The following is a 53,227-nucleotide window of genomic DNA, read 5'->3' on the forward strand; positions in this document are numbered from 1 at the left end:
TGCTAGCGGCTTGAGCTTGCGGGGGCCAGGTTTGGGTCCGGGCTTCCGGTTCAAACCGTCCGGCCCATCGGCGTTCCAGGCTTTGATCCAGTCATGAAGAATCTTGCGGGATATCCCAAGCTCGCGGGCCACAGGAAGGACGCCTTCGCCCCGCTCAACCCGCTTGATCGCCTTCAATTTGTAAGTCGTCGGAAACTGACGCTTCTTTCCTGGTCCTGCCACAGGTCATCCTCGAAATGCCTGTCACTGTAATTATCGTGTCTCACTTCAGGGGTGCAGTCCAGTGCACTCAATTGGCATTATGCGCGAAGCGCGGCCCGAAGCCGGACGGCGAGATCCGAAAGTTTAGTGCACAGTCACCGTAATCCCGCATTTAAGGGCGCGTACTCATAAATCGCTTTGCTCCGACACCGCGGATACGCCCTCATCTGATCCCGCTGACCGGCCAAAGGCCACCGAGCGGGGGCGTCTTCCCCTCTTAATCCCTCAGCTTGCCGGATTGCGCGCCGTGACGATCCACGTCGCGCTGTTGATCATCACCGACCGCTCGCCGGGGCGGCCCGCGAAGGCGGCACGAACCGCGGCCGAGGCGCGAGCGCGGATGTCGTCGGGCTGATCGGCGAGCACGCGCGACAGCGGGCCGACCTCGATCGCCATCTTCACCGCGTCGTCGATCGCCGCGTCCCGCGTCGCGCCCTCGCCAAACGGGACAAGAGCATCGAAAGGCGCGATAGCGATATTGGTGAACCCGGCCGCCGTCAGGATCCGACCCACCCGCCTCGGGTCGCCGAACGAGAATGGACCGGGCGCTTCGGGATCGGGCGGCGCCGTCAGCGGGACGATGCTTCTGATCGCGCCCATCGGCTGGCGCATCCAATCGTTCTCGGCCGCGCCGCGCCAACAGACGAATGCGACCCGGCCGCCCGGTTGGAGCGCGTGGCGCATATGGGCGAACGCCCCTGTCGGATCTTCGAAGAACATCACCCCGAAACGCGAGAACAAAATGTCGAACGCCCCCTCGGGCAGCTCGGCGCTGCTCGCGTCGGCCACGCGGAACCGGGCCGGCGTATCCTGTGGCGCAAGCGCGCGCGCTCGGGCGATCAGTGGTTCGGATATGTCCACGCCCAGCACTTGGCCCCCCGCGCCGACGCGGGCGGCCAGAGCCAGGCTCGACGCGCCCGCGCCGCAGCCGACGTCCAGCACGCGCTCACCCGTCGCGGGCGCGGCGGCTTCGATCGCGGCCTGGCCGAACACCGCCAGCCTGGCGTCGAGCCGGGCCTGGTGGGCGACCCAGCGCTCCCCGCTTTGGCCATTCCAGTCGGCGACCCGATCGCCATTGTGCTGTGCCATGACATATCCTTGTTCTGCTTCGTTCTTAACTAAGCGTCCGATGCAAAAGCGCGCATCGTCTCCAGCGGTCCCGCCTCCAGCTACCCGATCACTGGGCGCAGCGGCGACCGCCGGGCACTTCCGAGATGATGCATTTCATCCGGCCTACAAGCGAAAGATTACGGCTTGCGCGCGTCTGCCTTCAGAAAGTCGTTCTGATGCGCGCGCACGAAGTCCTCGATCGACATCGGCGGCACACCAGTCAGCAGGTCCACATCGCCCGAGGATCGGTCGTATCGGCCGTCCCGGTGCAGCAGTGCCATCGACTCCAAGTGCGCGACCACGTGTGCGGATGCGCCAATGGATCGCAGGCTCTCCAGCCAGGGCTCCAACGGAATGTTCTTGTAGGTGATTGGACGCCCCAGGACTCTTGTGAAATCTTCGGCGACCTCGCGAAGCGTCTCCGCACGGGGACCGGTCAGCTCGTATACCTTTCCAAGGTGAGACTCGGGATTGGCCAACACCTCTGTCACGCACCGCGCAACATCGTGGGCGGCGATTGGCGACGTCTTTCCCTCTCCGAAGGGCAACATCAGCACGTCCTGAGCGGTGACCGTCGGAACGGCAAATCGCCAGAAGAACGCGTCCATGAAGGCGGTCGGACGCATCGTGACCACCGGCAAGCCGCTCCACTGCAAGACCTGTTCGGCCAGCCAGTGCTGTTTGTGCTGCGGGCTGCGCGCGGTCTCGCGGATGCTCATCTCCGAGACCGTCATCTGCGACATGTTGACGAATGCTTCGACGCCATGGTGTCGGGCAACCACCGCCACGTTCGTCGTAGCCTCGAGATACTTCTCGTTGACCGACATGCTGAAGTACAGGCGCTTGCAGCCATCCACGGCGCGGTGCACCGCGTCCAGGTCGAACAGATCTCCGACGATCACCTCGGCACCAAGTGCCCTCAGCGATTCCGCCCGGCCGTCATCCTGGCGGACCATGGCGCGCACCTTCAGCCCGCGCTCCAGCAGAGACTTCGTCACGCTCGGTCCGATCGCGCCAACTTGGCCAGCGGCACCGGTGACAAGGATGGGATGGGAGTGTTTCATGTCAAGGTTTCCGCGAGACCGATACCGGCGCTCCCGCCCGTGACGAGAATGGTGTGACCGGACAACTTCACTGGCGACTCCTAGAATTGGTGTTGAATTGATTGACGGGGCTGTTCGAGGCCGATCACCTGGGATCGAGCGAGCGCTCGGCGCGACTCACGATGCCACCATGTCGGCGTGAATCGCCTCGACGACCGCCGCGGGGTGGGTCAGTGGGATCATGTGTGCAGCCCCCGGGACAACGACCGTGCGAGCGTCGAACGCTTCCGCGAGCAGACGGCTCACCGACCGCGGAGCGGCCGACGTTCGCTCTCCGACGAGCACCGAGGTCGGCACCGCGGTCGAGGTGAGCTCGGCGAGCGTGGTCCGATCGGCTGCGCTGGCGGTCATATCGAGCCGCAGCCGCGGTGTGAGCCCTGCAACTAGCGCACGGCCCTTCTCGCCCAGCGCGTTCCACGCGCCGGCGCCGCTCCAGTGCTCCACCAACAGGCAGGCGGCCGCATCGTGATCCGGGAGCGCGCGCATGAACCGATCGCAGAGGGTCTGCACCTCGCGCAGGGCGTCTTCCTCCCCGGGCACGCGCAGCACGCTGACGACCACAGGATCGACCAACGTGAGCCGCGCCACGCGAGACCCGACGGCCAGCCGCAGGTGAAGTCCGAAAAAGGCCCCGATCGAGTGGGTGACGAGGTGGAACGCGCCGACGCCCTGCATGTCCAGCCAGCCGCGCAGGTGGGCCATCTCGTCCTTTAGCTGCCACGCCTTGCTCGGTGTCGGCGACCGTCCGTAGCCGAGCATGTCGGGTGCCAACACCCTGGCGCCGTGCGCCTCCAGACCCGTGCGGACCGCGGCCCAGGAGTGGGAGCCGGTGGCGGAGCCATGGAGGAGCACAAGGGGGAGGTCGTCCGTCATCGGAGATCCTAACTTCGGGAGGAGGGAATCTGTGCTCTCAAACCAGCATCGACTGCTGGGCGAAGATGCCCGCCATCGCGCCCTGCGATGATGCCTGGGTGACCGAGGGCAAGAAGGGCGTGGTGAGGTCGCCGGCGGCGTAGATGCCGGGCATGTTGGTTTGGCGGCGCTCGTCCACCTTGAGGACGATGCCGACGGGCGTTTCCACCGTGGCGAGGCCCAGTGATTCATGCAGGCTTGCGGATGGCTTGTTGCGCGGATGGGCGAACAGGATGTCGACCGCGACATTGCGGCCGGTATCGAGATTGACGCTGGCGATATGGCCCTTGTGATGGGCGATCTCGACGATCAGGCCATCGACGACAGGTATCTTGCGGCGCGCCAGATCGGCCTGGATATCGGGCGGAATGTCGTGACCATCGGCGAAGAGCGTCAACTTGTCGGTCCAATCGAGGAACAGCCTGACCTGATTGTGCGACTGCGGGCCGGACCAGACGAGGCCCCAATGCTGGCCGGCGACTTCAAAGCCGTCGCAATAGGGGCAGGGGACGATGGACGTGCCCCAGCTTTCGGCAAAGCCCGGAACATCAGGCATCTGGTCGGCCACGCCATAGCTCAGGATCAGACGACGCGCCCCAAGGCTTTCGCCATCGCCAGTGATGACGTTGAAATCGTCGATGGCGCCGGAGACACTTTCGGCCCGGGCACTCACCAGCCTGATCGCGGGATAACGCGCCAGCTGCTGCCGCGCCTCGGCCAGGATGTCCAGCGGCGGCTTGTGATCGTGGCCGAGCAGGCCGTGCGAGTGGCCGGCGAAGCGGTTGCGTGGCAGGCCGGTATCGAGAACGGTGACCTTGCGGCGGGCACGGCCGAGTTGCAGGGCGGCGGCGAGGCCGGCGAAGCTGCCGCCGATGATGATCACGTCATCCATGGTGATGGGCTCCGGATGGAGGACAGGTCGAAACCTACCCGTTGGCTTGCACAATTCGGATACTTCATGGTATCGTAATTCAAGAATTAGGATACTGTCAAGTACTGGAATTGTCGTGACCGAAAACAGCCAGGGCCGGCGTGGCCGGCCCGCCAACGAAGCGCTTGGCCAAACGATCGTCGACGCCGCGAGCGAACTCTTTGTGGAATTGGGTTTTCAAGCAACGACGTTGGACAAGGTCGCCCAGCGGGCGAAGATATCCAAGCTCAGCATCTATCGGCACTTCGAGAGCAAGGAGGCGCTGTTCAGCGCGGCCATCGCGGCCGGCTGCCATCAGTTGTTTGCACCACAGGCGCTTCTTGAAGGCGTCGACGGTTCGGTCGAAGATCAGCTCATGGCGGTGGGATCATCACTGCTTCGCACGCTGTTGAGATCAGACGTCCGCAGTGTCGAAGCCATGGTCATGGCCGACAAGACGAGTCAAAAGTCGTTAAGCAAGCTCCATTACGAAGCCGGCCCCGCCCATGTCATCGGCCAAATCGAGGCCTTGTTGCGTCAGCTGCACGCGAAGGCGCTTCTGAACGTGCCCGACCCTCTCCGGTCCGCCCGCTTGTTTGCCGCGCTTTTCAAAGGATCCGATCTCCTGATGATCGCACGCTTCGATGAGGCGAGAGCAGAGGACGACAACGAAATCGAATCCTATTGCCGGTCGGCCGTCGCCATGTTCATCGCCGCGCACGGTGGCAACGACCAAGTGGGCGGAGATTTGCCTGCCCAAAGTCAAAAACAAAACTTGAATCGTGCGTGACCGCGTCGGCCAGCAGATCAAGGGAGGCCAGCCGATCATGAAAATCGACGAGTCGGCCACACGGTCCGACTAACGTCCGCCTTGGGTCATTTTCGAAGATTTGAGCGGGGGTCGTCGTGTAGCTGATGTCCGCTTTGACCTGAAAGCGCCAAACCATCGCCAGCCAAAAGGTTGCGTTTGGCCGGACGCTCATGATTCAACTCGCATATTTGGGGCTCGAATCATGCGCTACGAACTTGCCGATTGTGAATGGGTTGCCATCAAGCCGATGTTGCCGAACAAGCCGCGTGGCGTTCCTCGGGTAAACGACCGACGTGTCCTCAATGGCATCTTCTGGGTCTTGCGATCCGGGGCACCTTGGCGTGATCTGCCCGAAGCGTTTGGCCCATACACCACTTGCTACAACCGGTTCGTCCGCTGGCGGCGGGCTGGTGTCTGGGGCCGCATCATCGACGCGCTCGCCGCTGCCCATGATGCCGCTGTCCAGATGATCGACACCTCCATTGTCCGGGTGCATCAGCATGGAGCCTGCATCACACGAAACCAGCGCCAGTCGATGGGGAGATCACGCGGCGGCTTGACGAGCAAAATTCATGCGGTGGTCGATAGCAATGGTCTGCCGGTACGGCTGGCGCTGAGCCCCGGCGAGGCACATGACGTTCGACTCGCCGGAAAACTGCTGTCTCGACTGGAAATCCGGGTCGATGCTGCTTGCGGATCGTGGCTATGATGCCGACTGGATCAGAGAGCTTGCCATGAAGAAGGGCGCGTGGGCCAACATTCCACCGAAAAGCAATCGCAGCGATCCGATCTGCTTCAGTCCCTATCTCTACCGCGCTCGCAACCAGGTCGAGCGGTTCTTCAACAGAATCAAACAATGTCGTCGGGTGGCAACGCGCTACGACAGGCTCGCCGCTAACTACCCTGCCTTCGTACAGCTTGCATCGATCAGGGTATGGCTGGCTGCGCGTTAATGAATCCACGTCCTAGTGCACTGACCGTAATCCGGCGACACGGCCTGTTGCGGGCCAAAAGCGTCGTGCTAGTCGCCGGCTAGTCACTTCCAGTCTGCTCTCGTATGTGGATGGATTTTGGGAGCCTTCCTGGCCGCGCGGGGTTGATCCTTTGGGCGGTCCATCGCGTACCACCGCATTTCCATGTGTGCTATTTGTTGGATCGCAAAATGGTAGCAGGAAAAGCAGATCATGACAGACGATCAGGTCAATCTCGTCGTTCAGCACCTTTGCGAGCAATTGCACTTGGCGCTCCGATTGAAGGGCAGCGAGGCACATCCACCAAATGCCAAGGATATCGGATTTGATGCTGCCTCTGTAAGAACTGTACTGCTGACCGGGTTGCGGTCGGCGGGTGTCACGATCCATGATGAGGCGCCCGGAGCGAGCGAAGAGCCGCCGTGGTCCTAAAAGCTCGTAGGATGGGTAGAGCACTTGCGAAACCCATCATGTTTCGTCACGCAACAAGGCTCTCGATGGGTTTCGCTTCGCTCTACCCATCCTACGAGCTTGAACCCGGCTAGAGGCGAGGGCGACCAAACGCCATGGCCGCATTCCTTGCAGAACTCCTGTTCGATCTCGTCAGAGCCCTCGTGGGCAGCTGGCTGAGACACGCTGCGGTGGCCATCTGTGCATGGCTCGATACCAAGATTCACGGCCGCACTGCACGCATTGTCGTCGGCCTCCTTCTCGGGATCGCCGCCTTTTTCCTCATTCCTGTTATCTCCGGCCTGCTGGGTCTTTGATGCTCTCCGTGAGGACGCACCTCGTCATCGCATTGGCCATCGGGGCGCTCATCTCGACGGTGCTCCTTGTCCTGGAGCCGCTGACCGACTTCGCGTTTCTTTGGCTTGAGTGGCCGGGCATCACCGCAGCGTATTCTTTCCGGGGAGCGGTCGGAGGATCCACCTTCCTCGGCATCGCCATTTCCTGGGTCGTGAATGCACTGACCTACGGTCTGGGCGCTTTCGTCATTCTCAGCGTCTTTAAGGTGCTGAGGGAAGCATGAAGCGCTGGCTTCAAATGATGGAAAGATTGCGAGGGTTGCTGTGCTTCGCGGCACTGCGGGCAGATTGGCTGGGCCTTGATAACAGCCGATGCCGGAGCGTTTGTTTGATCATGCACGGCCAACTCCGCCGACCGTGCCCACTCATCACGCCGTCTCCTCGTCGCCCTTGGCGACGATCTCGACCTCGAAATAGCCCAGGTCGCGGAGCTCGGCGGCCTTCTTCTCGGCCGCTTCCCGGGTCTCTCGTTTCAAGATGATCTGGCCCGCTCCGTCGCGGGCACAAACGAAATAAGGCATTCTCGATTCCCAATTTCGTTTGCATACGCACGGAGCCGGGTTCCTGCAATCGGACGGCTCACTCCTCCAGCCCGGCCTTTTGCCGCATCTTGTCGATCAGCTCCGAGGCCTCGGCCTTGGTCAGCTCCTCCTTGGGCAGGTCCTGGTGCGCCTGCTCGGCCAAGGTCTTGAGGTAGGATTCCTGGGCTCCGGTCATCGGGTCGTCGCCGGATACCCAGTCCTTCGGGTCCTTCTGGGTGTTGTCGGCCACTGCACATCTCCTTTTTCGTCTTCCGTACAACGTCGGACTCGACTCGTCGTTCCGTTTTTGTTCTCATGGGGCATATCTAGAAATTCGCGAGGCCGAACAATGCCGGACCTGGACTTTCTCAGGCGGGAGATCGAACGGATGCGCATGCAAATCGGCAGGCAGCGGAAGGAGATCCTCCAGCTGCAGCGGGCGGGTGTCGGGACGGCTTCGGCCGAAGCGCTACTGTCGCGGATGGAGGCGAAGGTCGAAAGTCTCTGCGCCCAGCGTGACGCGCTGAAAGGCGCGGAGCCGCATCACAACCAGGGCAGGGTGCTCGGCGGGAGGACATGGTGAGCAGGCGATGGTTCGACGATGAGAGGGATCTGTCGCCCTTCCTGACCGCGCTCGAGGACGTTCGCCGCAAGGCGACGCGGGAAGGGTGGTGCTATGCCCACGTCCAGGCCATCATCGTGGCCATCGATCAGTATGCGGAGGCCGCGACAGGCAACCGCGAGTATTTCCTGAACAAGCCGGTTTCGATCGGAGATAGCCGGAAGGCCGCGGAGATTCCGTGAGGGGCTATGCCCTCGTATCGTTGCTCGTGCATCGAGGCCTATTGACATCTCCTGTCGGGGAGCAGGGCAATCGCATCTGGTCTTTTGAAGACCTGAGCGCACGCCTCGTCCTTCGAGACGACCGCTTCGCGGTCCCTCAGGATGAGGCTAAACGGCGTCGGCGTCCGCCAAAGCAGCGGCCACACACTCCGCTCTTATCCTGAGGGCCCGTCGGGGCGAAGTGAACCACGCGCCGCTCTGCTGCGGAGTGGCGAGGCCGACAAAGCAAGACTTGCAGGAGACTAGGCCGCAATCCGTTGATCGACAGGGACCGTCAGGAACTTGAGCGCTTCTGCATGTGCAAGATCGGGAACTGCGATCGCCGTGTGGCTGTACATCGCATGCGTCCGCGATTTCGCAATCCTGTCCAGGATCTCGCTGCCTTTGATGACGTGGAGGCCCATACCCTCTTCAGTGGGGAAGATCGCCAGCACCACGTCGTAAGCCGCGATCACGGCTCTGAGCGCTTCGGCCTTGTCTTCGGCGACGTCGACAAAAATACGAACATCAGCTGCGAGTTCACGCAGCTCGTTAAAATCCAGCACTGTGAGGATACTCCAACGCAACGAACCTGATGGGAGCTTGGCGGCGTTAGGTTACTGAAGTGTCAACAACACCCTTAGGAGCCACAGGTTTCACGCGGAGGTGACGCGGCGGGTGGGATCAACTGGAGTCTCGAACAGCGAAAATCCCGCCCTGGGGGAAGCGGGGTTCTCTGGTGGGGTGAAGCTTAGGGACTTCAATCATAAGACGCGTCAGCAGCCGAATGGTTCAAAAAAAGAAAGTGGGCATGTCCGGCGGCATCGTTCACAGCAGGCCGGTCATCCCTGAGAACCCGTGCTTGCGTTTTCGGCCTCGATGGGTTCTAAGCCCGATCACTTCATGACTTCTGGCATGAATCAGCAGCGTGCCCCGCGGTCCGGCCGCATCCCCAGCAGGAATTGCGCGCGCCCCCATTCAGAGGAATTCAGACATGGCGAAGATGACGAAGACCCAATTGATCGATGCAATTGCCGAGGGCACGCAGCTTTCGAAGAACGACGTGAAGTCGGTGATCGAGTACATGGCGACGGTCGGTTACAAGGAGCTCAACGAGTCCGGCGAGTTCGTCATTCCCGGCTTCGTGAAAATGTCGGTGGTGAACAAGCCGGCGACCGAAGCCCGCATGGGCATCAATCCCTTCACCAAGGAGCCGATGCAGTTTGCGGCGAAGCCCGCGAGCAAATCGGTCAAGGCCTCGCCGTTGAAGGTGGCGAAGGACGCGGTCTGAGCCGCCGGCGATGTCGTTGCGGCGGGCTCTCTTGCGACGGCGCAACGATCAATGGCTGAAGAAAAGGTGGTGCTCGGCGATGGCGATGCCGAACACCGCCACGACGATCAGGACAAGCCACAGCGCGCGCCGCTCGCTCTGTCCGGGCGCGCCCTGCGGCTTCCCGCAAGCCGGGCAGACCGAAAGACCGATCGAGATTTCGTTCTCGCAGAACTCGCAGATCATTAGCGGCTCGATGACGCATTTCGCGGTGCGGGCTTCTGTCGCGCCAAACGGCTGCGCTGCACGGTCGCCGGCCCGCTGAATTTCGGACGGTCAATGCGGAAGGCGAGGCCTCGTTCCGTCGCCGCAATCCCGCTTATCAAAATCACCGGCTTCGCAAAGAAAAACCCCGCGCTTTCGCGCGAGGCTCTTCTGACTGACGGCGTTGGAATTTCAGCGCCTGGCCGTCAGCGATACACGTAACTTAAAGTTGAAATTCCAAAAAGCAACAGCGCCGCGATGACGGAGTATGTTCGTCAGGCGGCGCTGCCGTGTGACTGGGCGCTGAAATCCCCAGCTTCCATGGGTCCTTGCCGCGCCGAAAAGGTTCAGCACGAAATCTCTCCCGAGGGGCTGGACTTTTTGTTCTCCTTTTGTTCTAGTATTGAGCCGCCTTTGGTGGACCATTGGGAGGTGCTCATGACCGTCGAAAAGCAACGCGAAGTGATCAGGCTGTGGAACGAGCTCAGGAAGCTCGAGGGTCCTGCCGCAGAAGAGCTCCGCATCCAGATCCTTGAATGCTTCTCCAAGGACAAGCCGAAGCGGGCGGCTTGATCTATCGGCAACGCGCAAGCGGGCTCGTTCTGACGACTCGCGCTTGCTTGTCGCCGCAGAGTTTGCTCGCGATGAGTCCTGCCGCCGACGGTGTGAGGGGCGCGCGCTTTCATCGATCGTTAGGAATCGCTCCGCACTGAATTTTGCGACTTCGATTCGTTCTTCGAGAACGAAATGGAGTCGAAGCTGGAACAAAGCCGATCGGTCTTGCACCGCTCCTTGCGGCAGAGGTGCCGCCTCTGGTGTGCCTAACGATAGCTTGCACCAATGCCGATGACCCTATCCAGTTAGGTTAAAAGCCCAATCGCGTTGCGCTTGCTGCGGGTTGGGGTAGGTGTCCGGCAAAGACAAGCAAGAAACGACTTCGCCAAGAAGCAGTTTTGCCATTATGCCGTTTTCAGAGCCGTCCTTTTTCCAAGGCGACCGGAACACCTACCGGCGCGTCGCCGTCGTCGGCACGCTGTTCTGTCTCGCTTTCGTAGTGATCAGCTTCTCGCTGCGGCCGCAGGCCGAGGACACGCGCGTTGCAGTCAAGGCCGACCGGCTGGTGCGCACGGCAGGCCAAGCGGCGCGCGCCAATTAGCGCTCGTCGCGGTAGCCGCGATCGTCGGCCGGCGCGTGCGCGCAGGCGGCGCCGCGCGAGGCGAGCGCCACGAAGCCGGCATAGCCGGCCAGGTTGAGCAAGACTTCGAGCCAGACGGGCATGGCGGACCTCTTTCCTTGCGCTCGGCGTGAGAAAGGACTCAACGTCCGCGCGTAATCCCGGTTCCATGCTCCTGCAAAGAAACTCAAACGGGAGAGGAGGGATCGAGCCGGCGGCCGAGGGCCGCGACGGATTCGCTCGACGGCTGCTCCTTCAGGAACTCGGCGATGGCTTGCGCCAGCTCGCGGTCGCTCATCGGCGTCGGCGGCGGGCGCAGCGTGCCGACACCGAAGCTGCGGACGATCTCGTCGTAATGCCGATCGTCGGATCTGGGAACCAATTTGCGGATACGGGCCAGCAAAGCGGATAACGGCAAACCTTCCTCCTCGATCGTCCGCCCCGCTGGCAGCAATTATGGTCTGCTGCCATTTGCTCCCGTGAAACTAAAACCCCGCCAGCATCGCGGAGATGCTGACGGGGCTTCGGTGCTGTTGCCTCTACCGGATGGCGGAGGCTCTCGCACTTGACGAGTTAATCCGCGTCCGCCGATTTTGTTCCCGCTGCATCGATATTTTTGAATCGACTTTTTTTGAGCGCGGTCGGTTCCTGCCGATTGCGCAACCATCGCAGGTGCCGGCGGTTATCTCTCCGCAAGACGCGAAGGAGGACATCATGAAGAAGACACTGGCAGTCCTGGCCACCATCGCGGCCGTCGGCGTGGCGGCAGTCGCGGCGCCTGCGCCGGCCGAGGCGCGCGGCCGCGGAATCGGCCCGGGCCTCGCGTTCGGCCTTGCCGCCGGCGCGATCACCGCCGGCGCGGTCGCAGCCTCCCACCCCTATGGCTATTACGGTCCCGGCTACGGCTATTATGACGGCCCGAGCTATTATTACGGACCGGGTCCGTACGCCTATTACGGTGGGCCGTACTACCGCCGCCACTACTATCGCCATTGGTAGTCGCCAACAGCGAAAAGCCCGGAGCGAGGCTCCGGGCTTTTTTCATTGGCATGCTTCGCGCTTGCTTGCGCGATGATCCTACGGCCAGAGCGATGGCCGCTCGACCTTGCGGGCGTTCTCCAGCGTCGAGACGAAATATTCTTCGCGCTCGCGCTTGAACTTTTCCTGCGTGGCACGGAAGGCGGCGACACGGGCGGCGATCTCGTCGCGCTCACGCGCCTTGCGTTCCTCGTCTTCGGTCATGTCAAATCCCCTCTACACCTGAGTATGTGCACATCTGAACCCAAGCGCTGCCGCCGCAATCACGTTGAGTCGCGTCAACACATCCATTGGTGCTCCTGAATGGGGCGTCAATGGGGAGGAGGAGGAGGCATTGCAGGATTGTGATAAGCCAAGGCCGGGAAAAATTGCCGAGCGCGTTGCGTTCGCGCTTGATAAGAGCGTCAACGATCTTGCCGCTTGCGCATGTTGCTGTCAGGCAAAACGAGTCGGGAGGCGTGATTGATCGCATCGGATCTTCGGAGCGGCGTCGAGCGCCTCGGCGACCTGATCGCCGAGGCCAGGGCCATCGTACCGTTCACCGGCGCCGGCATCTCGACCGAGTGCGGCATTCCCGACTTCCGCTCGCCGGGTGGAATTTGGACGCGCAACCGTCCGATCCCGTTCGACGAGTTCGTTGCGAGCCAGGAGGCGCGGGACGAATCCTGGCGCCGGCGCTTTGCGATGGAGGAGGTCTTTGCTGCGGCGAAGCCCGGCCGCGGCCATCGCGCCCTGGCCTCGCTCTACCGCGCCGGCAAGGTTCCCGCCGTCATCACCCAGAACATCGACAATCTGCACCAGGCCTCGGGTTTTGCGCCCGAACACGTGATTGAACTTCATGGAAATACTACTTATGCGCGCTGCATCGGATGCGGGCAGTCATATCAGCTCGACTGGGTGAAGCGCCGTTTCGAGGACAATGGCGCGGCGCCCAACTGCACCACCTGCGACGAGCCGGTGAAAACCGCCACGATCTCCTTCGGCCAAATGATGCCGGACGACGAGATGCAGCGCGCGACCGCGCTGTCGCAAGCCTGCGATCTCTTCATCGCGATCGGTTCCTCGCTCGTGGTCTGGCCGGCCGCGGGCTTTCCGGTGATGGCCAAGCGCGCCGGTGCACGTCTTGTGATCATCAATCGCGAGCCGACGGATCAGGACGACATCGCCGACCTCGTCATCCACCACGACATCGGCGAGACTCTCGGGCCCTTTGTCGGCAATTGAGGCATCAATTTGATTCGCGGCTGTGCAAGCTGTTCATAGGTTCCGGCGAATCTCTTTTTTGTCTATGCGCCGCAACCGGGAGTGTTATCTTTTGAGTCGAAAGATTCGCGTCGCGTCGAATTGAGAACAATCTCTTAAGACGCGTGATTCGAGCGCCGCCAATGTGGCGGGTAGCATGGCAGTGTGAGGTCCGGGGTTATGGGGTCGTCGGACGGATTTGAGTCCAAGAAGCTTGGAATTCCCGGACAGGGCACTTCGCCCGGGCGAATGACGCCGGGCGAACATGGCGGCGCCGGCCGCGAGGGCGCGCTCAGTCCATTCAGCGGGCTTGGCGAGACCGGCGCCAACCTCGTCGAGGTCCATGGCGTCATCAAATGGTTCGACGCCTCCAAAGGCTACGGCTTCATCGTTCCCGACAATGGCTGGCCGGACGTCCTGCTGCACGTTACCGTGCTTAGACGCGATGGCTTCCAGACGGCTTATGAGGGTGCCCGCGTCGTCGTCGAATGCATCCAGCGCGCCAAGGGTTACCAGGCCTTTCGCGTCGTCTCGATGGACGAGTCGACCGCGATCCATCCGGCGCAGATGCTGCCGCCGCGCACCCATGTCACGGTCACGCCGACCAGCGGGCTGGAACGGGCCCAGGTCAAATGGTTCAACCGGCTGCGCGGCTTCGGTTTCCTGACCTGCGGCGAGGGTACGCCCGACATTTTCGTGCACATGGAGACGCTGCGCCGCTTCGGCATGACCGAGCTCAGGCCGGGCCAGTATGTCCTGGTGCGCTTCGGACCCGGCTCCAAGGGCATGATGGCGGCCGAGATCCATCCCGAGACCGGATCGCCGGGATTGCAGTCGCATTAAAGACTTCAGTTCCCGCGATCGTGAGCAGAGGCGTGCCGGCCCGCCGGCGCGCCTCTTTCTTTTCCGGCGGCCGCCGCGTAAGGACTGGCCCAGTCCCACGCCTCGAGAACCCCCATGAACTTTGATCGAAAGGCCGTCTGGTCCGCTCTGAAGGGCTGGCTTGCCGCCATCCTCGTCATCGCCGGCTGGGCCGTCGCGAGCGCGCCTGTCGGCGCCGCCAGCTTTCAGCCGCTCGAGATCGTCACCAAGAACGGCGTGCAGGTGTTCTCGGTGGAAATGGCAACGACCGAGGAGGAGAAGCAGACCGGCCTGATGTACCGCAAGGAACTGGCCGACGGCAAAGGCATGCTGTTCGACTTCAATCCCGAGCAGGAGGTGTCGATGTGGATGAAGAACACTTACGTTTCGCTCGACATGATCTTCATCCGCGCCGATGGCCGCATCCTGCGGATCGCGGAGAATACGGAGCCCTTGTCGACGAAGATCATCTCGTCCCGGGGGCCCGCCCGGGCCGTGCTGGAGGTGGTGGCGGGAACGGCGCAGAAGTACGGTATCCGCCCCGGTGACCGCGTCGGCCACCCCCTGTTCGGCAGCAAATAGGACGGGCGGACCCGCGCGATTGCCGCCCTTGCCGGCGTTTGGGAAGCTTGCTGGCGGCTTTGGAAGCTTGCTGGCGGCTTTGGAAGCTTGCTGGCGCCTTGGGAAGCGTGTATCGACGGGGCTCGCCGGACATTCGGGGTATAGCGCAGCCTGGTAGCGCGGCAGTTTTGGGTACTGCAGGTCGTTGGTTCGAATCCAGCTGCCCCGACCAGTCCCGAGGTTGAGCGCCGCTTCCGATTCCCGGGGGCGCTCGTCCCGGAGGCGCTGGTCCCCCGCGGCCGAGGGATGTCGCGTCCAGCCGCCCGTTTCGCGCGGCATCAGCAAAGCTCCATCGAACCTTCTGCGCGGCGCCATCGACACATGTGTGTTGGGGATTTCAGCGCCCAATGTCTAAACGGACGCCGCCAAGCGATGATACTCCGCTTGCGCGGCGTTGCGCTTTTCAGGCCGCGCTGGTCAGCTCGATGCGTGCCAGCCCGGCGGAAACGGGACGAACGACCAGACCGCCTGGTTGTCGTTGGCGGCTTGCGGCGGCTCTTGTGACGGCGTTCTCACGATCGGCGCGGGCGGCAACATTCGGAGCGCGAGGCACAGACGTGCACATTGCAGTTTCATTATTGTTGTCCCCCGCAAACCAATTGTTTCCAAACGTCCGATTGCTTGCAAAGTTCAGTCTAGAAATCACCGTGCGCCGAAACAGCGCGCTCGTTCTCAAATCACATGCATTCTAGAAAACCCGGCGCTGGCTTTCAACCGATCGCGCCGACCCAAGAAGTAAGGTTGATCGGTTAGGTTAAAGGCGAGCGGTTGTTGCGGCCCTCTGGGTGGCTGTTATCAGGTCGGTCCCGGCTCGCGATGGGCTGCCTTTCATCTGCACAGATCATGGTGCGTCGCGGCGCGCGTGTCAGTCGAGTTCTGCGTCAGCGAGTTCTGCGTCAGCGAGTTCTGCCCCAGCGAGTTCTGCCCTATGTCTCTTGATCGCAACCTCAAGACCGTCGGCCCGCAGTCGAGCTGGACCGAGATCTGGCACCTCTGGACAGTGATCGTGCCGCGCCGCTCCATCAACGGGCAGTTCGTGGTCGGCAAGGTCTGGCGTCGCCACGACGGTCGCGACTGGATCTACAAGAAATTCACCGAGTTCGACGGCGGAGAGGCGGCGTAGCTGCCGCCTGTCTCAGGCCGCCTTCGCCTCTGCAGCCGGCTTTGCCGGTGGCGGCTTCAGCGGCTTGTCCTGCTTCTTCGACCACGAGATGTAATAGGCCACGGTCGTCATGATCGCGATGCCGGCGACGCTGACGAAGATCTGCGCGAGCAGCGAGCCCGAGCTCATCGACAGCTCGAAATGGCCGACGAAGGACAGGAACACGCCGACGCAGAACACGGCGAGCGACTGCTGGCCACAGACGATCAAGGGATCGAACACCCTCCACTCCAGCCCCGGCCACTCCTTCGGCACGAAGCGGATCACCAGGATCACGATCACGACGAAGTGGAGGAAGCGGTAAGGCGCAAGATTGGTCTTGTCATTGGGATTGAAGGCCGAGAACAGCCATTCGGGGAACATGCCGCCGAAGGCGGGGAAGCGGCCGGCCATGGTCATGATCAGCGCGAACAGGAGATAGCCGAGGCAGACCCACAGGGTGATCGGCGAATTGATCAGCGTCATCGAGCGCCGGGCCCCGCCCATGGCGCACCAGGCGCCGAACACGAACAGCACCTGCCAGCAATAGGGGTTGAAGTACCACTGGCCGGCCGGATAGGCGTTCAGATTCCAGCCGAAGTGGCGCGCGGCGAGCCACAGCACGATCGACAGCGCCATCGTCAAATCGGGCTTGCGCAGCATGAACCACAGCACCGGCGGAAACAGGCCCATCAGCACGATGTACAGCGGCAGCACGTCGAGATTGAGCGGCTTGAAGCGCAGGAACAGGCCCTGGCGCAACGTCTCGGTGGCATTGTCGACGAGGCCGGCGACGTTGAACTCGTTGATCATCTCGGAATCGCCGAAGCGCAGCGCCAGATAGCTGATCGAGGCGATGTAGATCACGAACAGGATGATGTGGGCGACATACAGCTGCCAGACCCGCTTGGTCAGCCGCGTGGCGCCGACGATGAAGCCGCGCTCCAGCATCATCCGCGCATAGACGAAGGAGGCGGTATAGCCGGAGATGAAGACGAACAGATCGGCCGCGTCGGAAAAGCCGTAGTTGCGGGTCGTGATCCAGTTCACGACGTTGTCGGGGATATGGTCGAGAAAGATCGCCCAGTTCGCGACACCGCGAAACAGGTCGAGCCTGAGGTCACGGCCCTTTTCGGGGAGCGTGGCGTTGATGTTCAGGAAGGCCATGCGACGGGGGCTCTCGAAGAGGACGAAGACGCCGATATCGGCGAGACGGTGCCGCCGGGCGGGACGCCGGCGCGGGAGGCGGGTACGCAATTGTCACGGTGCAGCATAATGACTATACCGTTGGTGAGGGTGCCGGGGAGCCGGAATCACCGATCAGTTCCCAATCGGTGTCTCTATACTATCCCCGAGATTTCCAACAACTGCCACCGTGACGCATCGAAATCGAACGAAAAGACGAAGAGGCCCGGACCAGCCATGACCGCACGCATTTTCAAGCCCGCCAAGAACGCGATGCAATCCGGCCGGTCCAAGACCAAGGAATGGCAGCTTGACTACGAGCCGGAGCTGCCGCGCTCGGTCGAGCCGCTGATGGGCTGGACGTCGTCGAGCGACATGAAGCAGCAGATCACGCTGCGCTTCCACAGCAAGGAAGAGGCGGTCGCCTATTGCGAGCGCAAGGGCATCGCCTACCAGGTGATCGAGCCGCAGGATTCGATCCGTCGGCCCGCCGCCTATGCCGACAATTTCTCGTTCCGCCGCGGCGAGCCCTGGACGCATTGAGGCTCGGCAAACTCTATCGTTGTGTCATGCCCGGGCTTGTCCCGGGTATCCACGTTTCGGCGGCAGCATGAAGAACGTGGACGGCCGGGACGAGCCCGGCCATGACGGCGGGAGGGGCTAGTCGCCCGAACCCAAGAACCCTTGGCAGCCATTTCCCCCCGTGCTTCGCTGTCTCGCATGACACGACCATGACGAGGGCAGGCTATGGCGGGGCGTGACCAGCTCGACGGCGTCGACCTGAAGATACTATCCGAACTGCAGCAGGACGGGCGCGTGCGCAACAACGAGCTGGCGCTGCGCGTCGGGGTGTCCGCGCCGAACTGCCTGCGGCGGCTGAAGTCGCTGTTCAGCCGCGGCGTGATCCGGGCGGTGCGCGCCGTCATCGACGAGCGACGGCTCGGTTTTGAAGTGGTGTCGTTCGTCTCGATCCAGCTCGGCAGTCAGGCCCAGCCGGTGCTGGAGGCGTTCGAGAGCTCGATCGCCGCGATCCCGCGCATCCAGCAATGCTGGCGGATTTCGGGCGACACCGACTATCTCCTCAAATGCGTGGCGCCGAGTGTCGAGAGCATGCGCCAGCAGCTCCTGCATTTCGCCGCGATGCCGAACGTAAAGAACGTCCGCAGCTTCCCCGTGCTGGGCGTCGCAAAGGACGTGCCGCTGCCATTGCAGGAGGTCGCCGCGGCGGCGCCGGCGGGGTAGGATCCGAACATTCCCGTACTGACAAATCGGTATTTCACGCAATCCGAATTATAAATACATGAGTCAATCACCTAACTGTGACATGTGATTTGCGAAGTCCTGCAATGCGCGGGGCCGTGATTGTCGGTTCCCTGGGCCCCGCCTAGATGCCAGGTGTGGCCCTCAGCGTGCCTGGCAACGCCGAGGACTATCTTGTGGGACCCTGAAGCAGGAAAAAGACACCATGACATCGATTTCGAGGACGTTCGTCGCATCCACTGCGGCGCTGTTTGCATCTGCGTTTCTCATGATGACCGCGCCGGCTGCGCAGGCGGAGGAATACTGCATCACCAACGGCGCCCAGGCGGCGCATGGCTGCGGCTATCCGACGATGGAAGCCTGCCGCCAGGCCGCCGGCGGCATCGGCGGCACCTGCTCGCAGACCGGTGGCGCGAAGACCAATAACGACGCATTCGCCCTCCAGCCGAAGCAGACCCAGTCGCGCGGCAAGCTTCGCCCGGGCGGCCAGACCAACTCCAACTGACGCCTGAATTCGAGACCGGTTTTGAGGTTTTGCGGCCTCCGAGGTTTATCTCGGGGGCCGTAAATTCATGAGAGGCGCGCGACATCGCGTGCCGCATGTCTCATCGCAAGCCTCAGCCCCTGGCGATACCTAAGGGTCGGTACGCCGGCCCCAAATTTAGACGTAGCCGTGTGAACTGCCTCACAGAGTGGCGATCCGCGCGGGTCCATGCTTTCCAGAGGTCGCCCGAATTGTAGACGGGCCGGATTGAACCCTGGGGAAGCGCGTCATGGCTCCCAACCCGATTTTCATCAGCCACCGGTCTGAATACGGCCGGATAGCCCGTGCGATGAAGAAAGTCATTGAAACCGCTTCGCACGGACAAATCGATGTCTTCATTTCGGAGGACATCCCGCGCGGCAACGAATGGCGGCCCTCGATCGAGCATCATCTTCGTACAGCGCAAAGCCTGTTTCTGCTTTACGGTGCGCCCTATGAGGACTGGTCCTGGTGCTTTTATGAAGCCGGATATTTTGCCGCCGTAAAGCCGGCAGCCAGCGATCGCCGGATCTTCTGCCTGATCCGCCCGAACGTGAACCCGCCGGGTCCGCTCAGTCACCTGCAGATGCTGACGAGCAAGGATCAACTCATCAGGGAGTTGATCGGCATTTTCGAGAGGAACGCCATCGACGTAGATGCCAACGAGTTGCGCGGGCTGGTCGGCAAGCTAGAAAGCGGCCTGTTCAGCGAGATTCGCGAATTCGACGGCTATCCGCGCGTGCATTTCGTGGCATCCGATGCCGAACTCGCCCATGGGGAGATTCCACCCGCGGCCCAGTTCACCGGCGACGACAGCGTGCTCGGCGATCTCTTCACCATCCAGGCGCCGTCCGTACCCTGGTGCAAGGTCCAGAGGCTGGCGAATACGGAAACTGGAAGGCAGAACTTCGTCTACAAATGGCTCGAGGAAACCGCGCAGATACTGCTTGCGGCGCGCGAGAACCAGTTCGTTGCGCCGCAGGCCGTGCTGATCGGGCGCGGCGGCCGGCGCTACCGGACCTTGCTGCACCGGGCTCGTGTCCAGGGTGATGGCGATTACCGCTGCGAATTCCTGGCGATCGAGGAGGTCGGCGGGCCGCTGACCGGATTGTCGAGCAAGCAGCTCTCGCTATTGACGGCCATCCGCATGGGCTACCGGTTCAGGTCCGAGATCATCCAGAAATTCCCTGCCGATTTCGACGCGCAATCGTCCGACGAGCGCGAGCGCCGGATCCAGCAGATACCGCGCGTGATCGAGGATCTCACGGTTGAATCGCGGACACGCGGCAATATCAGCACTGAGGACTTTCTGGCGGCATTCGATGACCTCGAAAGCGAGAAGATGTCGCGTCTATTGGACTACTGGCCGATCCTGGCCCGCGAGATGTACAAATCGCTGGGGCTCTCGAGCGATGGAAAAACCATCATTCGGCCGGGCCTTGTCGGTTCGGACGTCGAACGTTACCGCACGGTTCTCAAGGCCATGCGGCTGCTCAACATCGAGTTCCTGTCGCGGAGCTGCGCGCGCGTCGCACAGATGATGAAGCGATCCGAGCAGGAATTGACCGACAACGCCAAGGCGCTCGAAGATGCCGTCAAGGCGCTGACCGGTCCGGATATCAAGACGGCGGCGTGACGCCTGCGCGGCTCACCGATACCGGCCGCGGAAATCGCGCGGGCTTGTGCCGGTCCAGCTGCGGAAGGCGCGCGAGAAGCTCTTCTCGTTGCGGAAGCCGGCGATCTCCGCGATGCGCTTGATCGGGATGCGGCCGCGCATCAGCTCCTGTTTTGCCAGTTCGAATTTTGCTTCTTCCTTGAGATCGCGCAGCGAGGTGGACTCCTCGCGCAGGCGGCGATGCATGGTGCGGGTGGAGAGCGCGAGCTCGCTCGCGACGTCCTCGGCACCGAGGACCCGCCCGCGCGCATTGCGCAGCACGCGGCGGACGCGCTCGACCAGCAGCCGGTCGCGCCGATAGGGCAGCACGGTCAGCCGGAGCGCGCCCTTGAGCATGTTGTCGAGATCGGCGGCGCTGCGGGTCAGCGGCAGCGAGAGATAGTGCTTGTCGAAGACGAGGGCCGCGCGATCTGCATCGAAGCGGACGGTCCGGCAAAAGATGGTCGGATAGACCGACACGTGGCCGGGCTCCGGGTAGGGGAACCCAGCCGCGCGGAGCGCGATCTGGGAATCGACAGCCCAGCACGAGAAGCCGAGCACGTAGCGGAACAGGGTGACGAGGCAAAACTCGCGGAAGGGCCCAAGATCGCGCAGCTCACGGATCGAAATGACGGCGGTCTCCTCGCCAACCTCGAGATCGAGCAGCACATCCTCGGTGACCAGGCGGTGATGCCGGCACCAGCGCTTGAGTGCGACCTCCAGCGTTGGTGCGGTGATCGAGGCCCGGCACAGCATGCCATAGGTGCCCCATGGCAGCCGGCGCGAGAACCAGCCCAGCGCCTCATCGTCGAGCTCGCGCATGGCATGGCCCGCCAGCGCCTCGAACTGGGCCGCGGTGACCCTCCCATCCGGGGAGTTGACCAGCTCCGGCGCGACCTGGCCCCGGCTCAGCGCCGCCGCGGGATCGCGGCCGTATCGCTCATAAGCGGCGACCACGCCGCGGACGAAGGCGGCGGGGGTCACGGCGCGGCGCGGCATTGCGGTGGCGGCTTGAAAAGGCATCGGAACTCCCTTGGAAAATCCTCGCCAAGTTTGGCAGAAAATGCAACCTTTTCGACCGCAACAGGGCCGGGACGGGGCTAGGTTCAGACCCCAAAACATGGAGGAATCGCCTTGAACATCCCGAGCATCGATTTCGATCTTGGCGAAGACATCAGTCTGCTGCGCGATACGCTTCGCTCATTCGTGGAGGCTGAGATCACCCCGCGCGCCGCCGAGATCGAGAAAGCCAATTTATTCCCGGCGGACCTCTGGAAGCGCTTCGGCGACCTTGGCCTGCTTGGCATGACCGCGCCGGAGCAATATGGCGGGTCCAACATGGGATATCTCGCCCATATCGTCGCCATGGAGGAAATCTCGCGCGGCTCGGCTGCGGTGGGGCTATCCTACGGCGCCCATTCCAATCTCTGCATCAACCAGATCCGCCGCAACGGCAACGACGCCCAGCGGCAGCGCTATCTGCCAAAGCTGATCTCCGGCGAATATGTCGGCGCGCTCGCGATGTCCGAGCCCGGCGCCGGATCCGACGTGGTCTCGATGAAGCTGCGCGCCGACAAGCGGGGCGACCGCTACGTGCTCAACGGCTCCAAGATGTGGATCACCAATGGCGGCGACGCCGACGTGCTCGTAGTCTACGCCAAGACCGATCCGGAGGCCGGCCCGCGCGGCATGACCGCGTTCCTTATCGAGAAGGGTTTCAAAGGTTTCACCCACGGCCAGCATCTCGACAAGCTCGGCATGCGCGGCTCCAACACCTATCCGCTGTTCTTCGACGAGTGCGAAGTCCCGGAGGAGAACGTGCTCGGCCAGGTGGGCGAGGGCGTCAAAGTGCTGATGTCCGGCCTCGACTACGAGCGTGCGGTGCTGTCGGGCGGCCCGCTCGGGATCATGGCGGCCTGCATGGACGCCGTCGTGCCCTACATGCACGAGCGCAAGCAGTTCGGCCAGCCGATCGGCGATTTCCAGCTGATGCAGGGCAAGCTCGCCGACATGTATTCGACCTGGCAGGCCACGCGCGCCTATGTCTATGCGGTGGGGCGCGCCTGCGATCACGCTGACCATGCGCGCAGCTTGCGCAAGGACGCGGCGGCTGCGATCCTCTATTCCGCGGAGAAGGCGACGTGGATGGCGGGCGAGGCGATCCAGGCGCTCGGCGGGGTCGGCTACACCAGCGAATTCCCCGTGGGACGGCTCTGGCGCGACGCCAAGCTGTACGAGATCGGCGCCGGTACGTCCGAGGTGCGCCGCATGCTGATCGGCCGCGAGCTGATGGCCGAGACGGCTTAAACGTTCACCTCATTGGAATCACCATGCCGCTCCATTCCAGCATCGATCCGTCTTCGTCAGATTTTGCGCGCAATTCCGAGGCCATGCGCGGCCTCGTCGCGGACTTGCGCGAAAAGCTCAGCCAGGTCGCCGGCGGCGGCGGCGAGGCCTCGCGCAACCGCCACACTGCGCGTGGCAAGATGCTGGCACGCCAGCGCGTCGACCTGCTGGTCGATCCCGGCACCTCGTTCCTGGAGCTGTCGCCGCTCGCGGCCTATGGCCTCTACGGCGGCGATGTGCATTCGGCGAGCGTCATCACGGGGGTGGGGCGCATCTCGGGACGCGAATGCGTGATTGTCGCCAACGATGCCACCATCAAGGGCGGCACCTATTATCCGATGACCGTGAAGAAGCATCTGCGCGCGCAGGATATCGCGCGACAGAACAATCTTCCCTGCGTCTACATGGTCGATTCCGGCGGCGCCTTCCTGCCGCTGCAGGACGAGATCTTCCCGGACGAGCGGCATTTCGGCCGCATCTTCTACAACCAGGCGCAGATGTCCTCACAGGGCATTCCGCAGATTGCGATCGTGATGGGCTCCTGCACCGCAGGCGGCGCCTATGTTCCTGCGATGTCGGACGAGAGCATCATCGTGCGCAATCAAGGTACCATCTTCCTCGGCGGCCCGCCGCTGGTGAAGGCCGCGACCGGCGAGGTCGTGAGCGCGGAGGAGCTCGGCGGCGCCGATGTGCATTCGCGGCAATCAGGCGTGACCGATCATTATGCCCAGAACGATGCGCATGCGATCGGCATCGCCCGGCGTATCGTCGGTACGCTGAAGCCTTCGGTTCGGCCGAACCTCAACATGCACCCGCCGCGCGATCCGCTGTTTGCCGCGGAGGAGATTTATGGCGTGGTGCCCGTGGACGGCCGCAAACCGTTCGACGTACGCGACATCATCGCGCGCGTCGTCGACGGCTCCGAGTTCGACGAGTTCAAGAAGCTCTATGGCACGACACTGGTGTGCGGCTTCGCCCATATCTGGGGTTTTCCGGTCGGCATCATCGCCAACAACGGCATCCTGTTCAGCGAGAGCTCGCTGAAGGGTGCGCATTTCATCGAGCTGTGCTGCCAGCGCGGCATTCCCCTGGTGTTCCTGCAGAACATCACCGGCTTCATGGTTGGCAAGAAATACGAGGCTGGCGGCATCGCGCGCGATGGCGCCAAGCTGGTGACGGCGGTTGCGACCGCCTCGGTGCCGAAATTCACCGTCGTGATCGGCGGCTCCTACGGCGCCGGCAATTACGGCATGTGCGGCCGCGCCTACTCGCCACGCTTCCTCTGGATGTGGCCGAATGCCCGCATCTCGGTGATGGGTGGCGAGCAGGCCTCGATGGTGCTGAGCCAGGTCCGCCGCGATAATATCGAGGCCAAGGGCGATAGCTGGTCCAGGGAAGAGGAAGATAAATTCCGCGAGCCCATTCGCGCGCAATATGAGAGCCAGGGGCATCCCTATTACGCAACCGCGCGGCTGTGGGACGACGGCGTGATCGACCCCGCCGACACCCGCCTTGTGCTCGGGCTCGGCCTCTCGGCGGCTTCGAATGCGCCGATCGAGCCGACGAAATTCGGCCTGTTCAGGATGTGATGCGATGGACCGCTCGAAGCTCTACCGCCGTTTTCGCACGCTCCTGATCGCCAACCGTGGCGAGATCGCCTGCCGCGTCATCCGCACCGCCCGTGCCATGGGCCTGCGCACGGTCGCGGTCTATTCCGAGGCCGATCGCGACGCGATGCATGTCGCGCTTGCCGACGAAGCCGTGCTGCTCGGGCCTGCACGCGCCCGCGACAGCTATCTCAATGTCGAGCGACTGATCGAGGCCGCGCGCAAGACCGGCGCCGAGGCCGTGCATCCCGGCTACGGCTTCCTGTCGGAGAATGCCGAGTTTGCGCGAGCCTGCTTCGACGCCGGGCTGGTGTTCGTCGGCCCGACCGCCGGGATGATGACGGCGATGGGCTCGAAGTCCGGCTCGAAGGAGTTGATGGAAAAAGCCGGCGTGCCGCTGGTGCCCGGCTATCACGGCGAAGCCCAGGACGAGGCAACGCTTTCGAAGGCGGCCGAGAGGATTGGCTTCCCCATTTTGGTGAAGGCCTCCGCCGGTGGCGGCGGCCGCGGCATGCGCATCGTGCGTTCGGCTGCCGAACTTGAGCCTGCGATCATCAGCGCCAAGCGCGAAGCCAAAGCTGCGTTCGGCGATGACCGCATGCTGATCGAAAAGTACGTCGACAATCCCAGGCATATCGAGGTGCAGGTGATCGGCGACAGCCACGGCAATCTGCTCTCGTTGTTCGAGCGCGAATGCACCTTGCAGCGCCGGCACCAGAAGGTGATCGAGGAGGCGCCGTCGCCGACGCTGAACGCCGCGCAGCGCGAAACCGTCTGCGCCGCCGCGCGAAAGGCGGCGGGCGCGGTCAACTATGTCGGCGCCGGCACCATCGAGTTCGTCTCCGACGGCAAGGACGTGTTCTTCATCGAGATGAACACGCGCCTCCAGGTCGAGCATCCCGTGACCGAGCTGATCACCGGCGTCGATCTCGTCGAATGGCAGCTTCGCGTCGCCTTCGGCGAGGCGCTGCCCTTGAAGCAGGATGAGATCCGGCTCAACGGGCATGCGGTCGAGGCGCGCGTCTACGCGGAGAACCCGACCAAGAATTTCATGCCGTCGGTCGGCAAGATCTCGACATGGCGGCTGCCGGCCGAGACCGGGGGCTTGCGCATCGACGCCGGCTATCGCGAGGGCGATACGGTCTCGCCGTACTATGACGCCATGCTCGCTAAGATGATCGCCTGGGCGCCGACGCGAGACGTTGCGATCGAGCGGCTGAACCGCGGGCTGGAAGAGACCGACGTTCGCGGCATCGTCACCAACATCCCTTTCCTGTCGGCGCTAATGACGCATCCGAAGGTTCGGACGAATGCGATTGACACCGGCTTCATCGAGCGTGAGCTGGCGGTGCTGACCTCCGCGGCGCCGGCACCGGGAGAGCTCGAGCTCTGCGCCGCGGTGGCCGCAATCGCGAGCGAGGAGCAACGGGCCGGCCGTGCGCAGGCGAATTCGCCCTGGCAGACCTTTGGCTGGCAGCCGGTCGGCCGCCGCCAGCGCAGCTTTGCGTTCCGCGTCGGGCACGGGCCGGAGCAGAAGATCACGCTGAACTATGGTAGTGGATGCTCGACGCTGCTGATCGGCGAACGCGAGCTGGCGTTCACGATTGCGCCGCGCGAGGGTGGCTTCGATCTGACGCTGGACGGCGTCAAATCGTCCGTGGCGGCCGTGATCGACGGCCATGAGCTGTACTTGCGCACGCGCAACGGCCGCTTCGACCTGCACTGGGTCGATCCGTTCGGCGGCGAGAGCGAGGAGCATGTCGGCGAGGACAAGATCGCAGCACCCTTGCCGGGCACCGTCGTCGCCGTGCTGGCCGAGGAGGGCGCCAGGCTCGACAAGGGTGCGCCGATCCTCACGCTCGAAGTGATGAAGATGGAGCAGACGCTGCGCGCGCCCTATGCCGGCGTGCTGAAGTCCATCAAGTGCAAGGTCGGCGACATCGTGCAGGAGGGCGTCGAGCTCGCTGTGGTCGAGGCTTCCGGAGAGTGACATGAGCGATCAGGTCCGCATCATCGAGATGGGGCCGCGCGACGGCCTCCAGAACGAGAAAACGACCGTCAGCGTCGAGGCGCGCATCGCCTTCATCGAGGCGCTGGTTGCGGCAGGGCTGCATACGGTCGAGGTCGGCGCCTTCGTCTCGCCCAAGGCAATCCCGCAGATGGCAAGCTCGGATGCCGTGCTGCGCGGCGTCAGCCACATCGAGGGCGCTGAATTCCACGTGCTGGTGCCGAACGAGAAGGGCTATGACGCCGCGCGCGCCGCCGGCGCCAAGGTGGTCTCCGTGTTCGCGGCAGCCTCGGAAGGCTTTTCGCGGGCCAACATCAACTGTTCGGTCGCCGAATCCATCGAGCGGTTCAAGCCCGTGCTGGCGCGCGCCAAGGCCGACGGCGTCAAGGTGCGCGGCTATATCTCCTGCGTGCTGGGTTGCCCGTTCGACGGCGAGATCGAGCCGAAGGCGGTGGCCGATCTTGCCAATACGCTGTTCGAGCTCGGCTGCTACGAAATCTCGCTCGGCGATACCATCGGCGTGGGAACACCGACCAAGTCGAAGGAGATGCTGCGCGCGGTCAGCGCCAACATTCCTTCCGCCAAGCTCGCGATGCATTTCCACGACACCTACGGCCAGGCGCTCGCCAATCTCTATGTCGGCCTGGAGGAGGGCGTGCGCGTCATCGATGCCGCCGCCGGTGGTCTCGGCGGCTGCCCCTACGCGCCTGGCGCCACCGGCAATGTCGCGACCGAGGATGTCGTCTACATGCTCGAAGGCATGGGCGTCAGGACCGGCGTCGACATGGACAAGCTGCTGGCGGCCACGAACGCGATGAGCGGCGTGCTGGGCAAGCCGCCGGTGAGCCGCGTGGCGTCAGCGCTGAATGCGAAGAGGAAGCGCGCGGCGTCGTAATTCTCCGTCATTGCGAGCGCAGCGAAGCAATCCAGGTCCCTCCGCGGAAAGACTCTGGATTGCTTTGTCGCAAGGGCTCCTCGCAATGACGGCGGAGAGAGCTTTGGTCAGGCCGCCTTCAGCCCGACATCCGGCAGCCGCGGCCGGTTCTTCAGCGCTTTCGCCATCATGGCCTCGACCTCGGCCTTCTCCTGCGGCAGCAGTGCGAGGCGCGGCGGGCGGGTCAACGCAGTGCCGCGGCCCATGATGTGCTCGCACAGCTTGATGCACTGGACGAGGTCCGGGCGGGCGTCGAGATGCAAGAGCGGCATGAACCATTCGTAGAGCGGCATGGCCTCGGCAAGGCGGCCGGCCTTGGCCAGGCGGAACAGCGTCTCGCCCTCGCGCGGGAAGGCGTTCGACATGCCGGAGACCCAGCCGACGGCGCCCATGGCGACGCTCTCGACGATGACGTCGTCGAGGCCGGCGAACAGAACGAAGCGGTCGCCGACCATGTTCCTAGTGTCGATGAAGCGCCGCGTGTCACCCGAGGAGTCCTTGAAGCAAACCACGGTCTCGACGTCCGCGAGTGAGGTGAGGATATCCGGCGTGACGTCGTTCTTGTAGATCGGCGGATTGTTGTAGAGCATCACCGGCAGGTCGGTGGCGCTGGCGACGGCGCGGAAATGCGCGGCAGTCTCGTGCGGCTTCGACGAATAGACCAGCGCCGGCATCACCATCACGCCGTCGATACCGACGCGCGCGGCTTCCTTCGCCGTCTCGACCGCAAACGCCGTGGTGAACTCAGCGATGCCGCACAGCACGGGCACGCGGCCGGCCGCGACCGACTTGGCGGCTTCCATGATCGCGACCTTCTCGTTGCGCTCGAGCGAGGTGTTCTCGCCGACCGAGCCGCAGACGATCAGGCCGGAGACGCCGTCGCGGATCAAGCCGTCCATGACCTTGGCGGTCGCATCGATGTTGAGCGACAGGTCGTCGTTGAATTGCGTGGTAACGGCCGGAAAGACGCCTTCCCAGGAGATGCGTGGGCTCATTGTTTGGCTCCGATTGAAATTGTGCCGGCGGATCGTTCGATCCGCCGGGCATTGACGCGAAGGTGGCGGACGAGGTCAGAGCGTCGCGCCGACCTTGCGCAGCTCGGCGAGGACGGGGGCTTTCGGCAGCCAGATCTTGTCGAACTCGGCAATGACGGCCTCGGTGTCCTTGGCGTCGACCTGGCGGATCGGGATCGGCGCCTTCTTGAAGTTCTCGATCAGCGTGGGCTCGTTGCCGGCGAGCTCGTCGATCTGCGCGTCCAGCGTCGACTTGATCGTCTTGGTGATCAGTTCGCGGTCGGCTGCGGGGAGCGATTGCCAGACCCGGCCGGAGACGACGGCGGCCATCGGCATGAAGACGGCGTTCATCTGCAGGATCACTTTCGAGACCTTGTCGAAGCGCTGATTCCAGGAGAATTCGAGATCGGCCTCGAGGCCGTCGACCTGGCCATTGGCCATGGCGTCGAACACTTGGGGCGTCGGGATCGGCGTCGGCGCAGCACCCAGCGAGGAATAGAAGTCACGATAGACCGGCGTCGGGTTGATGCGCAGCTTCATGCCCTTGATGTCGGCGAGCGAATTCAGGTCCTTGGACGAGAACACCGCGCGCATGCCGGTGATGCCCCAGCCGAGCCCGATGGTGCCGGTCTCCTGCGGAAGAACCTCGAACAGCTTCACCGCCGCCGGATGCCGCACGAATTTCGCGACCGCCGGCGTCGAGCGGACGATGTAGGGTGCGTTGATCGCGGCGATGTGCGGCACGCGCGAGCCGAGCTCGGCGGCCTGGATGAAGCCCATGTCGAGCGCCCCGGACTGCAATTGCTGCATCATCGCGGTCTCGTTGCCGAGCTGGCCGGAGTGGAACACGGTCAATGTCAGGCGGCCGTTGGTGGCGGCCTTGAGATCGTCGCCGAATTTGAGCGCGGCCTTGTTCCAGGAATGGCCGTTCGGCGTGATCAGGCCGAGGCGGAATTCCTTGGCCTGGGCGAGCGCCAGCGATGGCGCGAACACCGAAGCGGCGGCACTGGCGGCGAGAAAGCGGCGGCGTGATAGCGGCATGGTCGGGCTTCCTTTTGAACGAGCCTATTTGACGAGGATCAGCGAGAGCGAGGGATAGAGCGAGAGCAGCACCAGGAGGACGCAGGAGATGACGAAGAGGGGCAGCGTCACCATGAACATCTTGCCGGGCTTGGCGCCGGTGACGGCGGCGGCCACGAAGAAGCAGAGCCCGACCGGCGGCGACAGCAGGCCGAGCACGAGGTTGATCACCACGACGACGCCGAACTGCCGGGGGTCGATGTGATAAATGTCGGTTGCGACCGGCAGCAGGATCGGCACGGTCATGATCAGGCCGGGAATGCCGTCGATGACAGTGCCGATCACCAGCAGGATGACGTTGCAGATCAGCATGAAGCTGACCGGGTCCTTGGCGGCCGTCTGGATCCAGGCGGCGGTCTCCTGCGGCACCTTTCCAAAGATCAGGACCCAGGAGAACACGGCCGCCGCCGCCACCAGGAACAGCACGATCGCGGAATAGATGGCGCTGCGCAGCATCATCTGCGGCAGCTGGGAGAACTTGAACTCCTTGGTCCAGTATTTTCCAACTAGCGCTGCGGCGACCGCGCCGACAGCTGCGGATTCCGTGGCGTTGGCGAGGCCGCCGAGAATGGTGCCGACGATAACGATCGGGATCAGCAGCGTCGGCGAGGTCCGCAGGATCGTCATGACGCGCTGACGCGGCGTCTGGTAGTCCGCGCGGGGATAATTGTAGATGTATCCCATCAGCGCGATGACGAGGCAGAACATCACCGTGAGGATGACGCCCGGCACGATGCCGGCGATCAACATGTCGCTGACCGAGACCTGCGCCAGCACGCTGTAGACCACGAACATCACCGAAGGCGGGATGATCGGGCCGAGCATGCCGCCATAGGCGGTCAGGCCCGCCGCGAAGGTCTTGTCGTAGCCCTTCTTCTCCATCTCCGGCACCATGATCTGGGCCATGATCGCGACCTGCGCGGTCGCCGAGCCCAGGATGGAGGAGATGAACATGTTGGCGAGGATGTTGACGTAGGCGAGCCCGCCCTTGAGCGAGCCGACGAAGGCCATCGCCATGTCGACGATGCGCCTTGTGATGCCGCCGCCATTCATGATCTCGCCGATCAGGATGAAGAGCGGGATGGCAATCAGGCCGTAGCTGTCGACGCCGCCGAACAGCTGCAGCGGATAGGACTGGAACAGCACGGGATTGCCGGATGCAGCGATGTAGACGAGGCCGGCGAGGCACAGGCAAAGGCCGATCGGCACGCCGACCAGCATGAACGCCATGAAAGCCGCTGACGTGATCATCAGTTGACCCCGTCGAGCTCGGAGAGCTGAAAGCCTTTGGGTGGGGTGCGTGGGACCAGCTCGAGATCTTCCAAGAGATTGGCGAGGCCGTGAATGGTCATCGACACCGCGAAGATCGGCAGCGTCAGATAGAGCACCCAGGTCGGCCAGTTCAGCGTCTGGGTGTGCTCGGTGTAGAGGAAGTTGAAGGTCTCGGCCGCGAGCTTGCGCCCGTCGAAGCCGGCGCGGGTAAGCCCGACCGGGTCCATCCAGAGCACGCAGGTGACGATCAGGGCGACGCCGAACACGACGACGAGGCCGGTCGAGATCACCTTGGCGACCTTCTGGTGCTGCGGCGAAAGCCGCTCCGTCAGCATGGTGACCGCGAAGTCGAGCCGCAGCCGCGTCATGGCGGAGGCGCCGATGAAGGTCAGCCAGACCACGCAATAAACAGCGGATTCGTCGATCCAGTAGATGGGGAAATGCGAGTAGCGGGTGACGACGTTCACCAGGATCAGGCCGGTGAGCAGGTACATCAGGCCCATCAGTGCCAGACGCTCGAAGGCGAGCAGGGCGCTCGACATCCGGACGATCGTCCGTCGGAGGCTGAGCGCGCGCGTGGCCGGCATGGTCTGCTCGATCATGAAAGAGGCCCCAGCCCCCGAAAGATTTGTCGTGCGATTGCCAAATGTATAATTTATACATTTTGGAGTCAAACGAAGTTTGCGGTCATTTCGGCGGCAGGGCGCGCTTATGCTGGGCAGTTTTGCCTTTGCAGAGTGCTTGGCTTTTGCCGGATACCTCAACATGCAAGACAGGGACCGCGTCGGCCGAACGAGTCGGGAAGGACAGCAGACCATCAGATGAGACAGCCTCTGAAGCATCGCACCTTGTCGGCTGCGATCGTCGACCAGCTCCGGCAGGCGATCCTCGACGGCACCTATCCGGCCGGATCGCAACTGCGCCAGGACGCGCTTGGCGAGGCCTATGGCGTCAGCCGCATTCCTGTCCGCGAGGCGCTATTCCAGCTCGAGGCGGAAGGCCTGGTGCGGATCGTTCCGCAGAAGGGCGCCATCGTTTCGGAGCTGTCGCTGGATGAGATCAACGACGTCTTCGACCTGCGCCGCATCCTGGAACCGCGATTGCTCGCACAGTCGGCGCCGCGTTTCACCGCGGAGGATTACGAAGGCCTCGACGACATCCACAAGAGTTTTGAGAAGGCGATCAAGGCGAGGAACGTGAGTGAGTGGGGCCAGCTCAACGCCGACTTCCACATGGCGCTCTACGTGCACGCGCCGCAGCCGCGCACACGTGCGATCGTGCTGTCGCTGCTCCAGACCAGCGACCGCTACACGCGCCTGCAGCTCTCCAACACCAAGGCCATGGGCATTGCCGAGAAGGAGCACGCCCAGCTGATCGCGCTGTGTCGCGCGGAGAAGGTCGAGGAGGCCTGCCGGTTCCTGGAGCGACACATCGAAGCCGTGCGCAAGGATCTGCTGCAGGTCGTGGCGAGCGCGCCAAAATCGCGGCGGAAGGAGAATTCTTAGGGTGGATTAGCCTTACAGATGTGCGCAGCGCATCTGCTCGGCGTAACCCACCATGCTTCAGCGCACGCGGGACGAAGTTGGTGGGTTACGCCGCGCGGATTGCGCATTGCGCATCCGCGCAGCTAACCCACCCTACGCAGCGTCACCTGCTCCCGTCCGGCCCCATCACGAGATCCGGCAGCCAAGTCGATATCCCCGGCACGAAGCACAGCAGCAGCACCGCGAGCATCATCAGCAGCACGAACGGCAGCGTGCCCCAGATCACCTCGCGCAGGGGGATGTCGGGCGCGACGTTGCGGATGACGAAGATGTTGAGGCCGACGGGTGGATGGATCAACCCCATCTCCATCACGATGGTCATGACAACGCCGAACCAGATGATGTCGAAATTGGCGGCACGTAAGGGCGGCAGGATGATCGGCGCCGTCATCAGGATGATCGACACCGGCGGCAGGAAGAAGCCGAGCACGACGACCATGACGAGGATCGCGAACAGCAGCTCCCAGCGCGGCAGGTGCATCGCGACGATGGATTCGGCGACCGATTGCGAGATGTGCAGGTAGCTCATCACGTAGGAATAGAGCAGCGACATGCCGATGATCATCATCAGCATGGTCGATTCCCGGATGGTCGACTTCATGATGGGAGCGAGGTCGCTCGGCCGCCACACGCTGTAGATCGCCGCGATCAGCGCCAGCGCCAGGAGGCCGCCGAGGCCGGCGGTTTCCGACGGCGTGGCGTAGCCGCCGTAGAGGGCGATCATGACGCCGGTGAGCAGCAGCACGAACGGGATCACCCGCGGCAGCACGCTGAAGCGTTCGGCCAGCGTGTACTCGTCGCGGGTCAGGATCGCGGCCTCGGGGCCGCCATTCTTGTAGATCGCTTCAGCCGCCTTGTATTCCCGGCGGAAGCGGATCACGGCATAGGCGCCGAACAGGGTGACCAGCAACAGCCCCGGCCCGATGCCGGCGAGGAACAGCCGCCCGAGCGACTTTTCGGCGGCGACCGCAAACAGGATCATGGTGATCGAGGGCGGCAGCAGGATGCCGAGCGTGCCGCCGGCGGCGATGATGCCTGCGGCAAAACCGCCGGAATAACCGCGCTTGCGCATCTCGGGAATGCCGGCCGAACCGATCGCCGAGCAGGTCGCTGGGCTCGAGCCCGCCATCGCCGCGAACAGCGCGCAGGCGAAGACGTTGGCAACGCCGAGGCCGCCGGGGACGCGATGCAGCCAAGCATGCAGCGCCGAATAGAGATCCTGGCCGGCGCGCGACTTGCCGATCGCGGCGCCCTTCAGGATGAAAAGCGGGATCGACAGGAGCGTGATCGAGGCCATTTCCTCGTAGACGTTCTGGGTCACCGTATCGAGCGAGGCTGAAGGCATGTAGATGCCCATGAACACGACCGCGACCGCGCCGAGCGCGAACGCAATCGGCATGCCCGAGAACATCACGAGCAGCGTCGCGATGCCGTAGGCGAAGCCGATACCGAAAACGCTCATGGCCGCCTGGCTCCGGCGAATGGCAGCGCAAGCTGCACGAGGATCTGGATGCAGAGCAGGCTCATCCCGAGCGCCATCAGCGAATAGGGGATGGCGAGCGGCGGCGACCACATCGAGTTCGAGACCTGGCCGTCGACATAGGCCTCATGGGCCAGGGTCCAGGACTTCCAGGTGAAGAAGGCGCAGAACAGGAACGTTGCGGCGTCGACCAGCCAGAGGCGGACCTTGTTCGCGAGCGGCGACAGCAGGCCGACGAAGGCCTCGATGCCGATATGACCGCGGTTCTGCTGCACATAGGCGGCGGTCATGAAGGTGGCGCCGACCAAGAGGAACACGGCGGCCTCGTCCTGCCAGTAATTGGCCGCCTTGAACAGCGCGCGGCTGAGCACGCTGTAGCTCAGGATGGCGCAGGCTGCGACCAGCGCGATCGCTGCGAACACGACGATGATGGTGTGGAGGATGGCGAGACCGCGATCGATCGCCGCCGCAGGGCCCGACCCTGCGGCAGCGCTCGTCCGGTCGTCACGATCCGGAAGCGGACCGTGGCTCATGCCGCAACGTCTGTGGCGAGCTTGAGCAGGTTGGCCGAGGTCGCGGTCTTGGCGGTGTAATCCTTCCAGGCGGTGTCGCGGGCGATGTCCCGCCACTTGCCGACCGTCGCGGTGTCGAGCACGGACACCTTGGCGCCGGCCTTCTCGTAGACCTTGGCGACCTCGATATCGTCGTCCTGCGCGCCCTTGCGACCGAAGGCTTCGAGCTCGGTGCCGACCGCGAGCAAAATGTCCTGATGGTTCTTCGGCAGCTTGTCGAAGATCGCCTTCGACATCATCAAGGGCTCCAGCATGAACCAGTAGGAGGTGCCCGCGCCAGAGGTCAGCGACTTCGCGACTTCTTCGAGACGGAACGAGATCAGGCTGGTCGAGGAGGTGATGCCGGCATCGCAAGCGCCGGTCTGCATCGCCGCGTAGATTTCGTTCGAAGGCACCGACAGCACCGAGGCGCCGGCGGTCTGGAGCACCATGTCCATCTCGCGCGAGCCGCCGCGCACCTTCATGCCCTTGGCATCCTCGGGCGCGACGATCGGCTTGGAGCGGCTGGCAACGCCGCCGGCCTGCCAGACCCAGGTGAGCAGGATGATGCCCTTGTCGGCGAGGAAGTCGGTCAGTGCCTTGCCGACGGGCTCCTTCTTCCAGCGCAGGCCCTGGTCGTAGGTGGTCACCAGGCCCGGCATCAGGCCGATGTTGGTTTCCGGCAGCTCGCCGCCGGCATAAGGCATCGGATAGAGCGAGATGTCGAGCGCGCCCTTGCGCATCGCGGAGAACTGCGCGTTGGTCTTGATCAGCGAGGAGTTCGGATAGATCTCGGCGGCAATGTCGCCGTTGCTGCGCTTGGCAACTTCAGCGGCGAACATGCGGCAGAGCCGGTCGCGGAAGTCGCCCTTGTCGATGGTGCCGCCCGGAAATTGATGTGAGATCTTCAGCGTGGTCGCGGCCTGCGCGGTGCCAGTGCCGAAGCGCAGGATGGCGGGTGCCGCGACGGCGGTCGCGATCAGATGTCGGCGCGTAATCATGGTGTGATCCCTTTGAACGTTTCTTTTGGACTGTTCTTGTTGGTGTGATTTGGGTCGGGTCTTGTCAGACCGGCGTTCAGGCCCATCCTAGCCGGTCTTCCACCCGATATTCTCTCATCTGATAGTTCGAGACCGAATGCCCCGGCAAGTGCCGGCCGTGCTGCGCTGCACACTTCCGATCCCGGTTGCGAGCGCGGGAGTACGCCGTATGACTGATAGCGGAGGGCTCGCCAAAATTTATCGGCGGCGGCGTAACAACGCAGGCTGGCGATCCGTCGAGACTGAATAGCGGCGTCCGTCGCTGACAAACACCATCTCGAAGGGAAGATGAACCATGACCATTCGCACCCGCATCGTGCTCGGCGTCTCGGCTGCCGCTCTTTCGCTTGGCCTCGCGTTTGCCCCGGCCGCCTTTGCTCAGGACAAGATGAGCAAGGATGACGGCATGATGAAAAAGGACACGATGTCCAAGGACGGCATGATGAAGAAGGACACCATGTCCAAGGACGACGGCATGAAGAAGGACCACATGTCGAAGGACGGCATGAAGAAAGACGACGGGATGATGAAGAAGAATTGATCCTTCGGCGTCGTCGCGCAGCGCCCGCCTCAGGCGGGGCCGCGGCCTCGCGAATTCCGGCGGCGGCCTTTGAGACCGCCTCCGGAATGATGCTTTGGTTCAAGTTCAATTGAACGTGACGAGCGAAGCTTACTTGCGCTTGGCCTTGCGGGCGGCGTAGCGCGCATCGCGCTTGGCCTTTTGCTCGGCTTCGAGGGCAGCCTGTCTCTCGGCAGCTTCCTCAGCCTCGCGCGCGATCCGTGCGGCTTCGGCGGCCTTGGCCTCTTCCTCCAGGCGCTTCTGCTCGGCCTTTGCGGCCTCGCGCGCGGCCTTTGCCTCGGCGCGCTTGGCCGCGAGTGCCTCACGCTCGGCACGCTTCGCCGCCACCGCGGGATCATCGGGTCCCGGTTGGGATTTGAATTTGTTCAAAAGATTTTTGCGGGCTTCCTGTGCCGCCTTTTGCCGGTCTGCGAAGCCGGGTTCCCTGAATCCACTCATCGACGAGCCTTGTCTTCCTCGCTTTCGATCCTACATCGGTGCCTGTTGGTACGTCGGCTGGGCATAGCAGGCGCCACGCGACGCAGAAGCGTGTACATCGGCGCGCGTCGCGAAGCCACCCATAATCGCAGCCGATCAGGTCAACGAAAAATCGCCCCCTCCGACGATCTCTCGTAGCCCGGAAAAACTGCTGAATTGTGATGTCCCTCATAAGGGAGCACGCGGGCGACGCCTAGCGTCCGCCCGGTACGAGACGGAGCACGGGCATGACGATCTCAAGACCAAGCCTGAAAGCGCTCGCAGTTGCCTTGGCCCTGGCAAGTGTGGCCGGCGCCGCGCTGCTGCTCGCTCGTCCGCAGCCCATCGAGAGTGCGGTGCTGGGGGCGGATTGGGAATGCACCCGGACCGCATTGGTGCTCACGAGCTGCGCACCGCGCGTCCAGGAGGCAATTCCGGCGGTCGAAACCTCGCGCAAGGACGCGATCCGGCAGACCCGGGGCTGAATTGGTCCGGCTGATCGGCATGTGACGTGACGCCGCAGAGGTGATAAAGCCTGCTCGCCAGCGCGACCGGACGGCCATGTCGAAGCCAGAGTCCAGATCCAAGCCCGGCGAGGAGCCCAACCCTCGACCGAACCGTCAGCCCATGCGCCAGCCGGGCGGCGACCGCCGCGGCGCGATCGCGGGATTGATCATCGCGGTCGTGATCCTCGGCGTCGGCTGGTGGCTTGCCCGGAATCTCACCGCAGCCAGCAAGATGCAGGATTGCCTGATGTCCGGGCGAAGCAACTGCAATGTGATCGAGCCGGCTCGCTAGGCGCGCTTCAGCGTGGCCCGTAGGGCCAAAAAATGCCCTGGTCTTAATCATTTGTAACGGGACTTAGCCGATCAAGCAGGGCAGTTATCTCGGCCGGCATCAGCCCGGCGCGCGGCGATTCGTCGATCGCGCCAGGGACCACGGCCATCGACAGAGTAGGGGGCGAGCACGCATGAGTGCGTCCAAACGCATGAAGATCATCATTCCCGTGATTTCGGCCGTGTCGTTGCTCGCGCTGTCGGTGCAGGCGCAAGAGGCCAGACCGCCGAAAGAGGCGGGCCCACCCCCGGCCGCGCCGGGTGCAGGCGCGCCGCCTCAGACCAATCAGACCATGCGCAAGGGCCCTCCGCCCCAGCAGGCGACCCGACCCGCGCAGCCCGGTGGTCAGCCCCATGCGGGTCCTGGCCCGCGCAATGCCGGTGGCCCACCGCCGGGACGACATGCGCGCAGTCCTGCCCCGGCGCGGGATTGGGATGGACACACCTATCGCGGCAATCTCGCCTGGGATGGTGGACGCTGGCGCCACGAAGTCCGCAACGGCCGCTCCGGCTGGTGGTGGGACGTCGGCGGCGTCTGGTATTATTATCCGCAGCGAATGGCTGGCCCGCCTGCCTACATCTCGGACGATTATATCGACGACGTGCCGGTGGCCTATGCCCCGCCTCCGGTCGCCTATGCGCCGCCACCTCCGCCTCCGCCACCGGCTGATCCCGGCGCCAGCGCGCTTGGCGGCGCGATCGTCGGCGGCCTCTTGGGCGGCCTGATTTCGGGCAATGCAACAGGCGCTGCCGCAGGCGCGGTCCTCGGCGGCGCGACGGGCGCAATCGCCGGTGCCACTGCTGCATCCCAGCCCGGCTACTACTGGGCGCAGGACACCTGCTATTACCGCTACCCGAACGGCCAATATGTGCAGGCCGATCCCCGCGCATGCTACTGAGTTTTCCACGCCGGATTGGCGCATGGAGGCGGGCTTAGGCCCGCCTCTTTTTTGCACAGGGGCGATTGCTTCAAATTAGCGCTGGCGCTCGTTGCCGCCGCACGCAAGGCTCAAAGAAAAATATCGGGATGATTCGCGGGGGGGCGTGGGACATGCTGGATGCCATCCAGATCAGCATGGCGTTGTGGGCCATGATCGTTTGCGGCGGGATCAAACTCTCGCAGGTGCTGCCCTATCTGTTCTAGCGCACGATCCACATTGCGCCGCTCCCTGATGCTCTTCGCGTCAGGACACGAGCCAGCTGAAGAATGCGATCGTGGCCCAGACCAGGCCGCCGATCCAGGCCAGCATCACGATGGCGATGGTCACGAGATAGGCGATGCCGAGCAGATCGGACCTCTGTCGTTGCGTCGGGGCGACGATCTCGGCTGCTGCTTTGTGTGTCATGACCTGAACACCACCGTGGAGCGTTGAAGCGTTGTTTAGCGGAGATGTCGGGTGCAGGCTGTGACGCAGTTCACAGATCCCTCGAACGAGCCTGTGCGGCGAGGAATTCACCCCGCAATCATACGGGCGAAATTGCCACGCGCTTGTCCAGATCGACCGTCTAAAATCGGTCGCATGTGCAACAAGTACGACCCACAGCACGAAGCCGAAGCCGCAATGAAGCTGGCTGCGGCGTCTGAAGGCGCCGATCGGCAACGACTGATCCAGCTGGCCCTGGCATGGCATCAGCTCGCCCGCGATCCGCGCGAGGAGCAAGGGGCCCCGCCGGATGCCGCCGGGCGCATCCGCACCAGCTGGTAGGCCAGTCCCCATGAGAAAAACCCCGTGCTCGTAGAACAAGCACGGGGTTCTTCAAAGCCGACCGGGGGCTGGCGAGTCGGCATCACTCAAGTCGGTTATCCAACGCTCTGATCGCGCGTTCGTTCCGTATCGACCGCATGATGCTGCGTGGCGAGCGACGCAGGCTGCTGCTGTCGAATGCCGCGATCGATGCCTATCGGCTGCGGCCCGTCCTCGTGACTGCATGATCGATCAGATTGAACCAGTCATTAACGAATGCTCCGCCCTCCGATTCGCGATCGCGATTCGTGCTTTGCGAACGAAGCGGAGTCGGATCGTGAACAAACACAAAGCCCCCGATGGGGCTCAGTGTTTCAGGCGGCTTCCGTCTTCGGTACGGCGTCGGCATTCACCGATAGTTTGACAACGTCGCCTTCGACGGCGCCGACATATTTCGTGTCGATGTAGTGATGATGGTCCTTGTGACCTTCCGGGCTATCCTTGCGCGTCAGCTTGATGCGGTTGCCCTCGACGCGATCGACGGTGCCGACATGTGCGCCGTCCTTGCCGATGATCTTCATGTGCTCTCTGATGTCAGCCATGCTGTCCTCCTTTGCACGGATTTAACTGCGAAGATCGGTGTTCGTTGCAGCAGGCGCGTTGGACCCAAGGCGCTTTCCGCACGTTGACGCCCCGTCGGATCTGTCAAGAAGCGCATGGAGACCGTTCGAGCCTATCTGGAGCGAAAGCATGAGGAACTCAGGCTGTTGAATGACTGCCTGAGAAACCGGCTCGATTTGGCGCGTCCGCGCTCCGTCGACGACGTCGTCAGGTCCAAGTTCCAGATCACCGCCGCGCTGAGGGCGGAGCACGAATTGCATGAGTGGAAGGCGACGGAGACAGCCTGGTCGCATACGGCCGTTCCCGCCAGCGGACCGTTCGAGTTCAGTTACGATTACCAGAGGGCCGATCTTACGGTACGCGGTCCTTCGTTCTACGAGCTCGGCTGCGGCTGTGCGAGCACGGCGATCTACACCGCCTCAGGCATGGCCGCGATCTCCGCCGTGCTGCTCGCTTCCGCGCAAATCGTCGAGAAGGCTGATATCCTGGTGCTTCCGGGCTCCTATGGCGAGACGCTGGAGCTGATCCGGTGCTTCGTCCCTCATTTGCGGCTCGAGGCCTTGAAGCTGCCGCTGGGCGACGCGTTTGCAGCAGTGAGTTCGCCGCGGATGCTTCTATTGGATTCCTGCTCCTTCGCTAGCGCCTTCGAAGCGGCGCTGCGCTGTGACGGCTCGGGCCTCGATCTCCTGATTTTCGATACGACGTGCTTCGCCGGCAGGTCAGGCCGTATCAGGCGAGTCCTGAGGTGGGCGCGACGATACGGAATTCCGCTGGTGTTGGTACGAAGCCACAACAAGCTGGATTCGCTTGGTGCGGAATATGGCCGGCTCGGCTCGGCCGTTTTTGTGCACGGGCATGAGCATCAGTCGCGGGCAGGGAGCGTTGAATCGACACGTCTCGCGTCCGAAACCCGAAACGCGGTGCGGCTGCTCGGCGGCGCGGCGTTGCCGGCCCATTTCCCGCCCTTCGCGGGCAGCGCGGCGTATTGGGCCCTCTCGAAGAGGCGCGTTGCGGCGATCCTGCGCAACGGCCGCAGCACGGCTCGATATTTTGCCGCGAAGCTCCCGGCGCTCTCGGCCGAGCTTCATTTCACCCACGGTCTGTACGTGACCCTCCGGGGCAAGCGCGCGCTCGACGAGGCGGCAGCGCGGCAGGCTGCCGAGGACATGAGCAGCGCATTGCACCGGGAGGGCTTTCCCATCCGCCACGCCGGCAGCTTCGGCTTCGATTTCGCCGCGACCGAATGGTTTCACGACGCGACCACGGATCAGTACAGCGTCCGGGTGGCCGTCCCGGATCTTCCCACCGAGCTTTGGAATGATCTGGCCGCCGCAATTGCGCGGTGGTGGCGGGCTCATCAGTCGGCGGGTGGTGAAGGATGAATTTTGTCGATAACCCGGAAGGAGGGCGCGTCAATCAGTCGACCGCCAGGCAATGCTCCAGTTGCGGCTTCTCGTGGCCGCGGCGCGCCCAATCCTGAACGGCGAAGGCAAGGTGGTGCTGGCCCATTGCGGCGCCAATGACCGAGGCCTGGGCCACCTTGACGGGCCTCGTGACCACATTGGTGTTCACCACGCCTGCGTCGATTGCCAAATACGACATCGCAATGATCGCGACCGCAGATGCGATCGCCATTCTCGTCAACTCGGATTGCTGCATTAAGAAACCTATCGGGCACATCTCGCCCGGCGCTTACATAGGGCTGATCGGCGCCGTTCAAAGGCCGGCGTATGGTTGCCCACGCGTTCGTGAAGGGCGGTTGACTGTCAATGGACTGGCGATCCCGGCAGGACTCGAACCTGCAACCCGCGGAGTAGAAATCCGCTACTCTATCCAGTTGAGCTACGGGACCGTCTCGAGCCGGCCGGTTTGGGCGGCTGGCGGTTCATCTAGCATGCCAATATGAAAAATTGGGTGTTTCGCCAAGCCTGAACCGAACCCTTTTCCTCAATGCGGCGACAAAGCGGAACGGTGGGGTGTCAGGGTGCCGGGTTGAGCGGCAGCGGACTGGACGATGGTTCACATCGCCGGGACCGTTGAAGAGCTTCCGGGACACGGCCGCCGGTCGACTGGTCTGATAGTGCTGCGCCATCAGGACGGCGTGCGCGGCGGTATCTTGATCGGTCTCCTCTGGGCTTGCCTTGTCATGGCGAATGCGACGATTTGCACCTCTGGTTCCATCGCCTTGAGTCCGTCACCTTTCCGCGCATTTCATTTGCCGCCGCGGCGTTCGTCCGCGATTTCCGGGAGTCCATCCATGATCGGTCTTGTTCGCGCCGTCACAATCTGCGCCGCGCTGGCGCTCGGTCTTGTCGCTGCGCAGGCCGCCGACAAAGCCTTCAAGCGCGACGATCTCGCCGATTCCGCGATCAAGCTGGAGGCTCAAATCAAGAGCGAGGCGGGACCGGTCGCCAAGATCAGCGCGACGCTGAAGACGGACGCCGACGCCGCCTTCAGGCGCAATGATTACCGCACCGGCCTCTCGGTGCTCGGCCAGATCGCCGCGACCAAGCCCGAGGATGCCGGCAACTGGCTGCGGCTCGCCAAGGTCATCTTCCAGATCTCGCCGAAGAGCTCGAGCGAGCAGATCTTCCTGCTCGAGCGGGCTTCGACCGCGGCCTACATTGCTTACCAGCGCGCCGGCAATCCGGGCGAGGAGGCCGACGCGCTCGCCGTGCTCGGCAAGTCGCTGGCCGAACGGAAGCTGTGGCGGCCGGCGCTGGACGCATTGCGGCTGTCGCTCGACCTGCGCGAGGTCGCCGACGTGCGCGGCCAATACGAGAAGATGCGCGACGAGCACGGCTTCCGGCTGCTCGACTATACGGTGGACTCGGACTCGGCGAGCCCGCGCGCCTGCTTCCAGTTCTCGGAAGAGCTGGCCAAGCGGACCGATTTCGCGCCGTTCCTGGCGCTGGCGGGGCAGGACAAGCCGGCGCTGTCTGCCGAAGGCAAGCAGCTCTGCGTCGACGGGCTGAAGCACGGCGAGCGCTACAACATCAATCTGCGCGCCGGCCTGCCGTCCACCGTGAAGGAGGGGCTGCCGAAATCGGCCGAGTTCAACATCTATGTGCGCGACCGCAAGCCCTTCGTGCGCTTCACCAGCCGCGCCTATGTGCTGCCGCGGACCGGCCAGCGCGGCATTCCCGTGGTCAGCGTCAATACGCCCGCGGTGAACATCAACGTGTTCCGGATCGGCGACCGTAACCTGATCAACACAGTGGTCGACAGTGATTTCCAGAAGACGCTGTCGAAATACCAGCTCTCAGATCTCGGCGACGAGCGCGGCGTCAAGGTCTGGTCCGGCGAGCTTGCGACCGCGATGACGCTGAACCAGGACGTCACCACTGCATTCCCAGTCGACCAGGCGCTCGGCGAGCTCCAGCCCGGCGTCTACGTCATGACCGCCGCGGCCAAGGGCCCGGGCTCGGACGACGACTACCAGCTCGCCACGCAATGGTTCATCGTCTCCGACCTCGGAGTGTCAGCCTATTCCGGCAATGACGGCATCCACGTCTTCGTCAACTCGCTGGCTTCGACCGATCCGGTCGGCAAGGCCGAGGTGCGGCTGGTTGCCCGCAACAACGAGATCCTGGCGACGCGCAAGACCGACGATTCCGGTCACGTGCTGTTCGAGGCCGGGCTTGCGCGCGGCGAGGGCGGCCTGTCGCCGGCAATGCTCACCGTCACCGGCGAGAAGGCCGACTATGCCTTCCTCAGCCTGAAGACCTCCGCCTTTGATCTGTCCGACCGTGGCGTTTCGGGGCGCGCTGTTCCGGCTGGGGCCGATGCGTTCGTCTATGCCGAGCGCGGCGTCTACCGTTCCAGCGAGACCGTCTATCTGACCGCGCTGTTGCGTGATGGTCAGGGCAATGCCGTCACCGGTGGGCCACTAACGCTGGTCATCGAGCGCCCCGACGGCGTCGAATTCCGCCGTGCCGTGCTGGCCGACCAGGGCGCCGGCGGCCGTACGCTGGCCGTGCCGCTCAATTCGGCGGTCCCGACCGGGACGTGGCGGGCGCGCGCCTTCACCGACCCAAAAGGCGCCTCGGTCGGCGAGACCACGTTCATGGTCGAAGATTACGTCCCTGATAGAATCGAATTCGACTTGTCCGCCAAGGACAAGCTGATCAAAGCTAACACTCCAGTGGAGCTGAAGGCCGACGGTCATTTCCTCTATGGCGCGCCGGCCTCGGGCCTCCAGCTCGAAGGCGACATGCTGATCGTGCCCGCGGCTGAGCGGCCCGGCTTTGCCGGCTACCAGTTCGGCGTCGCCGACGAGGAGACCACCTCGAACGAGCGCACGCCGCTGGAGAACCTGCCCGAGGCCGATGCCAATGGCGTTGCGACCTTCCCGGTGACGCTGGACAAGCAGCCGGCTTCGACCCGGCCGCAGGAGGCGCAGATCTTCGTTCGCATGGTCGAGACCGGCGGCCGCGCCGTCGAGCGCAAGATCGTGCTGCCGGTCGCGCCCGCCACGGCGCAGATCGGCATCAAGCCGCTGTTCGGCGACAAGAACGTCGCCGAGGGCGACAAGGCCGAGTTCGATGTGGTGTTCGTCTCGCCGGAGGGCCAGACGCTGCGCCGCGATGGCCTGCGCTACGAGCTCCTGAAGATGGAGTCGCGCTACCAATGGTATCGCCAGAACAATTATTGGGAGTACGAGCCGGTCAAGTCGACCTCGCGCGTCGCCGACGGTGACGTCACGATCGCCGCCGACAAGCCGTCGCGCATCTCGCTCACGCCGCAGCCCGGCCGCTACAGGCTCGATGTGAAATCGAACGATGCGGACGGCCCGGTGACCTCGTTGCAGTTCGACGTCGGCTGGTATTCCGACGGTAGCGCCGACACGCCGGATCTGCTGGAAACCTCGATCGACAAGCCGCAATACGCTTCGGGCGACACCATGACGGTGTCAGTCAACGTCCGCAGCGCCGGCAAGCTCACCGTCAACGTGCTCGGCGATCGCCTGCTGACGACGCAGACCATCGACGTCAAGGAAGGCACCGCGCAGGTGAAGCTCCCGATCGGCAAGGACTGGGGCACCGGCGCCTATGTGGTGGCGACACTGCGCCGTCCGCTCGATGCGGCTGCCCAGCGCATGCCGGGCAGGGCGATTGGCCTGAAATGGTTCGGCATCGACAAGCAGACCCGCACGTTGCAGGTGAAGCTGGCGCCGCCGTCGCTGATCCGGCCCAACTCCGCGCTCAAGATCCCGGTCAAGCTCGACGGGCTCAATCCTGGCGAGGACGCCAAAATCGTCATCGCCGCCGTCGACGTCGGCATCCTCAACCTCACCAATTACAAGCCGCCGGCGCCGGACGATTATTATCTCGGCCAGCGCCGCCTGAGTGCGGAGATCCGCGATCTCTACGGCCAGCTGATCGACGGCATGTCGGGCACGCGCGGCCAGATCAAGTCCGGCGGCGATGCTGGTGCGGGCGAGCTCCAGGGCTCGCCGCCCACGCAGAAGCCGCTGGCGCTCTATTCCGGCATCGTCACCGTCGCCGCTGACGGCACCGCGGAGGTGAGCTTCGACATTCCGGAGTTCGCCGGCACCGCGCGCGTGATGGCGGTGGCGTGGACCGCGACCAAGCTCGGCCGCGCCAACACCGATGTCGTGATCCGCGATCCCGTGGTGCTGACCACGACGCTGCCGCGCTTCCTGCTCAATGGCGACCACGGCACGGTCAACCTGGAGATCGACAATGTCGAGGGTCAGGCCGGCGACTACGTCATCAACGTGAAGGCCGGCGGTCCGGTGAAGATATCAGGCAATCCCGCCACCACCGTGAAGCTCGCCGCCAAGCAGCGCAATGCGTTCTCGCTCGCGCTCGATGCGACCGCGGCGGGGCAGGCAACGCTCGACGTCGACATCAAGGGGCCGAATGGCCTGACGCTGGCGCGTCACTATGCGTTCGACGTCAAGGCGGCGACGCAGGTGCTGGCGCGACGCTCGATCCGGACGCTAGCGAAGGGCGAAAGCCTGACGCTGACCGCGGACATGTTCTCCGATCTCGTGCCGGGCACCGGCAGTGTCTCGGTGTCGGCCAGCTTGTCGACCGCGCTCGATGCGGCGACGATCCTCAAAGCGCTCGACCGCTATCCCTATGGCTGCTCGGAGCAGATCACGAGCCGGGCCATGCCGCTGCTCTATGTCAACGAGCTCGCGGCCGGCGCGCATCTCGCGATGGACACCGAGGTCGACCAGCGCATCCGCGATGCGGTCGAGCGTCTGTTGGCGCGTCAGGGCTCGAACGGCTCGTTCGGCCTGTGGTCCGCCGGCGGCGACGATGCCTGGCTCGATGCGTACGTCACGGACTTCCTCACCCGCGCCCGCGAGAAGGGCTTTGCGGTGCCGGACGTGCTGTTCAAGAACGCGCTCGACCGTATCCGCAACTCGGTCGTCAACGCGAACGAGCCGGAGAAGGATGGTGGGCGCGATCTCGCCTACGGCCTCTACGTGCTCGCGCGCAATGGCGCTGCACCCATCGGCGACCTCCGCTATCTCGCCGATACCAAGCTTGCCAACCTCGCAACGCCGATTGCGAAGTCGCAGCTTGCGGCAGCCCTGGCGTTGGTCGGCGATCGCAACCGCGCCGAACGGGTCTATGGCGCCGCGCTCGACAGCCTCGCGCCGAAGCCGGTGCTGGAGTTCGGCCGCACCGACTACGGCTCGCAGCTCCGCGATGCCGCAGCTTTGGTCTCGCTCGCCAGCGAAGGCAACGTGCCGAAGGCGACGCTGACGCAGGCGGTGTCGCGGGTCGAGACCGCGCGCGGGCTGACGCCCTACACCTCCACGCAGGAGAATGCATGGCTGGTGCTGGCGGCACGGGCGCTGGCCAAGGAGAACCTCTCGATCGAGGTCGACGACCAGCCGGTCAAGACTGCGCTCTATCGCAGCTACAAGGCGGACACGCTGAGCGGCAAGCCGCTGAAGATCACCAACACCGGCGATGCGCCGGTGCAGGCGGTGGTCTCGGTGTCGGGCTCGCCGGTCACGCCGGAGCCGGCGGCATCGAACGGCTTCAAGATCGAGCGCAGCTACTTCACGCTCGACGGCAAGCCCGCCGATATCAGCAAGGTCAAGCAGAACCAGCGCTTTGCGGTGGTGCTGAAGATCACCGAGGCGAAGCCCGAGTACGGTCACATCATGGTGTCCGATTATCTGCCCGCGGGCCTCGAGATCGACAATCCGAAGCTGGTCTCGTCGGGCGACAGCGGCACGCTGGACTGGATCGAGGATGGCGAGGAGCCCGAAGACACCGAGTTCCGCGACGATCGCTTCACTGCGGCCGTTGACCGGGCCTCGGATTCCAAGTCGGTCTTCACCGTCGCCTATGTTGTCCGAGCGGTTTCGCCCGGCAAATACGTGCTGCCGCAGGCCTATGTCGAGGACATGTACAATCCCTCGCGCTATGGGCGCACCGGCACGGGGACCGTCGAGGTGCGGGCGGCGAAGTGAGCGGTGGGATGAGCGAAGCCAACCAAGTATCTCGTCATTCCGGGATGGTCCGAAGGACCAGACCCGGAATCTCGAGATTCCGGGTTCGGCTCTTCGAGCCGCCCCGGAATGACAGGCGAGGAGGTCGTACAATCATGCGCCTGCTCTGCACCCTCGCACTCACCTTCATCCTCGCCATCATCGGCTTCGTCGCCTGGGTTTATTCCCTCGGTCCTCTCCCGCTCGACGACGCGCGCCAGGTCTCCACCACCATCGTCGACCGCAACGGTAAGCTGCTGCGCGCCTATGCCATGACGGATGGGCGCTGGCGGTTGCCGGTCGATGCCAAGACCAACGTCGATCCGACGTACCTGAAACTGCTGTTCGCCTATGAGGACCAGCGCTTCTACGCCCATGACGGTATCGATCCGCTCGCGCTCGGCCGCGCCGCGTTGCAGCTCGGAACGCGCGGCCACATCGTCTCGGGCGGCTCGACCATCACCATGCAGCTCGCGCGGCTGATGGAGCCGCGCCGGCAGCGTTCGCTCTATGCCAAGCTGCGGCAGATGGTGCGTGCGATCGAGATCGAGCGCAGCATGAGCAAGGAGCAGATCCTCGATCTCTATCTGGCGCTCGCACCCTATGGCGGCAATCTCGAAGGCATCCGCGCGGCGTCCATCGCCTATCTCGGCAAAGAGCCGAAGCGCCTGTCGCTGGCGGAGGCCGCGATGCTGGTGGCGCTACCGCAATCGCCGGAGACGCGCCGGCTCGATCGCTATCCCGAGGCGGCGCGTAAGGCGCGCGACCGCGTGCTCGACCGCATGGTCGAGGAGCACGTGGTCAGTGCCGACGACGCCAGGCAGGCCAAAGCGGTGCCTGTGCCAAAACTGCGGAAGCCGATGCCGATCCTGGCGCCGCATGCCTCCGACACCGCGCTTTCGACAGTCAAGGATACGCCAGTCATCAAGCTGACGCTCGATGCGAACCTGCAGAAGGTGCTGGAGCCGCTGGCGCGCGACCGCGCCATTGCGCTTGGGCCGAACATCTCGGTCGGCATCATCGTGGTCGACAATGAGAGCGGCGACGTGCTCGCCCGCGTCGGTTCGGCCGATTATTTCGATGAGAGCCGGGCAGGGCAGGTCGACATGACCCGCGCCGTCCGCTCGCCGGGCTCGACGCTGAAACCGTTCATCTATGGGCTCGCCTTCGAGGACGGCTTTGTTCATCCCGACAGCCTGATCGACGATCGGCCGGTTCGCTTCGGCTCCTACGCGCCGGAGAATTTCGACATGACGTTCCAGGGCACGGTGCCGGTGAGGAAGGCGCTGCAATTGTCGCTGAACGTGCCCGCCATCGTGCTGCTCGACCGCGTCGGCTCGAGCCGGCTGGCCTCACGGCTGCGGCAGGCCGGCGGCAATCTGGTTTTGCCCAAGGACGAAACGCCAGGGCTCGCCATGGGCCTCGGTGGCGTTGGCGTCACACTCCAGGACCTCGCCCAGCTCTATGCGGGCTTCGCCCGTCTCGGCACCACCAAGCCACTGCGCGAGGTCATGGCTGACAAGGACGATCGCGAGCCGCTGCGGCTGCTGGATCAGGTCGCGGCCTGGCAGGTCGGCAACGTGCTGCTGGGCACGCCCCCGCCGGAGAACGCCGCTCACAACCGGATCGCGTTCAAGACCGGGACCTCCTACGGCTATCGCGATGCCTGGTCGGTCGGCTTCGACGGCCGCATGACCATCGGCGTCTGGGTCGGCCGTCCGGACGGCGCGCCGGTTCCGGGCCTGATCGGACGTATCGCCGCCGCGCCCATCCTGTTCGACGCCTTTGCCCGGAGCGGCAAGACGCTCGCGCCGTTGCCGAAGGCGCCCAAGGGAACCCTGGTGGCCAGCAACGCCAAGCTGCCGCTGCCCCTGAAGCGGTTCCGCCCGGTCGGGGAACTGGTGCGCACCGGGGGCGAGCAGGCCCTGCACATTCAGTTTCCGCTCAACGGCTCGCGGATCGACGTCGATCGATCGGGTGGCCGGGAGAGCGCAGCCATGCCGGTCAAAGTCGCCGGCGGCGTGTTGCCCATGACCGTCATGGTTAACGGCACCGCGCTTGGCGAGATCGATGGCCGCCGCCAGCGGCTGATCGATCCGCCCGGTCCGGGCTTCGCCCGCCTCACTGTGATCGACGCCACGGGCGCCGCGGACACAGTCGTCATTCGAATTCAATGAGCCTGCCTTAAGCGGTTGTGGCGATGGCGGTTTCAGCGTAAGCGGAACCAATGGCCGAGACCTACCCAAGCCCCCGTTTTGGAGCCCCCCGCGAGTCGAAATCGCCCGCAAATCCGGGCAGCGGGCTCGTGCGCTTGCTCGACATCGTCACGGCTAGCCATGCGCGCGCGGTCGGCTTCCTGGTGCTCTGCGCGCTGCTGCTGTTCCTGCCCGGCTTCTTCACCATCCCGCCGATCGATCGCGACGAAGCGCGCTTCGCCCAGGCCACCAAGCAGATGGTCGAGAGCGGCGACTATGTCGACATCCGTTTTCAGGAGGACGTCCGCTACAAGAAGCCGGTCGGCATCTACTGGTTGCAATCGGCGACTGTCGAAGCCGCGTCGATGCTCAAGCTGCCGAAAGCCGAACTGCGCATCTGGGTCTACCGCCTGCCGTCGTTGATGGGCGCGATCGGCGCCGTGCTCATGACCTATTGGGCCGCGCTCGGCTTCGTCACGCGGCGCGCCGCGGTGCTGGCGGCGCTGATGATGTGCGCGTCCGTGCTGCTCGGCGTCGAAGCGCGGCTGGCGAAGACCGACGCCATGCTGCTGTTCTGCGTCGTCGCCGCAATGGGGGCGATGGCGCGGGCCTATTTGTCCTGGCAGCGCGCCGAAGACGAGACGCACCCGCCCTGGAGCTGGCCCGCGATCTTCTGGAGCGCGCTCGCTCTGGGCATCCTGATCAAAGGTCCGCTGATCCTGATGTTCGCGGGCCTGACCATCGTCGCGCTTGCGATCCAGGACCGCGATGCCTCCTGGCTGTGGAAGTTGCGCCCGCTCTGGGGCCTGATGTGGATGCTGGTGCTGGTGCTGCCCTGGTTCGTCGCGATCTTCTGGCGCGCGGGCGAAGCCTTCTTCGCCGATTCCGTCGGCGGCGACATGCTCAGCAAGATCGGCGCTCAGGAATCCCACGGCGCGCCGCCCGGACTGTATCTGGCGCTGTTCTGGATCACCTTCTGGCCGGGCGCACCGCTCGCCGCGATGGCAGCGCCTGCGGTGTGGCGGGCGCGGCGCGAGCCCGGCGCACAGTTTCTGCTGGCCTGGCTGATTCCGTCCTGGATCGTGTTCGAGGCTGTGCTGACCAAGCTGCCGCATTACGTGCTGCCGCTCTACCCGGCGATCGCGATCCTCACCGCCGGCGCCCTGGAGCGGCGCGTGCTGTCGCGCTCCTGGCTGATGCGCGGTTCGGCGTGGTGGTTCGCGATCCCTGCGGCCGCCTCGATCATCGCGGTGGTCGGCGCGGTGATGCTGACGCGGCAGCCGGCCTTCGTGGCCTGGCCCTTCATCGCGGCCTCGCTGATCTTCGGCCTGTTCGCCTGGTGGCTCTACGACAACAATCGCGCCGAGCGTTCGCTGCTCAATGCGCTGGTCGCAGCCTTGATGCTGGCGGTGACGGTCTACGGCATCGTGCTGCCGTCACTGACGCCGCTGTTTCCGAGCATCGAGATCGCGCGCGCGCTTCGCAACGTCACCTGCGTCGGACCGAAGGCGGCTGCGGCCGGTTATCATGAGCCGAGCCTTGTCTTTCTGGTGGGCACTCAGACCTTGCTGACCGACGGGTCCGGTGCGGCGGATTTCCTGCGGCAGGGGAGCTGCCGCTTCGCGTTGATCGAGCAGCGCACCGAGCGCAGCTTCGTGCAGCGCGCCGAGGCGATCGGGCTGCGCTACAAGGTCGGTGCCCGCATCGACGGCTATAATTTCTCGCAAGGGCGCGCGATCTCGATCTCGATCTTCCGCTCGGAAGGCACCGAATAGGATGGGTGCCTCGACCGACATTGCGCCGCGTGGCGGCTATCCCGCGCAGTTGCTCGCCGTGTCCCGGCGCGCGCTGGCGCAGCTCGTGCGCTCGCCATCGCATTCGTGCCGGGCCGAGGCCGCCCGAAAGCTGGCGCGGCATTCGCTCTGGCTCAGCGCAGCGGGCGCAGCCTTGGTCATCGCGCTGATGGTCGGGTTCGATCAGACCGAGATCCTGCTGATGCCGCCGCGCGGCACGCCAAGCCTGTGGCCTATCCGCATCCTCACCGATTTCGGCAAGGACGAGTATGTGCTCTCCGTGCTGGGAGCTGCGCTGGTGGCGCTGGCGCTTGTCGCGGCCGGGCTGCACGGAAGCCGCCGCGCGCTGCTGCTCGGCTTCGGCACGCGGCTGCAATTCATGTTCCTGTCGGTTGCCGTGTCAGCGTTCGTCGCCGAGATCCTGAAATATCTCATCGGCCGCGGACGTCCGTTCGTCGGCGGCCAGCCCAATCCGTTCAACTTCGTCCCGTTCGACGGGACGGGGGCTTATGCCAGCCTGCCCTCAGGCCACGCCGTGGCGGCGTTCGCCCTGGCGTTTGCCGTGTCGGCATTGTGGCCGCGCCTGCGCCTATTCATGTTCACTTACGCGATCGTGATCCTGCTGACGCGCCTGGTGCTGCTTGCGCATCACCCGAGCGACGTCGTAGCCGGCGCCCTGGTCGGTTTGGTGGGCGCCATGGCCGTCCGTTACTGGTTTGCGGCCCGAAGGCTCGGCTTTGCCATCCGCGCCGACGGCACCATCGTGCCGCTTTCAGGCACGGTATCGGACCGCCTCAAAAGGGTTGCCCACGGGGCATCCGCCCCATAAAAGCGGCTGCCTGCCGGGAGGTCGGTTCCCCGAGGCAGGTCAATTCCAACCACGAGCCTCGATTTGTCGACGTCCCAGCCTTCGGTTTCCATCGTCGTTCCCGTGCGCAACGAAGCCGACAACATCGCGCCCTTGATCGAGGAGATCACGGCGGCGCTCGATGGCCGCTGGGCCTATGAGATCATCTACGTCAACGACGGCTCGACCGATGCGACCGGCGAGCGGCTCGGCGTCATCATGAAACAGCGGAGCAATCTGCGTCAGCTCCGCCATGCGAGATCGGTCGGCCAATCGGCGGCCGTGCGCAGCGGCGTGCGCGCGGCGCGCGGGGCGATCGTGGCGACGCTCGACGGCGACGGCCAGAACAATCCGGCCTTCCTGCCCGACCTGATCGCGGCGGTCGAGAAGGGGGCAGGGCGTGTCGGTCTCGCCGCCGGCCAGCGCGTCGGGCGCAAGGACACCGGCTTCAAGAAATTCCAGTCGCGCGTGGCGAACGGCGTTCGCAACGCCATCCTGAAGGACGGCACGCGCGACACCGGCTGCGGACTGAAGGCGTTCCGCCGCGACGTCTTTCTGATGCTGCCTTATTTCGACGGTCTGCATCGCTTCCTGCCCGCGTTGGTCCGCCGCGAGGGCTACGACATTGCCTATGTCGACGTGATCGACCGGCCGCGCCATTCCGGCGTATCGAACTATGGCTTCTTCGACCGGCTATGGATCGGCATCATGGATCTCGCCGGCGTGTGGTGGCTGATCCGCCGCAAGAAGCCGACGCCTGAGGTGACCGAGGTGAATGCATGATCATCCAATACGGTCAGGCGCTGAGCAATTATCTCTACGACGTCTTCGTCGCCAAGTTCGACTTCTGGCTGGCGTTCGGCCTCGTCGCGCAGCTGTTCTTCACCGCACGCTTCCTGGTGCAATGGATCGCGAGCGAGCGCGCCGGCAACAGCGTGGTGCCGATGGCATTCTGGTTCTGCTCGATGGGCGGCGGGCTGATGACGCTGGTCTATGGCGTCGTGAAGCGCGAGCCCGTGATCATCCTCGGACAGTCGCTCGCGACCATCATCTATGTCAGAAACATCATGCTGATCTGGAAGAATCGCGGTACGGCCTCGAAGACGCTGGACCGCTGATCCGATGCCTTAAAAGGCATGATGCGATGAGGCTTGATCGCGGCGACGACGGAGGTGCGCTGCCTCTCCCGCAAGCGGGAGAGGGTATTTCCGCAACGGGACAATCGCCTAGAGGAGACAGCCCTCACCCGGCGCTTCGCGCCGACCTCTCCCGCAAGCGGGAGAGGTGAACGAGCCGCGACAATCGATTCAACCTAAAGCCCATCGGCTTTATCGCGGCAGCGCCGACGCCGCGCCTGATGCGGGCAGGGTGGCCGTATCCGCCTCGGTTCTGCGATAGG

General features: G+C 64.0%; 62 protein-coding genes and 2 tRNA genes (1 of these 64 cut by a window edge). 37 read left to right on the top strand and 27 right to left on the bottom strand.

Annotation, left to right across the window (positions count from 1 at the left end; translation table 11 throughout):
* From YU9_RS42015 to YU9_RS0120330, 5 genes are all read right to left on the bottom strand, one after another.
* Positions 1-222 (bottom strand): helix-turn-helix domain-containing protein (locus YU9_RS42015; RefSeq protein WP_036017669.1); only part of this gene is annotated, 222 nt, incomplete at its 3' end.
* A gap of 264 nt (positions 223-486) precedes the next feature.
* Positions 487-1,350 (bottom strand): class I SAM-dependent methyltransferase, encoded by an 864-nt coding sequence (locus YU9_RS0120315; protein ID WP_027574460.1) that lies wholly within the window; start codon positions 1,348-1,350, stop codon positions 487-489.
* A gap of 158 nt (positions 1,351-1,508) precedes the next feature.
* Entirely contained in the window at positions 1,509-2,435 is a 927-nt protein-coding gene (locus tag YU9_RS0120320; RefSeq protein ID WP_036017656.1) for an NmrA family NAD(P)-binding protein, read from the bottom strand.
* A gap of 156 nt (positions 2,436-2,591) precedes the next feature.
* Complete coding sequence (locus YU9_RS0120325) at positions 2,592-3,347, bottom strand: alpha/beta fold hydrolase (RefSeq protein ID WP_027574462.1); 756 nt, start codon at positions 3,345-3,347, stop codon at positions 2,592-2,594.
* Positions 3,348-3,384: 37 nt separating this feature from the next.
* A complete protein-coding gene (locus tag YU9_RS0120330) occupies positions 3,385-4,278 on the bottom strand; it encodes an NAD(P)/FAD-dependent oxidoreductase (RefSeq protein WP_027574463.1) in 894 nt (297 codons plus the stop codon).
* A gap of 115 nt (positions 4,279-4,393) precedes the next feature.
* On the opposite strand from YU9_RS0120330, the gene YU9_RS0120335 reads away from it, so the two are divergent.
* The 5 genes from YU9_RS0120335 to YU9_RS0120355 all read left to right on the top strand — a co-directional run bounded on the left by YU9_RS0120335 (position 4,394) and on the right by YU9_RS0120355 (position 7,108).
* Positions 4,394-5,086 carry a TetR/AcrR family transcriptional regulator gene (locus tag YU9_RS0120335; protein ID WP_027574464.1) on the top strand — a complete coding sequence of 231 codons (693 nt, stop codon included), beginning with the start codon at positions 4,394-4,396 and terminating at the stop codon, positions 5,084-5,086.
* A gap of 223 nt (positions 5,087-5,309) precedes the next feature.
* A protein-coding gene (locus YU9_RS45960; protein WP_198028275.1) for an IS5 family transposase occupies positions 5,310-6,060 on the top strand; the annotation gives its coding sequence in 2 pieces (ribosomal slippage) (positions 5,310-5,777 and positions 5,779-6,060; 750 coding nt in all).
* Between the two features lie 231 nt (positions 6,061-6,291).
* The gene (locus YU9_RS42025; protein WP_036017658.1) at positions 6,292-6,510 is read left to right on the top strand and encodes a hypothetical protein; all 219 of its coding nucleotides are present in this window, start codon (positions 6,292-6,294) and stop codon (positions 6,508-6,510) included.
* 134 nt (positions 6,511-6,644) lie between these two features.
* The gene (locus tag YU9_RS0120350) at positions 6,645-6,845 is read left to right on the top strand and encodes a hypothetical protein (protein WP_027574466.1); all 201 of its coding nucleotides are present in this window, start codon (positions 6,645-6,647) and stop codon (positions 6,843-6,845) included.
* Positions 6,845-7,108 (top strand): hypothetical protein, encoded by a 264-nt coding sequence (locus tag YU9_RS0120355; RefSeq protein WP_027574467.1) that lies wholly within the window; start codon positions 6,845-6,847, stop codon positions 7,106-7,108. The genes YU9_RS0120350 and YU9_RS0120355 overlap by 1 nt, the downstream gene beginning before the upstream one ends.
* A 144-nt stretch (positions 7,109-7,252) precedes the next feature.
* Here YU9_RS0120355 and YU9_RS47935 read toward each other — a convergent pair whose 3' ends face one another.
* Complete coding sequence (locus YU9_RS47935; protein ID WP_156952008.1) at positions 7,253-7,405, bottom strand: hypothetical protein; 153 nt, start codon at positions 7,403-7,405, stop codon at positions 7,253-7,255.
* Positions 7,406-7,463: 58 nt separating this feature from the next.
* Positions 7,464-7,655 (bottom strand): DUF3072 domain-containing protein, encoded by a 192-nt coding sequence (locus YU9_RS0120365; protein ID WP_027574468.1) that lies wholly within the window; start codon positions 7,653-7,655, stop codon positions 7,464-7,466.
* Positions 7,656-7,754: 99 nt separating this feature from the next.
* Between YU9_RS0120365 and YU9_RS0120370 the strand changes: the two genes are divergently transcribed.
* Both YU9_RS0120370 and YU9_RS0120375 read left to right on the top strand, forming a co-directional pair.
* Positions 7,755-7,988: a hypothetical protein gene (locus tag YU9_RS0120370; protein ID WP_027574469.1), complete on the top strand. Its 234-nt coding sequence runs from the start codon at positions 7,755-7,757 to the stop codon at positions 7,986-7,988.
* Positions 7,982-8,209 (top strand): hypothetical protein, encoded by a 228-nt coding sequence (locus YU9_RS0120375; protein ID WP_027574470.1) that lies wholly within the window; start codon positions 7,982-7,984, stop codon positions 8,207-8,209. The genes YU9_RS0120370 and YU9_RS0120375 overlap by 7 nt, the downstream gene beginning before the upstream one ends.
* Before the next feature lie 281 nt (positions 8,210-8,490).
* Here the strand turns inward: YU9_RS0120375 and YU9_RS0120380 are convergent, their stop codons facing one another.
* Positions 8,491-8,793 (bottom strand): hypothetical protein, encoded by a 303-nt coding sequence (locus YU9_RS0120380; RefSeq protein WP_027574471.1) that lies wholly within the window; start codon positions 8,791-8,793, stop codon positions 8,491-8,493.
* Positions 8,794-9,221: 428 nt separating this feature from the next.
* Between YU9_RS0120380 and YU9_RS0120385 the strand changes: the two genes are divergently transcribed.
* Complete coding sequence (locus tag YU9_RS0120385; RefSeq protein WP_008558895.1) at positions 9,222-9,518, top strand: HU family DNA-binding protein; 297 nt, start codon at positions 9,222-9,224, stop codon at positions 9,516-9,518.
* A gap of 48 nt (positions 9,519-9,566) precedes the next feature.
* Here YU9_RS0120385 and YU9_RS47940 read toward each other — a convergent pair whose 3' ends face one another.
* A complete protein-coding gene (locus tag YU9_RS47940; protein WP_156952009.1) occupies positions 9,567-9,743 on the bottom strand; it encodes a hypothetical protein in 177 nt (58 codons plus the stop codon).
* A 276-nt stretch (positions 9,744-10,019) separates the two neighbouring features.
* Between YU9_RS47940 and YU9_RS42030 the strand changes: the two genes are divergently transcribed.
* A complete protein-coding gene (locus YU9_RS42030) occupies positions 10,020-10,334 on the top strand; it encodes a hypothetical protein (RefSeq protein ID WP_036017660.1) in 315 nt (104 codons plus the stop codon).
* Positions 10,335-10,719: 385 nt separating this feature from the next.
* Positions 10,720-10,917 carry a hypothetical protein gene (locus tag YU9_RS0120400; RefSeq protein ID WP_027574472.1) on the top strand — a complete coding sequence of 66 codons (198 nt, stop codon included), beginning with the start codon at positions 10,720-10,722 and terminating at the stop codon, positions 10,915-10,917.
* On the opposite strand, the gene YU9_RS50795 is transcribed toward YU9_RS0120400, so the two are convergent.
* Complete coding sequence (locus YU9_RS50795) at positions 10,914-11,039, bottom strand: hypothetical protein (RefSeq protein ID WP_036017661.1); 126 nt, start codon at positions 11,037-11,039, stop codon at positions 10,914-10,916. The genes YU9_RS0120400 and YU9_RS50795 overlap by 4 nt on opposite strands.
* Positions 11,040-11,122: 83 nt before the next feature.
* The gene (locus YU9_RS0120410) at positions 11,123-11,353 is read right to left on the bottom strand and encodes a hypothetical protein (protein ID WP_027574473.1); all 231 of its coding nucleotides are present in this window, start codon (positions 11,351-11,353) and stop codon (positions 11,123-11,125) included.
* A gap of 296 nt (positions 11,354-11,649) precedes the next feature.
* On the opposite strand from YU9_RS0120410, the gene YU9_RS0120415 reads away from it, so the two are divergent.
* Positions 11,650-11,934, top strand: a complete 285-nt coding sequence (locus tag YU9_RS0120415) for a hypothetical protein (RefSeq protein ID WP_027574474.1) — start codon at positions 11,650-11,652, stop codon at positions 11,932-11,934.
* Between the two features lie 78 nt (positions 11,935-12,012).
* On the opposite strand, the gene YU9_RS49120 is transcribed toward YU9_RS0120415, so the two are convergent.
* Positions 12,013-12,177, bottom strand: a complete 165-nt coding sequence (locus YU9_RS49120) for a hypothetical protein (protein ID WP_162832225.1) — start codon at positions 12,175-12,177, stop codon at positions 12,013-12,015.
* A 258-nt stretch (positions 12,178-12,435) separates the two neighbouring features.
* On the opposite strand from YU9_RS49120, the gene YU9_RS0120425 reads away from it, so the two are divergent.
* The 5 genes from YU9_RS0120425 (at position 12,436) to YU9_RS0120450 (ending at position 15,820) form a co-directional block, all read left to right on the top strand.
* Positions 12,436-13,197, top strand: a complete 762-nt coding sequence (locus YU9_RS0120425) for an NAD-dependent protein deacetylase (protein ID WP_027574475.1) — start codon at positions 12,436-12,438, stop codon at positions 13,195-13,197.
* Positions 13,198-13,464: 267 nt separating this feature from the next.
* Positions 13,465-14,058: a cold-shock protein gene (locus YU9_RS0120430; protein WP_371259174.1), complete on the top strand. Its 594-nt coding sequence runs from the start codon at positions 13,465-13,467 to the stop codon at positions 14,056-14,058.
* Between the two features lie 114 nt (positions 14,059-14,172).
* The gene (locus YU9_RS0120435) at positions 14,173-14,658 is read left to right on the top strand and encodes a DUF192 domain-containing protein (RefSeq protein WP_027574477.1); all 486 of its coding nucleotides are present in this window, start codon (positions 14,173-14,175) and stop codon (positions 14,656-14,658) included.
* A 134-nt stretch (positions 14,659-14,792) separates the two neighbouring features.
* A tRNA-Pro gene (locus YU9_RS0120440) sits at positions 14,793-14,869 on the top strand.
* Positions 14,870-15,625: 756 nt separating this feature from the next.
* Positions 15,626-15,820, top strand: coding sequence for a hypothetical protein (locus YU9_RS0120450; RefSeq protein WP_027574478.1), 195 nt, complete (start codon positions 15,626-15,628; stop codon positions 15,818-15,820).
* A 12-nt stretch (positions 15,821-15,832) separates the two neighbouring features.
* On the opposite strand, the gene YU9_RS0120455 is transcribed toward YU9_RS0120450, so the two are convergent.
* On the bottom strand, positions 15,833-17,005 hold the full coding sequence (locus YU9_RS0120455; RefSeq protein ID WP_027574479.1) for an OpgC domain-containing protein: 1,173 nt from the start codon (positions 17,003-17,005) through the stop codon (positions 15,833-15,835).
* A gap of 255 nt (positions 17,006-17,260) precedes the next feature.
* Here YU9_RS0120455 and YU9_RS0120460 point away from each other — a divergent pair, with 255 nt between their 5' ends.
* The 4 genes from YU9_RS0120460 (at position 17,261) to YU9_RS0120475 (ending at position 20,442) form a co-directional block, all read left to right on the top strand.
* Complete coding sequence (locus tag YU9_RS0120460; protein WP_027574480.1) at positions 17,261-17,566, top strand: ETC complex I subunit; 306 nt, start codon at positions 17,261-17,263, stop codon at positions 17,564-17,566.
* Between the two features lie 204 nt (positions 17,567-17,770).
* On the top strand, positions 17,771-18,265 hold the full coding sequence (locus YU9_RS0120465) for an Lrp/AsnC family transcriptional regulator (RefSeq protein ID WP_027574481.1): 495 nt from the start codon (positions 17,771-17,773) through the stop codon (positions 18,263-18,265).
* A gap of 223 nt (positions 18,266-18,488) precedes the next feature.
* Entirely contained in the window at positions 18,489-18,788 is a 300-nt protein-coding gene (locus tag YU9_RS0120470) for a DUF3551 domain-containing protein (RefSeq protein WP_027574482.1), read from the top strand.
* Between the two features lie 268 nt (positions 18,789-19,056).
* On the top strand, positions 19,057-20,442 hold the full coding sequence (locus tag YU9_RS0120475) for a toll/interleukin-1 receptor domain-containing protein (RefSeq protein ID WP_036017662.1): 1,386 nt from the start codon (positions 19,057-19,059) through the stop codon (positions 20,440-20,442).
* A gap of 12 nt (positions 20,443-20,454) precedes the next feature.
* On the opposite strand, the gene YU9_RS0120480 is transcribed toward YU9_RS0120475, so the two are convergent.
* A complete protein-coding gene (locus YU9_RS0120480) occupies positions 20,455-21,483 on the bottom strand; it encodes an AraC family transcriptional regulator (protein WP_027574484.1) in 1,029 nt (342 codons plus the stop codon).
* Positions 21,484-21,594: 111 nt separating this feature from the next.
* Between YU9_RS0120480 and YU9_RS0120485 the strand changes: the two genes are divergently transcribed.
* From YU9_RS0120485 to YU9_RS0120500, 4 genes are read left to right on the top strand one after another with little or no spacing between them, the layout of a single operon-like run.
* Positions 21,595-22,767, top strand: a complete 1,173-nt coding sequence (locus tag YU9_RS0120485; RefSeq protein ID WP_027574485.1) for an isovaleryl-CoA dehydrogenase — start codon at positions 21,595-21,597, stop codon at positions 22,765-22,767.
* 23 nt (positions 22,768-22,790) lie between these two features.
* Positions 22,791-24,395, top strand: a complete 1,605-nt coding sequence (locus tag YU9_RS0120490) for a carboxyl transferase domain-containing protein (RefSeq protein ID WP_027574486.1) — start codon at positions 22,791-22,793, stop codon at positions 24,393-24,395.
* Between the two features lie 4 nt (positions 24,396-24,399).
* Positions 24,400-26,403, top strand: coding sequence for an acetyl/propionyl/methylcrotonyl-CoA carboxylase subunit alpha (locus YU9_RS0120495; RefSeq protein WP_027574487.1), 2,004 nt, complete (start codon positions 24,400-24,402; stop codon positions 26,401-26,403).
* A 1-nt stretch (position 26,404) separates the two neighbouring features.
* The gene (locus YU9_RS0120500; RefSeq protein ID WP_027574488.1) at positions 26,405-27,316 is read left to right on the top strand and encodes a hydroxymethylglutaryl-CoA lyase; all 912 of its coding nucleotides are present in this window, start codon (positions 26,405-26,407) and stop codon (positions 27,314-27,316) included.
* A 107-nt stretch (positions 27,317-27,423) separates the two neighbouring features.
* On the opposite strand, the gene YU9_RS0120505 is transcribed toward YU9_RS0120500, so the two are convergent.
* From YU9_RS0120505 to YU9_RS0120520, 4 genes are all read right to left on the bottom strand, one after another.
* The gene (locus YU9_RS0120505) at positions 27,424-28,350 is read right to left on the bottom strand and encodes a dihydrodipicolinate synthase family protein (RefSeq protein ID WP_027574489.1); all 927 of its coding nucleotides are present in this window, start codon (positions 28,348-28,350) and stop codon (positions 27,424-27,426) included.
* A gap of 75 nt (positions 28,351-28,425) precedes the next feature.
* The gene (locus YU9_RS0120510; protein WP_027574490.1) at positions 28,426-29,409 is read right to left on the bottom strand and encodes a TRAP transporter substrate-binding protein; all 984 of its coding nucleotides are present in this window, start codon (positions 29,407-29,409) and stop codon (positions 28,426-28,428) included.
* A 24-nt stretch (positions 29,410-29,433) separates the two neighbouring features.
* Positions 29,434-30,699: a TRAP transporter large permease gene (locus YU9_RS0120515; RefSeq protein WP_027574491.1), complete on the bottom strand. Its 1,266-nt coding sequence runs from the start codon at positions 30,697-30,699 to the stop codon at positions 29,434-29,436.
* The gene (locus YU9_RS0120520; RefSeq protein WP_036017673.1) at positions 30,699-31,307 is read right to left on the bottom strand and encodes a TRAP transporter small permease; all 609 of its coding nucleotides are present in this window, start codon (positions 31,305-31,307) and stop codon (positions 30,699-30,701) included. Before YU9_RS0120520 ends, YU9_RS0120515 begins: the two co-directional genes overlap by 1 nt.
* A 234-nt stretch (positions 31,308-31,541) precedes the next feature.
* Between YU9_RS0120520 and YU9_RS0120525 the strand changes: the two genes are divergently transcribed.
* Positions 31,542-32,225, top strand: coding sequence for a GntR family transcriptional regulator (locus YU9_RS0120525; RefSeq protein ID WP_027574493.1), 684 nt, complete (start codon positions 31,542-31,544; stop codon positions 32,223-32,225).
* A gap of 142 nt (positions 32,226-32,367) precedes the next feature.
* On the opposite strand, the gene YU9_RS0120530 is transcribed toward YU9_RS0120525, so the two are convergent.
* From YU9_RS0120530 to dctP, 3 genes are read right to left on the bottom strand one after another with little or no spacing between them, the layout of a single operon-like run.
* On the bottom strand, positions 32,368-33,726 hold the full coding sequence (locus YU9_RS0120530; RefSeq protein ID WP_027574494.1) for a TRAP transporter large permease: 1,359 nt from the start codon (positions 33,724-33,726) through the stop codon (positions 32,368-32,370).
* Positions 33,723-34,277 carry a TRAP transporter small permease gene (locus YU9_RS0120535; RefSeq protein ID WP_027574495.1) on the bottom strand — a complete coding sequence of 185 codons (555 nt, stop codon included), beginning with the start codon at positions 34,275-34,277 and terminating at the stop codon, positions 33,723-33,725. The genes YU9_RS0120530 and YU9_RS0120535 overlap by 4 nt, the downstream gene beginning before the upstream one ends.
* On the bottom strand, positions 34,274-35,296 hold the full coding sequence (gene dctP / locus YU9_RS0120540) for a TRAP transporter substrate-binding protein DctP (RefSeq protein ID WP_027574496.1): 1,023 nt from the start codon (positions 35,294-35,296) through the stop codon (positions 34,274-34,276). Before dctP ends, YU9_RS0120535 begins: the two co-directional genes overlap by 4 nt.
* Positions 35,297-35,630: 334 nt before the next feature.
* On the opposite strand from dctP, the gene YU9_RS0120545 reads away from it, so the two are divergent.
* Positions 35,631-35,876: a pentapeptide MXKDX repeat protein gene (locus YU9_RS0120545; RefSeq protein ID WP_027574497.1), complete on the top strand. Its 246-nt coding sequence runs from the start codon at positions 35,631-35,633 to the stop codon at positions 35,874-35,876.
* Positions 35,877-36,005: 129 nt separating this feature from the next.
* On the opposite strand, the gene YU9_RS0120550 is transcribed toward YU9_RS0120545, so the two are convergent.
* Positions 36,006-36,353, bottom strand: a complete 348-nt coding sequence (locus tag YU9_RS0120550; protein WP_027574498.1) for a DUF6481 family protein — start codon at positions 36,351-36,353, stop codon at positions 36,006-36,008.
* A 266-nt stretch (positions 36,354-36,619) separates the two neighbouring features.
* On the opposite strand from YU9_RS0120550, the gene YU9_RS0120555 reads away from it, so the two are divergent.
* The 3 genes from YU9_RS0120555 to YU9_RS0120565 all read left to right on the top strand — a co-directional run bounded on the left by YU9_RS0120555 (position 36,620) and on the right by YU9_RS0120565 (position 38,106).
* Positions 36,620-36,856: a hypothetical protein gene (locus tag YU9_RS0120555; protein WP_027574499.1), complete on the top strand. Its 237-nt coding sequence runs from the start codon at positions 36,620-36,622 to the stop codon at positions 36,854-36,856.
* A 76-nt stretch (positions 36,857-36,932) separates the two neighbouring features.
* The gene (locus tag YU9_RS0120560; protein ID WP_027574500.1) at positions 36,933-37,169 is read left to right on the top strand and encodes a hypothetical protein; all 237 of its coding nucleotides are present in this window, start codon (positions 36,933-36,935) and stop codon (positions 37,167-37,169) included.
* 172 nt (positions 37,170-37,341) lie between these two features.
* Positions 37,342-38,106, top strand: a complete 765-nt coding sequence (locus YU9_RS0120565) for a hypothetical protein (protein ID WP_027574501.1) — start codon at positions 37,342-37,344, stop codon at positions 38,104-38,106.
* Between the two features lie 285 nt (positions 38,107-38,391).
* Here YU9_RS0120565 and YU9_RS49125 read toward each other — a convergent pair whose 3' ends face one another.
* Positions 38,392-38,553, bottom strand: a complete 162-nt coding sequence (locus YU9_RS49125; protein ID WP_027574502.1) for a hypothetical protein — start codon at positions 38,551-38,553, stop codon at positions 38,392-38,394.
* A gap of 174 nt (positions 38,554-38,727) precedes the next feature.
* Between YU9_RS49125 and YU9_RS42040 the strand changes: the two genes are divergently transcribed.
* Positions 38,728-38,913, top strand: coding sequence for a hypothetical protein (locus tag YU9_RS42040; RefSeq protein WP_036017665.1), 186 nt, complete (start codon positions 38,728-38,730; stop codon positions 38,911-38,913).
* Between the two features lie 353 nt (positions 38,914-39,266).
* Here the strand turns inward: YU9_RS42040 and YU9_RS0120590 are convergent, their stop codons facing one another.
* Positions 39,267-39,494: a DUF2171 domain-containing protein gene (locus YU9_RS0120590; RefSeq protein ID WP_027574503.1), complete on the bottom strand. Its 228-nt coding sequence runs from the start codon at positions 39,492-39,494 to the stop codon at positions 39,267-39,269.
* 114 nt (positions 39,495-39,608) lie between these two features.
* Here YU9_RS0120590 and YU9_RS0120595 point away from each other — a divergent pair, with 114 nt between their 5' ends.
* Positions 39,609-40,895 carry a hypothetical protein gene (locus tag YU9_RS0120595; RefSeq protein ID WP_027574504.1) on the top strand — a complete coding sequence of 429 codons (1,287 nt, stop codon included), beginning with the start codon at positions 39,609-39,611 and terminating at the stop codon, positions 40,893-40,895.
* 34 nt (positions 40,896-40,929) lie between these two features.
* Here YU9_RS0120595 and YU9_RS0120600 read toward each other — a convergent pair whose 3' ends face one another.
* Positions 40,930-41,172, bottom strand: coding sequence for a hypothetical protein (locus YU9_RS0120600; protein ID WP_027574505.1), 243 nt, complete (start codon positions 41,170-41,172; stop codon positions 40,930-40,932).
* Between the two features lie 116 nt (positions 41,173-41,288).
* Positions 41,289-41,365: transfer RNA gene (locus tag YU9_RS0120605), tRNA-Arg, on the bottom strand.
* A gap of 405 nt (positions 41,366-41,770) precedes the next feature.
* Here YU9_RS0120605 and YU9_RS0120610 point away from each other — a divergent pair.
* The 6 genes from YU9_RS0120610 to YU9_RS0120635 all read left to right on the top strand — a co-directional run bounded on the left by YU9_RS0120610 (position 41,771) and on the right by YU9_RS0120635 (position 52,946).
* Positions 41,771-46,975 (top strand): alpha-2-macroglobulin, encoded by a 5,205-nt coding sequence (locus YU9_RS0120610; protein ID WP_027574506.1) that lies wholly within the window; start codon positions 41,771-41,773, stop codon positions 46,973-46,975.
* A 134-nt stretch (positions 46,976-47,109) separates the two neighbouring features.
* Positions 47,110-49,170 (top strand): penicillin-binding protein 1C, encoded by a 2,061-nt coding sequence (gene pbpC / locus YU9_RS0120615; RefSeq protein WP_198028276.1) that lies wholly within the window; start codon positions 47,110-47,112, stop codon positions 49,168-49,170.
* 50 nt (positions 49,171-49,220) lie between these two features.
* Positions 49,221-50,963 carry a glycosyltransferase family 39 protein gene (locus YU9_RS0120620; protein WP_027574508.1) on the top strand — a complete coding sequence of 581 codons (1,743 nt, stop codon included), beginning with the start codon at positions 49,221-49,223 and terminating at the stop codon, positions 50,961-50,963.
* Between the two features lies 1 nt (position 50,964).
* Complete coding sequence (locus YU9_RS0120625) at positions 50,965-51,810, top strand: phosphatase PAP2 family protein (protein WP_027574509.1); 846 nt, start codon at positions 50,965-50,967, stop codon at positions 51,808-51,810.
* A 63-nt stretch (positions 51,811-51,873) separates the two neighbouring features.
* Positions 51,874-52,611 (top strand): glycosyltransferase family 2 protein, encoded by a 738-nt coding sequence (locus YU9_RS0120630; protein ID WP_027574510.1) that lies wholly within the window; start codon positions 51,874-51,876, stop codon positions 52,609-52,611.
* Entirely contained in the window at positions 52,608-52,946 is a 339-nt protein-coding gene (locus tag YU9_RS0120635) for a lipid-A-disaccharide synthase N-terminal domain-containing protein (RefSeq protein ID WP_027574511.1), read from the top strand. Before YU9_RS0120630 ends, YU9_RS0120635 begins: the two co-directional genes overlap by 4 nt.
* A gap of 210 nt (positions 52,947-53,156) precedes the next feature.
* On the opposite strand, the gene YU9_RS0120640 is transcribed toward YU9_RS0120635, so the two are convergent.
* On the bottom strand, positions 53,157-53,227 hold the 3' portion of the coding sequence (locus tag YU9_RS0120640) for a Na/Pi cotransporter family protein (protein WP_027574512.1). 1,621 nt of this gene lie beyond the right edge of the window; the window shows 71 of its 1,692 coding nt (coding positions 1,622-1,692); its start codon lies beyond the right edge, outside the window; its stop codon occupies positions 53,157-53,159.

This window comes from Bradyrhizobium sp. WSM1743 (assembly GCF_000473065.1).
GTDB lineage: Bacteria > Pseudomonadota > Alphaproteobacteria > Rhizobiales > Xanthobacteraceae > Bradyrhizobium.

What these genes read in the sequence shown, in the direction of transcription:
- YU9_RS42040 (WP_036017665.1), top strand. Translation starts at nt 38,728, where the DNA reads ATGTGCAACAAGTACGACCCACAGCACGAAGCCGAAGCCGCAATGAAG.
- YU9_RS0120515 (WP_027574491.1), bottom strand. Translation starts at nt 30,699, where the DNA reads ATGATCACGTCAGCGGCTTTCATGGCGTTCATGCTGGTCGGCGTGCCG.
- YU9_RS42025 (WP_036017658.1), top strand. Translation starts at nt 6,292, where the DNA reads ATGACAGACGATCAGGTCAATCTCGTCGTTCAGCACCTTTGCGAGCAA.
- YU9_RS0120500 (WP_027574488.1), top strand. Translation starts at nt 26,405, where the DNA reads ATGAGCGATCAGGTCCGCATCATCGAGATGGGGCCGCGCGACGGCCTC.
- YU9_RS0120385 (WP_008558895.1), top strand. Translation starts at nt 9,222, where the DNA reads ATGGCGAAGATGACGAAGACCCAATTGATCGATGCAATTGCCGAGGGC.
- YU9_RS0120355 (WP_027574467.1), top strand. Translation starts at nt 6,845, where the DNA reads ATGCTCTCCGTGAGGACGCACCTCGTCATCGCATTGGCCATCGGGGCG.
- YU9_RS0120350 (WP_027574466.1), top strand. Translation starts at nt 6,645, where the DNA reads ATGGCCGCATTCCTTGCAGAACTCCTGTTCGATCTCGTCAGAGCCCTC.
- YU9_RS50795 (WP_036017661.1), bottom strand. Translation starts at nt 11,039, where the DNA reads ATGCCCGTCTGGCTCGAAGTCTTGCTCAACCTGGCCGGCTATGCCGGC.
- YU9_RS0120455 (WP_027574479.1), bottom strand. Translation starts at nt 17,005, where the DNA reads ATGGCCTTCCTGAACATCAACGCCACGCTCCCCGAAAAGGGCCGTGAC.
- YU9_RS0120595 (WP_027574504.1), top strand. Translation starts at nt 39,609, where the DNA reads ATGGAGACCGTTCGAGCCTATCTGGAGCGAAAGCATGAGGAACTCAGG.
- YU9_RS0120520 (WP_036017673.1), bottom strand. Translation starts at nt 31,307, where the DNA reads ATGCCGGCCACGCGCGCGCTCAGCCTCCGACGGACGATCGTCCGGATG.
- YU9_RS0120530 (WP_027574494.1), bottom strand. Translation starts at nt 33,726, where the DNA reads ATGAGCGTTTTCGGTATCGGCTTCGCCTACGGCATCGCGACGCTGCTC.
- YU9_RS0120450 (WP_027574478.1), top strand. Translation starts at nt 15,626, where the DNA reads ATGTCTCTTGATCGCAACCTCAAGACCGTCGGCCCGCAGTCGAGCTGG.
- YU9_RS0120470 (WP_027574482.1), top strand. Translation starts at nt 18,489, where the DNA reads ATGACATCGATTTCGAGGACGTTCGTCGCATCCACTGCGGCGCTGTTT.
- YU9_RS0120505 (WP_027574489.1), bottom strand. Translation starts at nt 28,350, where the DNA reads ATGAGCCCACGCATCTCCTGGGAAGGCGTCTTTCCGGCCGTTACCACG.
- YU9_RS47935 (WP_156952008.1), bottom strand. Translation starts at nt 7,405, where the DNA reads ATGCCTTATTTCGTTTGTGCCCGCGACGGAGCGGGCCAGATCATCTTG.
- YU9_RS0120495 (WP_027574487.1), top strand. Translation starts at nt 24,400, where the DNA reads ATGGACCGCTCGAAGCTCTACCGCCGTTTTCGCACGCTCCTGATCGCC.
- YU9_RS0120590 (WP_027574503.1), bottom strand. Translation starts at nt 39,494, where the DNA reads ATGGCTGACATCAGAGAGCACATGAAGATCATCGGCAAGGACGGCGCA.
- YU9_RS0120430 (WP_371259174.1), top strand. Translation starts at nt 13,465, where the DNA reads ATGACGCCGGGCGAACATGGCGGCGCCGGCCGCGAGGGCGCGCTCAGT.
- YU9_RS0120475 (WP_036017662.1), top strand. Translation starts at nt 19,057, where the DNA reads ATGGCTCCCAACCCGATTTTCATCAGCCACCGGTCTGAATACGGCCGG.
- YU9_RS0120370 (WP_027574469.1), top strand. Translation starts at nt 7,755, where the DNA reads ATGCCGGACCTGGACTTTCTCAGGCGGGAGATCGAACGGATGCGCATG.
- YU9_RS0120620 (WP_027574508.1), top strand. Translation starts at nt 49,221, where the DNA reads ATGGCCGAGACCTACCCAAGCCCCCGTTTTGGAGCCCCCCGCGAGTCG.
- YU9_RS0120460 (WP_027574480.1), top strand. Translation starts at nt 17,261, where the DNA reads ATGACCGCACGCATTTTCAAGCCCGCCAAGAACGCGATGCAATCCGGC.
- YU9_RS0120490 (WP_027574486.1), top strand. Translation starts at nt 22,791, where the DNA reads ATGCCGCTCCATTCCAGCATCGATCCGTCTTCGTCAGATTTTGCGCGC.
- YU9_RS0120435 (WP_027574477.1), top strand. Translation starts at nt 14,173, where the DNA reads ATGAACTTTGATCGAAAGGCCGTCTGGTCCGCTCTGAAGGGCTGGCTT.
- YU9_RS0120465 (WP_027574481.1), top strand. Translation starts at nt 17,771, where the DNA reads ATGGCGGGGCGTGACCAGCTCGACGGCGTCGACCTGAAGATACTATCC.
- pbpC (WP_198028276.1), top strand. Translation starts at nt 47,110, where the DNA reads ATGCGCCTGCTCTGCACCCTCGCACTCACCTTCATCCTCGCCATCATC.
- YU9_RS0120415 (WP_027574474.1), top strand. Translation starts at nt 11,650, where the DNA reads ATGAAGAAGACACTGGCAGTCCTGGCCACCATCGCGGCCGTCGGCGTG.
- YU9_RS0120545 (WP_027574497.1), top strand. Translation starts at nt 35,631, where the DNA reads ATGACCATTCGCACCCGCATCGTGCTCGGCGTCTCGGCTGCCGCTCTT.
- YU9_RS0120510 (WP_027574490.1), bottom strand. Translation starts at nt 29,409, where the DNA reads ATGCCGCTATCACGCCGCCGCTTTCTCGCCGCCAGTGCCGCCGCTTCG.
- YU9_RS0120625 (WP_027574509.1), top strand. Translation starts at nt 50,965, where the DNA reads ATGGGTGCCTCGACCGACATTGCGCCGCGTGGCGGCTATCCCGCGCAG.
- YU9_RS0120330 (WP_027574463.1), bottom strand. Translation starts at nt 4,278, where the DNA reads ATGGATGACGTGATCATCATCGGCGGCAGCTTCGCCGGCCTCGCCGCC.
- YU9_RS0120565 (WP_027574501.1), top strand. Translation starts at nt 37,342, where the DNA reads ATGAGTGCGTCCAAACGCATGAAGATCATCATTCCCGTGATTTCGGCC.
- YU9_RS0120325 (WP_027574462.1), bottom strand. Translation starts at nt 3,347, where the DNA reads ATGACGGACGACCTCCCCCTTGTGCTCCTCCATGGCTCCGCCACCGGC.
- YU9_RS0120550 (WP_027574498.1), bottom strand. Translation starts at nt 36,353, where the DNA reads ATGAGTGGATTCAGGGAACCCGGCTTCGCAGACCGGCAAAAGGCGGCA.
- YU9_RS0120525 (WP_027574493.1), top strand. Translation starts at nt 31,542, where the DNA reads ATGAGACAGCCTCTGAAGCATCGCACCTTGTCGGCTGCGATCGTCGAC.
- YU9_RS0120320 (WP_036017656.1), bottom strand. Translation starts at nt 2,435, where the DNA reads ATGAAACACTCCCATCCCATCCTTGTCACCGGTGCCGCTGGCCAAGTT.
- YU9_RS47940 (WP_156952009.1), bottom strand. Translation starts at nt 9,743, where the DNA reads ATGATCTGCGAGTTCTGCGAGAACGAAATCTCGATCGGTCTTTCGGTC.
- YU9_RS0120375 (WP_027574470.1), top strand. Translation starts at nt 7,982, where the DNA reads ATGGTGAGCAGGCGATGGTTCGACGATGAGAGGGATCTGTCGCCCTTC.
- YU9_RS0120600 (WP_027574505.1), bottom strand. Translation starts at nt 41,172, where the DNA reads ATGCAGCAATCCGAGTTGACGAGAATGGCGATCGCATCTGCGGTCGCG.
- YU9_RS0120635 (WP_027574511.1), top strand. Translation starts at nt 52,608, where the DNA reads ATGATCATCCAATACGGTCAGGCGCTGAGCAATTATCTCTACGACGTC.
- YU9_RS0120535 (WP_027574495.1), bottom strand. Translation starts at nt 34,277, where the DNA reads ATGAGCCACGGTCCGCTTCCGGATCGTGACGACCGGACGAGCGCTGCC.
- dctP (WP_027574496.1), bottom strand. Translation starts at nt 35,296, where the DNA reads ATGATTACGCGCCGACATCTGATCGCGACCGCCGTCGCGGCACCCGCC.
- YU9_RS0120555 (WP_027574499.1), top strand. Translation starts at nt 36,620, where the DNA reads ATGACGATCTCAAGACCAAGCCTGAAAGCGCTCGCAGTTGCCTTGGCC.
- YU9_RS42030 (WP_036017660.1), top strand. Translation starts at nt 10,020, where the DNA reads ATGACGGAGTATGTTCGTCAGGCGGCGCTGCCGTGTGACTGGGCGCTG.
- YU9_RS49120 (WP_162832225.1), bottom strand. Translation starts at nt 12,177, where the DNA reads ATGACCGAAGACGAGGAACGCAAGGCGCGTGAGCGCGACGAGATCGCC.
- YU9_RS0120480 (WP_027574484.1), bottom strand. Translation starts at nt 21,483, where the DNA reads ATGCCTTTTCAAGCCGCCACCGCAATGCCGCGCCGCGCCGTGACCCCC.
- YU9_RS0120560 (WP_027574500.1), top strand. Translation starts at nt 36,933, where the DNA reads ATGTCGAAGCCAGAGTCCAGATCCAAGCCCGGCGAGGAGCCCAACCCT.
- YU9_RS0120610 (WP_027574506.1), top strand. Translation starts at nt 41,771, where the DNA reads ATGATCGGTCTTGTTCGCGCCGTCACAATCTGCGCCGCGCTGGCGCTC.
- YU9_RS49125 (WP_027574502.1), bottom strand. Translation starts at nt 38,553, where the DNA reads ATGACACACAAAGCAGCAGCCGAGATCGTCGCCCCGACGCAACGACAG.
- YU9_RS0120315 (WP_027574460.1), bottom strand. Translation starts at nt 1,350, where the DNA reads ATGGCACAGCACAATGGCGATCGGGTCGCCGACTGGAATGGCCAAAGC.